The 55,109-nt window shown below is 66.9% G+C and carries 53 protein-coding genes and 2 pseudogenes (1 of these 55 cut by a window edge); 24 read left to right on the top strand and 31 right to left on the bottom strand.

The annotated features are described in order from the left end of the window. The 3 genes from ASC91_RS01460 to ASC91_RS01450 form a co-directional block, all read left to right on the top strand. Positions 1-137 carry the 3' portion of a PEP-CTERM sorting domain-containing protein gene (locus ASC91_RS01460; protein ID WP_056191378.1) on the top strand. Its footprint begins 763 nt before the window's first position, so only the last 137 of its 900 coding nucleotides appear in the window; its start codon lies off the left edge, out of view; it ends in the stop codon at positions 135-137. Positions 138-349: 212 nt separating this feature from the next. Then, positions 350-691: a helix-turn-helix domain-containing protein gene (locus tag ASC91_RS01455; RefSeq protein ID WP_056191376.1), complete on the top strand. Its 342-nt coding sequence runs from the start codon at positions 350-352 to the stop codon at positions 689-691. Continuing rightward, positions 691-2,001 carry a type II toxin-antitoxin system HipA family toxin gene (locus ASC91_RS01450; RefSeq protein WP_056191375.1) on the top strand — a complete coding sequence of 437 codons (1,311 nt, stop codon included), beginning with the start codon at positions 691-693 and terminating at the stop codon, positions 1,999-2,001. The genes ASC91_RS01455 and ASC91_RS01450 overlap by 1 nt, the downstream gene beginning before the upstream one ends. 55 nt (positions 2,002-2,056) lie before the next feature. Here ASC91_RS01450 and ASC91_RS01445 read toward each other — a convergent pair whose 3' ends face one another. From ASC91_RS01445 to ASC91_RS01435, 3 genes are read right to left on the bottom strand one after another with little or no spacing between them, the layout of a single operon-like run. Next, a complete protein-coding gene (locus tag ASC91_RS01445) occupies positions 2,057-2,827 on the bottom strand; it encodes a head GIN domain-containing protein (protein WP_056191372.1) in 771 nt (256 codons plus the stop codon). After that, the gene (locus ASC91_RS01440) at positions 2,824-3,567 is read right to left on the bottom strand and encodes a LytTR family DNA-binding domain-containing protein (protein ID WP_056191370.1); all 744 of its coding nucleotides are present in this window, start codon (positions 3,565-3,567) and stop codon (positions 2,824-2,826) included. The genes ASC91_RS01445 and ASC91_RS01440 overlap by 4 nt, the downstream gene beginning before the upstream one ends. Continuing rightward, the gene (locus tag ASC91_RS01435; RefSeq protein ID WP_056191369.1) at positions 3,564-4,667 is read right to left on the bottom strand and encodes a sensor histidine kinase; all 1,104 of its coding nucleotides are present in this window, start codon (positions 4,665-4,667) and stop codon (positions 3,564-3,566) included. Before ASC91_RS01435 ends, ASC91_RS01440 begins: the two co-directional genes overlap by 4 nt. Positions 4,668-4,823: 156 nt before the next feature. Between ASC91_RS01435 and ssb the strand changes: the two genes are divergently transcribed. From ssb to ASC91_RS01420, 4 genes are all read left to right on the top strand, one after another. Next, complete coding sequence (ssb, locus tag ASC91_RS01430) at positions 4,824-5,390, top strand: single-stranded DNA-binding protein (protein WP_056191367.1); 567 nt, start codon at positions 4,824-4,826, stop codon at positions 5,388-5,390. Between the two features lie 109 nt (positions 5,391-5,499). Beyond that, the gene (locus tag ASC91_RS29140; protein WP_157281009.1) at positions 5,500-6,303 is read left to right on the top strand and encodes a hypothetical protein; all 804 of its coding nucleotides are present in this window, start codon (positions 5,500-5,502) and stop codon (positions 6,301-6,303) included. Positions 6,304-6,436: 133 nt separating this feature from the next. Next, positions 6,437-7,219, top strand: coding sequence for a triacylglycerol lipase (locus tag ASC91_RS01425; protein ID WP_157281007.1), 783 nt, complete (start codon positions 6,437-6,439; stop codon positions 7,217-7,219). Positions 7,220-7,517: 298 nt separating this feature from the next. After that, positions 7,518-9,404: a putative Ig domain-containing protein gene (locus ASC91_RS01420; RefSeq protein ID WP_082532328.1), complete on the top strand. Its 1,887-nt coding sequence runs from the start codon at positions 7,518-7,520 to the stop codon at positions 9,402-9,404. A gap of 288 nt (positions 9,405-9,692) precedes the next feature. Here ASC91_RS01420 and ASC91_RS01415 read toward each other — a convergent pair whose 3' ends face one another. Next, positions 9,693-10,205 (bottom strand): YcxB family protein, encoded by a 513-nt coding sequence (locus ASC91_RS01415; RefSeq protein WP_056191358.1) that lies wholly within the window; start codon positions 10,203-10,205, stop codon positions 9,693-9,695. A 7-nt stretch (positions 10,206-10,212) separates the two neighbouring features. Then, entirely contained in the window at positions 10,213-11,454 is a 1,242-nt protein-coding gene (locus ASC91_RS01410; RefSeq protein WP_056191356.1) for a cation:proton antiporter, read from the bottom strand. A 192-nt stretch (positions 11,455-11,646) separates the two neighbouring features. Here ASC91_RS01410 and ASC91_RS01405 point away from each other — a divergent pair, with 192 nt between their 5' ends. Further along, on the top strand, positions 11,647-12,417 hold the full coding sequence (locus ASC91_RS01405) for a PEP-CTERM sorting domain-containing protein (protein ID WP_056191354.1): 771 nt from the start codon (positions 11,647-11,649) through the stop codon (positions 12,415-12,417). A 24-nt stretch (positions 12,418-12,441) separates the two neighbouring features. On the opposite strand, the gene ASC91_RS01400 is transcribed toward ASC91_RS01405, so the two are convergent. Further along, positions 12,442-12,771, bottom strand: coding sequence for an AraC family transcriptional regulator (locus tag ASC91_RS01400; RefSeq protein ID WP_056191352.1), 330 nt, complete (start codon positions 12,769-12,771; stop codon positions 12,442-12,444). 156 nt (positions 12,772-12,927) lie between these two features. On the opposite strand from ASC91_RS01400, the gene sodC reads away from it, so the two are divergent. Next, entirely contained in the window at positions 12,928-13,464 is a 537-nt protein-coding gene (sodC, locus tag ASC91_RS01395; RefSeq protein WP_056191350.1) for a superoxide dismutase family protein, read from the top strand. 21 nt (positions 13,465-13,485) lie between these two features. On the opposite strand, the gene ASC91_RS01390 is transcribed toward sodC, so the two are convergent. Beyond that, positions 13,486-14,454 carry an AraC family transcriptional regulator gene (locus ASC91_RS01390; protein ID WP_056191348.1) on the bottom strand — a complete coding sequence of 323 codons (969 nt, stop codon included), beginning with the start codon at positions 14,452-14,454 and terminating at the stop codon, positions 13,486-13,488. A gap of 76 nt (positions 14,455-14,530) precedes the next feature. Between ASC91_RS01390 and ASC91_RS01385 the strand changes: the two genes are divergently transcribed. Together ASC91_RS01385 and ASC91_RS01380 are read left to right on the top strand one after the other, a co-directional pair. Further along, complete coding sequence (locus ASC91_RS01385; RefSeq protein ID WP_056191346.1) at positions 14,531-15,766, top strand: MFS transporter; 1,236 nt, start codon at positions 14,531-14,533, stop codon at positions 15,764-15,766. Continuing rightward, positions 15,763-16,773, top strand: a complete 1,011-nt coding sequence (locus ASC91_RS01380; protein WP_056191344.1) for an NADP-dependent oxidoreductase — start codon at positions 15,763-15,765, stop codon at positions 16,771-16,773. Before ASC91_RS01385 ends, ASC91_RS01380 begins: the two co-directional genes overlap by 4 nt. Positions 16,774-16,789: 16 nt before the next feature. On the opposite strand, the gene ASC91_RS01375 is transcribed toward ASC91_RS01380, so the two are convergent. The 3 genes from ASC91_RS01375 to ASC91_RS29135 all read right to left on the bottom strand — a co-directional run bounded on the left by ASC91_RS01375 (position 16,790) and on the right by ASC91_RS29135 (position 20,984). Next, positions 16,790-19,393: a cbb3-type cytochrome c oxidase subunit I gene (locus ASC91_RS01375; protein WP_056191342.1), complete on the bottom strand. Its 2,604-nt coding sequence runs from the start codon at positions 19,391-19,393 to the stop codon at positions 16,790-16,792. Further along, positions 19,390-20,355 carry a cytochrome c oxidase subunit II gene (coxB, locus tag ASC91_RS01370; protein WP_056191341.1) on the bottom strand — a complete coding sequence of 322 codons (966 nt, stop codon included), beginning with the start codon at positions 20,353-20,355 and terminating at the stop codon, positions 19,390-19,392. Before coxB ends, ASC91_RS01375 begins: the two co-directional genes overlap by 4 nt. 254 nt (positions 20,356-20,609) lie before the next feature. Continuing rightward, positions 20,610-20,984, bottom strand: a complete 375-nt coding sequence (locus tag ASC91_RS29135) for a cytochrome c family protein (RefSeq protein ID WP_056191339.1) — start codon at positions 20,982-20,984, stop codon at positions 20,610-20,612. Here ASC91_RS29135 and ASC91_RS01360 point away from each other — a divergent pair. Then, complete coding sequence (locus ASC91_RS01360; RefSeq protein ID WP_056191336.1) at positions 20,983-21,624, top strand: c-type cytochrome; 642 nt, start codon at positions 20,983-20,985, stop codon at positions 21,622-21,624. The genes ASC91_RS29135 and ASC91_RS01360 overlap by 2 nt on opposite strands. Here the strand turns inward: ASC91_RS01360 and ASC91_RS01355 are convergent. The 4 genes from ASC91_RS01355 to ASC91_RS01340 all read right to left on the bottom strand — a co-directional run bounded on the left by ASC91_RS01355 (position 21,548) and on the right by ASC91_RS01340 (position 25,506). Further along, entirely contained in the window at positions 21,548-22,210 is a 663-nt protein-coding gene (locus ASC91_RS01355) for a cytochrome b (RefSeq protein WP_056191334.1), read from the bottom strand. The genes ASC91_RS01360 and ASC91_RS01355 overlap by 77 nt on opposite strands. After that, complete coding sequence (locus tag ASC91_RS01350) at positions 22,207-22,965, bottom strand: cytochrome c oxidase assembly protein (protein ID WP_056191331.1); 759 nt, start codon at positions 22,963-22,965, stop codon at positions 22,207-22,209. Before ASC91_RS01350 ends, ASC91_RS01355 begins: the two co-directional genes overlap by 4 nt. Positions 22,966-23,136: 171 nt before the next feature. After that, positions 23,137-24,522: a M28 family peptidase gene (locus ASC91_RS01345; RefSeq protein WP_056191330.1), complete on the bottom strand. Its 1,386-nt coding sequence runs from the start codon at positions 24,520-24,522 to the stop codon at positions 23,137-23,139. A gap of 3 nt (positions 24,523-24,525) precedes the next feature. Then, a complete protein-coding gene (locus ASC91_RS01340) occupies positions 24,526-25,506 on the bottom strand; it encodes an MBL fold metallo-hydrolase (RefSeq protein ID WP_056191328.1) in 981 nt (326 codons plus the stop codon). Positions 25,507-25,594: 88 nt separating this feature from the next. Between ASC91_RS01340 and ASC91_RS01335 the strand changes: the two genes are divergently transcribed. Next, the gene (locus tag ASC91_RS01335) at positions 25,595-26,527 is read left to right on the top strand and encodes a LysR family transcriptional regulator (RefSeq protein ID WP_056191326.1); all 933 of its coding nucleotides are present in this window, start codon (positions 25,595-25,597) and stop codon (positions 26,525-26,527) included. 99 nt (positions 26,528-26,626) lie between these two features. Here ASC91_RS01335 and ASC91_RS01330 read toward each other — a convergent pair whose 3' ends face one another. Continuing rightward, on the bottom strand, positions 26,627-27,532 hold the full coding sequence (locus tag ASC91_RS01330; protein WP_056191325.1) for a Ku protein: 906 nt from the start codon (positions 27,530-27,532) through the stop codon (positions 26,627-26,629). Positions 27,533-28,178: 646 nt separating this feature from the next. Here ASC91_RS01330 and ASC91_RS01325 point away from each other — a divergent pair. The 4 genes from ASC91_RS01325 to ASC91_RS01310 all read left to right on the top strand — a co-directional run bounded on the left by ASC91_RS01325 (position 28,179) and on the right by ASC91_RS01310 (position 30,312). Next, a complete protein-coding gene (locus ASC91_RS01325; RefSeq protein ID WP_056191323.1) occupies positions 28,179-29,042 on the top strand; it encodes a PD40 domain-containing protein in 864 nt (287 codons plus the stop codon). Next, positions 29,039-29,491 carry a RidA family protein gene (locus ASC91_RS01320; RefSeq protein WP_235531771.1) on the top strand — a complete coding sequence of 151 codons (453 nt, stop codon included), beginning with the start codon at positions 29,039-29,041 and terminating at the stop codon, positions 29,489-29,491. Before ASC91_RS01325 ends, ASC91_RS01320 begins: the two co-directional genes overlap by 4 nt. A 202-nt stretch (positions 29,492-29,693) precedes the next feature. Further along, positions 29,694-30,044 (top strand): PRC-barrel domain-containing protein, encoded by a 351-nt coding sequence (locus ASC91_RS01315; protein WP_056191319.1) that lies wholly within the window; start codon positions 29,694-29,696, stop codon positions 30,042-30,044. 70 nt (positions 30,045-30,114) lie between these two features. Next, a complete protein-coding gene (locus ASC91_RS01310; protein ID WP_056191317.1) occupies positions 30,115-30,312 on the top strand; it encodes a hypothetical protein in 198 nt (65 codons plus the stop codon). On the opposite strand, the gene eutC is transcribed toward ASC91_RS01310, so the two are convergent. Together eutC and ASC91_RS01300 are read right to left on the bottom strand one after the other, a co-directional pair. Then, entirely contained in the window at positions 30,309-31,166 is an 858-nt protein-coding gene (gene eutC, locus ASC91_RS01305) for an ethanolamine ammonia-lyase subunit EutC (protein ID WP_082532325.1), read from the bottom strand. The two genes, ASC91_RS01310 and eutC, sit on opposite strands and share 4 nt — an antisense overlap. A gap of 82 nt (positions 31,167-31,248) precedes the next feature. Then, positions 31,249-32,619 (bottom strand): ethanolamine ammonia-lyase subunit EutB, encoded by a 1,371-nt coding sequence (locus tag ASC91_RS01300; protein WP_056191315.1) that lies wholly within the window; start codon positions 32,617-32,619, stop codon positions 31,249-31,251. A gap of 134 nt (positions 32,620-32,753) precedes the next feature. On the opposite strand from ASC91_RS01300, the gene ASC91_RS01295 reads away from it, so the two are divergent. Then, the gene (locus ASC91_RS01295; protein WP_056191314.1) at positions 32,754-33,788 is read left to right on the top strand and encodes a hypothetical protein; all 1,035 of its coding nucleotides are present in this window, start codon (positions 32,754-32,756) and stop codon (positions 33,786-33,788) included. Here the strand turns inward: ASC91_RS01295 and ASC91_RS01290 are convergent. Next, on the bottom strand, positions 33,785-34,666 hold the full coding sequence (locus ASC91_RS01290) for a LysR family transcriptional regulator (RefSeq protein WP_056192533.1): 882 nt from the start codon (positions 34,664-34,666) through the stop codon (positions 33,785-33,787). The genes ASC91_RS01295 and ASC91_RS01290 overlap by 4 nt on opposite strands. A gap of 132 nt (positions 34,667-34,798) precedes the next feature. Here ASC91_RS01290 and ASC91_RS01285 point away from each other — a divergent pair, with 132 nt between their 5' ends. The 3 genes from ASC91_RS01285 to ASC91_RS01275 are packed head-to-tail and all read left to right on the top strand — an operon-like array spanning position 34,799 to position 37,417. Then, complete coding sequence (locus tag ASC91_RS01285; RefSeq protein WP_056191312.1) at positions 34,799-35,755, top strand: DMT family transporter; 957 nt, start codon at positions 34,799-34,801, stop codon at positions 35,753-35,755. Between the two features lie 46 nt (positions 35,756-35,801). Then, complete coding sequence (locus tag ASC91_RS01280; RefSeq protein ID WP_056191311.1) at positions 35,802-36,665, top strand: alpha/beta hydrolase; 864 nt, start codon at positions 35,802-35,804, stop codon at positions 36,663-36,665. Next, positions 36,662-37,417, top strand: coding sequence for a ThuA domain-containing protein (locus ASC91_RS01275; protein ID WP_056191309.1), 756 nt, complete (start codon positions 36,662-36,664; stop codon positions 37,415-37,417). The genes ASC91_RS01280 and ASC91_RS01275 overlap by 4 nt, the downstream gene beginning before the upstream one ends. Positions 37,418-37,432: 15 nt before the next feature. Here the strand turns inward: ASC91_RS01275 and ASC91_RS01270 are convergent, their stop codons facing one another. After that, positions 37,433-38,686 carry a D-alanyl-D-alanine carboxypeptidase family protein gene (locus ASC91_RS01270; RefSeq protein ID WP_082532323.1) on the bottom strand — a complete coding sequence of 418 codons (1,254 nt, stop codon included), beginning with the start codon at positions 38,684-38,686 and terminating at the stop codon, positions 37,433-37,435. 345 nt (positions 38,687-39,031) lie between these two features. Between ASC91_RS01270 and ASC91_RS01265 the strand changes: the two genes are divergently transcribed. After that, complete coding sequence (locus tag ASC91_RS01265; RefSeq protein WP_056191307.1) at positions 39,032-39,985, top strand: alpha/beta hydrolase; 954 nt, start codon at positions 39,032-39,034, stop codon at positions 39,983-39,985. Positions 39,986-40,278: 293 nt separating this feature from the next. Here ASC91_RS01265 and ASC91_RS28655 read toward each other — a convergent pair whose 3' ends face one another. The 9 genes and pseudogenes from ASC91_RS28655 to ASC91_RS01225 all read right to left on the bottom strand — a co-directional run. Beyond that, positions 40,279-41,724: an FRG domain-containing protein gene (locus tag ASC91_RS28655; RefSeq protein ID WP_082532322.1), complete on the bottom strand. Its 1,446-nt coding sequence runs from the start codon at positions 41,722-41,724 to the stop codon at positions 40,279-40,281. Positions 41,725-41,858: 134 nt separating this feature from the next. Then, positions 41,859-42,569 carry a M48 family metallopeptidase gene (locus tag ASC91_RS01260; RefSeq protein ID WP_056191305.1) on the bottom strand — a complete coding sequence of 237 codons (711 nt, stop codon included), beginning with the start codon at positions 42,567-42,569 and terminating at the stop codon, positions 41,859-41,861. 4 nt (positions 42,570-42,573) lie between these two features. Then, positions 42,574-45,879, bottom strand: coding sequence for a type I restriction endonuclease subunit R (locus tag ASC91_RS01255; RefSeq protein WP_056191304.1), 3,306 nt, complete (start codon positions 45,877-45,879; stop codon positions 42,574-42,576). 34 nt (positions 45,880-45,913) lie between these two features. Further along, the gene (locus ASC91_RS01250) at positions 45,914-46,819 is read right to left on the bottom strand and encodes an OST-HTH/LOTUS domain-containing protein (RefSeq protein ID WP_056191303.1); all 906 of its coding nucleotides are present in this window, start codon (positions 46,817-46,819) and stop codon (positions 45,914-45,916) included. A gap of 5 nt (positions 46,820-46,824) precedes the next feature. Next, the gene (locus ASC91_RS01245; RefSeq protein WP_056191302.1) at positions 46,825-47,883 is read right to left on the bottom strand and encodes a restriction endonuclease subunit S; all 1,059 of its coding nucleotides are present in this window, start codon (positions 47,881-47,883) and stop codon (positions 46,825-46,827) included. A 236-nt stretch (positions 47,884-48,119) separates the two neighbouring features. Continuing rightward, positions 48,120-49,751 carry a class I SAM-dependent DNA methyltransferase gene (locus ASC91_RS01240; protein ID WP_056191301.1) on the bottom strand — a complete coding sequence of 544 codons (1,632 nt, stop codon included), beginning with the start codon at positions 49,749-49,751 and terminating at the stop codon, positions 48,120-48,122. 44 nt (positions 49,752-49,795) lie between these two features. After that, the gene (locus ASC91_RS01235) at positions 49,796-51,553 is read right to left on the bottom strand and encodes a type I restriction-modification system subunit M/S (protein ID WP_082532320.1); all 1,758 of its coding nucleotides are present in this window, start codon (positions 51,551-51,553) and stop codon (positions 49,796-49,798) included. A 17-nt stretch (positions 51,554-51,570) separates the two neighbouring features. Then, positions 51,571-51,888, bottom strand: coding sequence for a DUF4258 domain-containing protein (locus ASC91_RS01230; protein WP_056191298.1), 318 nt, complete (start codon positions 51,886-51,888; stop codon positions 51,571-51,573). Between the two features lie 166 nt (positions 51,889-52,054). Beyond that, positions 52,055-52,303: pseudogene (locus ASC91_RS01225) on the bottom strand (hypothetical protein); the annotation flags it as partial. A 61-nt stretch (positions 52,304-52,364) separates the two neighbouring features. Between ASC91_RS01225 and ASC91_RS29130 the strand changes: the two are divergent. Together ASC91_RS29130 and ASC91_RS01220 are read left to right on the top strand one after the other, a co-directional pair. Beyond that, positions 52,365-52,502 carry an adenylyl-sulfate kinase gene (locus ASC91_RS29130; RefSeq protein ID WP_157280997.1) on the top strand — a complete coding sequence of 46 codons (138 nt, stop codon included), beginning with the start codon at positions 52,365-52,367 and terminating at the stop codon, positions 52,500-52,502. Beyond that, complete coding sequence (locus ASC91_RS01220) at positions 52,499-54,091, top strand: sulfotransferase (RefSeq protein WP_056191294.1); 1,593 nt, start codon at positions 52,499-52,501, stop codon at positions 54,089-54,091. Before ASC91_RS29130 ends, ASC91_RS01220 begins: the two co-directional genes overlap by 4 nt. Positions 54,092-54,300: 209 nt before the next feature. On the opposite strand, the gene ASC91_RS30125 is transcribed toward ASC91_RS01220, so the two are convergent. The 3 genes and pseudogenes from ASC91_RS30125 to ASC91_RS30120 all read right to left on the bottom strand — a co-directional run. Further along, on the bottom strand, positions 54,301-54,537 hold the full coding sequence (locus ASC91_RS30125; protein WP_268795229.1) for a DUF86 domain-containing protein: 237 nt from the start codon (positions 54,535-54,537) through the stop codon (positions 54,301-54,303). A gap of 81 nt (positions 54,538-54,618) precedes the next feature. Further along, positions 54,619-54,933 carry a nucleotidyltransferase family protein gene (locus tag ASC91_RS01210; RefSeq protein WP_056191290.1) on the bottom strand — a complete coding sequence of 105 codons (315 nt, stop codon included), beginning with the start codon at positions 54,931-54,933 and terminating at the stop codon, positions 54,619-54,621. Positions 54,934-54,970: 37 nt separating this feature from the next. Beyond that, positions 54,971-55,109 (bottom strand): annotated as a pseudogene (locus tag ASC91_RS30120) (hypothetical protein); the annotation flags it as partial.

Genomic DNA, 55,109 nt, shown 5'->3' with positions numbered 1-55,109 from the left:
TCACGTCGCCCTCGGGGCTGAACTGGGCCCAGTCCTTTGCTCCGGTGCCGGAGCCGTCCTCGCTGTGGCTGATGTCCCTGGGCGGGCTGCTGGCCGCCTGGCGATACCGCTCGCTCGTCCGATCCCACCCGCGGTAGGCGCGTTTCCCCGCCGGATAGGAGCTTGGTGCTGTGCTTGATGCCCGGCTCTTGCATATCCTGGCAAGCAGCTTGACACGGTAGGCGCTGCCGCGCGGCGCTTGGTCGTGCGCAACGCTTGAGCGCTTGAACGGCACCAACCCACCATGCTGGACAAAATATGGTGAAAATGTTCATAATGGTGGACATTTTCGAACCGGATTACCTGTCCGATGCCCAGCAAACCGCCGGTCGTTTTCCCCCAGGAGCAGCGTCTTCTTGCTGCTCTTGGTGAGCGGCTGCGCCTGGCGCGGCTGCGCCGCAAGCTCAGCTCCATGACCGTTGCGCTCCGGGCCGGGATCTCGCGCTCCTCCCTTTACAACGTGGAGGCTGGCGATCCCGGCGCGACACTTGGGACCTATCTGAGGGTGCTCGCCGTACTGGGCCTCGAGAAGGACATCGAGTCGCTCGCGGCCGACGACCAGGTGGGCCGCAAGCTTCAGGACCTGGCGTTGGAGCCCAAGCCCGCTCGAAAGCGCGGCGCCATGCCAGCGTCCTCGCCGAGAGGATCTTGATGAGCGGCTCGAACCTGGAGGTCTGGCTCGACTGTGATCTTGAAGACGCGCGGCGTGTAGGCACGCTGTCTCACGATCGCGGCCAGGTCCGTTTCGTCTACGAGCGGGACTGGCTGAAGGACCCGATGGCATTTTCGGTCGATCCCGATTTGTCCCTCGGCGACCAGCCCTACTTTCCGAAGCCAGAGCTGGGCAACTTCGGCATCTTCCTGGACTCGTCCCCGGACCGCTGGGGCCAAACGCTCATGAAGCGACGAGAAGCTCTGCAGGCGAAGGACGAAGGCCGAACGCCCCGGAACCTTTATGCCTGGGATTTCCTGATCGGCGTTCAGGACTTCACGCGTCAAGGCGGGCTGCGATTCCGCCTGGAGGGCGCCGAGGAATTCCTCGGCGCCGAAAAGATGGCCGCACCACCCGTGACCAACCTGCGCGAGCTCGAGGCCGTGGCCACGTTGCTAACGAGCAAGCGCATCGACGATCTTGACGCGCTGCGTCGGTGGCTGGCCGTGCTGGTGGCGCCAGGCGCTTCATTGGGCGGGGCCAGGCCGAAAGCGAACTTCGCCGAGCAGGACGGCTCGCTCTGGATCGGGAAATTCCCATCGCGTGACGATGACCGGGACATAGGCGCCTGGGAGGCCGCTGTCCACACCATGGCCAAGAGGGCCGGCGTCAGTGTTCCAGCCGCCCGCGCGGTCAGGTTGAACAGCGAGTTCCACACCTTCTGCGTCCAGCGATTCGATCGCGAGAATGGCAAGCGGCAGTTCTATGCGTCCGCCATGACGCTGCTCCGGCGGGAACAGAGTGAGGGCGCGAGCTACCTTGAGCTCGCCCAATTCCTGAGTGCCGGTGGAGACCCTGCATACGTCGCCAGCGACCTCAAGCAGCTGTTCCGTCGAGTGGCTTTCAATGTCGCCGTCGGCAATCGAGACGATCACCTGCGCAATCACGGGTTCCTGCTCGGCAAAGATGGCTGGCGGCTGTCTCCTGCCTTCGATGTCAACCCGAACGTCGACAAAGCGGAGCATGTGCTCAACATCGACGATGTCGACAACCGCCCGAGCATGAGCACGGTGCGGTCGACAGCTGCGTTTTATCGACTCACAGACGCCGAGGCAGGCGCCATCGTCGAAGAGGTGGCGACCGTGGTCGACCAGTGGCGCGACGTCGCCCGTGGAGCGGGCATTTCCGGCGCGGACATCGAAGTCACGGCCGGCGCCTTCTCGGCTCACAGTGAGTACAGGGCAGATGCACTGAATGCCACGTCGCAACCGATGGCCGCGGCCAAGTCTCGGCGGTCAACGATCCGGTAGCAAAACTCACTGGCTGGCATGGTGTTCGCGGCACCGCGCCTGCTGGGCGAAATACCTAGTTCCGCTTCTCGCCCCTGGCGCTGATCGAGCCCATGCCCGACACCGAGCGCTGCACCGACGGGTTGCCGAAGTAGTCCACCGAGCCGATGCCCGAGATATTGGCCGCCAGCTCGTCGGTCACCCACAGCAGCACATTGCCGATGCCGCTGACGCTGACACGGGCGCGCTGGGCCTGAAGGCGGTCGGCGACCACCTTGCCCTTGCCGGAGATCTGCAGCGCCAGGTCCTCAACGCGCCCGCCGAGCTGCCCGTCACCGGCACCCGAGATGACAAAGGTGAGCTGCTTGGCCTGCAGCTGGTCCAGCCGCACCAGGCCTGCGCCGCTGATGCTGAGCTTGAGCTGATCGGTGCGCAGCGGGCCGGGCACGTGCATGTCACTGGCGCCGGACAGCGACAGCTGCCGCAGCTGGCGCATCTCAACCTGCACGAACAGCTTGCTGCTGTGCCAGAACTTCCAGCCGCCGGTCGGGCGGATGACGAGCTGGCCGTCGGCCAGCTCGACCTCGACGCTCTTCTGCACCTCGGCGTCGCCGGCGATGAAGGCCTGGTCGCGCTCGCCCTGCACAAGGATGACGCGCGCCGCGCCGGCCAGCTCCAAGCGATCGAAGGCGCCCGGGGCGTAGACCTTGCCCGGCCCGGTAGGCAGTGCGGGCGGTGCCGGCAGCGCGGATGGGGGCACGGGTGCGGCCGGGGCCGTGGGCGCGGTCTGGGCCTGGGCCAGGCCGGCGGCCAGCAGCAGGCAAACCAGCAGGCGGTTTTTGTTCATAGCGACTGCTCCCTCAACATCTTGGACACCTCACGGTTGGCCGTGATGCGCGTGCCGTCACGCAGCTGCACGACGAGCTGCGAGTTCTCGTCCGGGGTCATGCTCTCGACGAAATCCAGGTTGACGATGCAGCCGCGCTGCACGCGCAGGAACTTCATCGGGTCCAGCCGCGTCTCAAAATCGGCAATCGGCAGCCGCACCAGGAAGCTGCGGCCCTTGCTGGTGATGGCGGTGTACTTGTTGTCGGAGCGCAGGCACTCGATGGCGTCCACCTGCAGCGGGAAGATCTTGCCCTGGTCGCGCACCAAGAGGCGCGTCAGCGGTGCGTCGGCAGGCGCGCCCAAGGCCTGCGCCACATCGGCAGGGCTGGGCGATGCGTCGCGCAGCACATGGCTGATGGCCTCGTCGAAGCGCTCGCGCGAGAAGGGCTTGAGCAGGTAGTCCACCGCATGCAGCTCGAAGGCCGTCAGCGCGTGCTGGTCATAGGCGGTGGTGAAGATGATGCGCGGCTGGTGGACCTCGCCTTGCAGGGCCTGCACCACCTGCAACCCCGTCAGGCCCGGCATCTGGATGTCCGTCAGCACCAGCGCGGGCTTGAGCGCGCGGATCTGCGCCAGCGCATCGTCGCCATCCTCGCAGACAGCCACCAGCTGCAGGCCCGGCGTGGCCTTGACCCAGTCGGCCAGGGCTTCGGCGGCGAGGTGTTCGTCTTCGGCGATCAGGACGGTGGTCGTGTTCATGTCTGTGGAATGAAGAGGTCGACGCGAAATCCTGCGCCGGGAGCGGTGTGGATGCGCAAGCGGGCCTGGCCGTCGTAGTCCAGCGCGAAGCGCTTTTTCAGCGCCGCCAGGCCCACGCCGCGGCGCTGGCCGGGCTTGGGCTCCAGGGCCTCGGGCTCGCAGCCCGGGCCGTCGTCGGCCACGGCCAGGTCCAGGCCATGGTTGAGGGCATTGCGGCGGGCGGTGATGGTCACCTTGCCGCCGCCCTTGCGGGTGGCCACGGCATGTAGGATGGAGTTCTCGACCAGGGGCTGCAGGGTGAGCGGCGGCAGCTCGTCGGCCATCACGCGCTCCTCCAGGTCCCAGTCCACGCGCAGCCGCGCGCCCAGGCGCAGGGCTTCCAGGGCCAGGTAGTCGCGCAGGAAGTCGATCTCGTCGGACAGCATCACGCGGTCCTCGGCGCCGCGCTTGGTGTCCAGCACATAGCGCAGCATGGACGAGAACTTCAGCAGCGAGGCCTCGGCGGCGGCCGGGTCCTTGCGGGTCAGGGCGATCAGCGAGTTCAGCGTGTTGAACAGGAAATGCGGGTTCAGCTTGCCGCTGATGGCCGACAGCTCGGCCTTGGCCAGGGCGCTCTCGGCCTGGGCGGCGTGCACGGCCGCCGAGCGCGCCGCGCGCGACTGCAGCACGGCAGTGAAAGCGGTGGCTATTGCTGCGTAGACCACGAAGCCCCACACCGAGCGCCACAGCAGGCCTGCCAGCAGCACGGCGCCGGCGTGGTCGGTGCCGAACAGGGCGGCATTGACGGCGAACTCACCGGCCTGCCACAGCGCCGAGAACGACAGCGCCGCCATCGCGTGCGCCAGGGCGGTCGCGGCCGCGCCGGCATCGGTGCCGTGCAGGCGGCGGGCCACCGGCCAGACGGCGATGCCCAGCAGCATCGGTGCCCACAGCATGGTGGTGGCCTGGTAGACGGCCAGCCAGAACGGGTCCAGGCCGCGGTCGAACTCGCTGCCCGCCAGCACGAACAGGCACCAGGCCAGCGCGCAAGTCCCGGCGTACGCCAGCCACAGCCGCACATTCGGGCGGCGGTTGCTGGAGCGAGGGTCGGGGGAGTTCATGGCTTCATCTTAGGGAGCCCCATCGGGCGGGCGGCGGGTGGAGAGACGAAGTGCGGGCCCCGGGGTGCGGGATGCGGTCTACGTGGAGTTGCTGACGGGGTTCGGCGAGCCCCTCGGCATAATTCGCCCCTTCCCCATCGAATTCGGACGAGCGTCATGGCCAGCGTCAACAAAGTCATCATCATCGGCAACGTCGGCAAAGACCCCGAGGTTCGCTACAACCCCAGCGGCGGCGCCTGGGTCACCCTCAGCCTGGCGACCACCCGCAACTGGAAGAACCGCGAGAGCGGCGAGCGCCAGGAAGAGACCGAATGGCACCGCGTCGTCTTCAACGACCGCCTGGCCGAGATCGTCGGCGAGTACGTCAAGAAGGGCCGCCCCCTCTATGTCGAAGGCCGCCTGAAGACCCGCAAGTGGCAGGACAAGGAAGGCCGCGACACCTACACGACCGAGATCATTGCCCAGGAGATGCAACTGCTCGGCGGCCGTGATGGCGCCGGCGGTGGCGATGAAGGCGGCGGTGGCGGTGCCAGCTACGGCCGTGGTGCGGGTGGCGGTGAAGGTGGTGGTGGCGGTTACAGCCGTGGCGGTGGCGACGAGGGCGGTGCCCGCCCGGCAGCGCGCCCGGCTGCGGCCCAGCGCCCGCCCGCTCCGCGTGCACCGGCTGCGGCGCCCAAGGCGGCGACGGGGTTTGACGATATGGATGACGATATTCCGTTCTGAACCAAACCCGCTTGGATTAAAAAGGCCCACAGCACACTGCTACGGGCCTTTTTTATCGCCTGTATTTGTTAGCAGAGCAGATGGAGTCCTACAACAATTACCGTGGACGATGGGCAATCAGATCACCAAATTCACACCGCAGGGTCATTCAGTGAAAATACCGAGTGCTGCAACGTTGATCGGCTGGGCTACTGTTGTTGCCACGGCAATTTCACCATTCGGTCCGGCAATCTACGAAGCATTTGCCGACGATGACGACAGTTTTTTGTTTGAATATAAATATACGAAGAACCCCATCGTGGAGTGGAATAGGCAAGTAAACGCCGCACTGAAACGACTTGACGAAAGCATAAAGAGCCCAAGCGACCTCCCAAAATCACTAGTTCGATCTATCACCCGAGAACTGGCTATCAATACGCCAACATTGGCTGCATGGGCCGACTTGAAGCCTTTCGATAGCCTCCAAGTGAGAATCACAAACATAGGATCAAAGGACTTAAAGGATATACGCGTTCAATTTCATGGTTGTGTTGGATACGATTCCCATGCAACATACCCGGACTCCTTGGCAAGTCAAGAATCCCCGGAAATGCTGCGAAAACTCGCCGATCCAGTAACGATCAGCTATCGCAAATTATCTCGCAGCTCTTCGGAAGGGTCATACAACGCTTACGTCACATTCTTCGGTATGGATAGCGCCAGTTGCAAACCCCTGGTGACTGCTGATTTGGAAAGCGGGAAATCTGCCAAAGGCAGGCAAGTCAAGATTGACGAATATCTTCAGAGTAAGCGAGATCAGCGGCAGCGCTTTGAACGCATAGCAGATGTAAGCTTTAAGCTCGGTCTGCTAAGCATGGTCCTGTTTCTCTATTATCGAATTCGGCAGCTAAATAGAAGGTATCGTTCTGACTAACGACGCCTACCCTCCAGCTCCTAGTCCATACGGTCCGCCGTCGCGGCAATGCGCATGCCGCCCGGTGCAGTCCAGCGCTGTCGGCCGATGGTCGAAGCTGAGCACCCAGGCCAGCCCGGTTGGAGTGAACGCAGTGAACCCCAACACGGATGGCGGCAGCACGGTACTGTTCGGAAGCGCGACATCGTCGATGTTGGGGTTCGCGTGGCTCACCCCAACGGAGCTGTCAACATCAGGCCCGCGGCCCAATCACTGCGGGCTGTTTCTTGTGGAGAAACGCCCATTGATGGCGAAGCAACTGGTTTTTATCGATGGCGTGGGCGGCAAGCGCTATATGCGCGGCAAGCTGATTCGCTATTTCGAACAGCGGGGATATTCAGTTCACTGCTTCGACTATTCAGCATCGTCGCAGTCGTTGCCCGACATGAAGGCCCAGCTCTCGGCGGTGCTCAAGGAAGTGGCAGCCTGCGGTGAATACCATGCCATGGGGTATTCGTTCGGCGGCGTCCTCTTGCGATTGGTCCTGCAGGAGCCTGGCGCTGCGGCGCCACCGCCCCGACGGATCGTCTTGCTCGCATCGCCGCTCGCGTCAATGCGGCTGGCCAGCAGATTGAAAAATTGGCGAATCTATAAAGCGATGACCGGCGAATGCGGGCAACTGGTGGCGAGCGCGGACGAAATGGCAAAGATTCCGTTTCCACCAGTTCCAACGGCCTGCATCTACGGCATATGGCCCTGGCTGGGCGCATTGGGAATATTCGCCGGATTCCGGTTGCCGCATGACGGCATGGTGACCAAAGAGGAAGCCGCGCCGGAAAAATTCCAGTTCGCGGCCCCGATCAGCGCCAGCCATGCCTTCATTCCCGCCCATCCATCCGCGCTGGCGGTGGCCCATGGGTGGTTCAATGGTTCTTAGACCGCGCGCGGCCGCCTGCTGGTCTGCTCCTTGGAGGGCCGCGCCCCGCTGAGCCATCACTGCGTCGCAAATATCGAGGCCAGGCTGCTGGTCATCGCGATGATGCATCGCGCTTGGGGTGGCTTTGGCGTGATGGCCCTTCAGACCGCCCTCGCACCCTCGACACGCCACCGAGGCGTCAACGCGCTTGCGCAACGCCAGTGATCAGTCAGCGGTTGGGCCGTGAAGAATGCCATCGGCGCCTTCGGCATCGACCCCGAATGCTGCGCCAGAGCGCTTCTAGAATCGCCGCGCCCGCATGCGGGACGACATCAAAAGCACGGGGAGGACGGATATGAGGGCCACGGGTCTTTGCGCAGCCTTGGTTTGCGCTGCAATTTCCATCGGCTGTGGCGGTGGGGGCGGCAGCAGCACCCCGACGCCGCCAGCACCGACGCTGTCCTACGCCGCACCCCAGGCCTACGTGCAGGACCAGGCGACATCGACGCTGGCGCCGACCACATCAGGAACCGTGACGTCGTTCAGCGTCGCACCCGCGCTGCCGGCCGGCCTTGCGTTGAACACCACCACGGGCGCCATCTCGGGCACGCCTACCGCCGGCACCGCTCCCGCCGACTTCACCGTCACGGCGACGGGGCCCGGCGGCTCGGCCAATGCAAAGATCCGCCTGGCTGTCCAGCCTGCCGCCAAGGTCACTCGCATGACGGTGGCGGGCACCTCGGTCGCTCCGCTGGTGACGCTCGACGGCGCGGCGCTCGGCCTCACTGGCACCGTCTACGCCAAGGCGAGCGACAAGGACGGCGTGATCGGCTCGACCGTCGCAGTCACCGCCAGCGGTGGCAGCTATGTCCTGGAGTTTTCGACCGCCGGCTCCGCCACGGCAGGCGTCCATGCCGGGCAGGCGGTGGTGAGCCTCTGCCAGGATGCGGCCTGCGCTGCGCCGCAGGCGACATCGACGCTGTTCGTGAACTACAGCGTCAACGTCCTTGCCGCAGGTGGCGCCTGGCCGGGCAATCACCTGACGGCGCTCTCGCCCGTCGCGGGCGCACCGGAATGGGCCACGTTCCAGGGCAACGCCGCCCACACCGGTTACGTGCCGGTCACGCTCGACGCCAACAAGTTCGACACCCGCTGGCAAATCACGGTGCCGTCCTTCATCTATTTCAACGGCCGCTTCAACCTCGGCACGGTCACCACGGCAGGCGGCAACTTCTACATCGCCGGAGACAACGCCGTTTCGGCTCGGCGTGAGCATGACGGTGCCAGCGTCTGGAGCTACAGCTTCGGCGAGCTGCCCTACCCTTCCACAAATCCCCCGGCCGTCAGCAACGGGGTCGTCTATGTCGCGGCCGGTCAGCAATCGTCGACCTATATGTTCGGCCTGGACGCCAGCAACGGCACCGTGCTGTTCAAGTCCCGCATGTCATCTCAGTGGGAGCACTATCTCGCGCCCACCGTGGGGCCCTCAGGCGTGTACACCAACGCGGGAACCTACGGCGGGCTGTATGCATTCAGCACGCAGGGCACCGAGTTGTACTTTGCCGGAGCCGCACAGCAATCTGCGTGGACCCCAGCCGTCGACGCCAACGCGGTGTATGCCTATACCGGCAACTCCCTGCAGGTGTTCGACCCTGTTTCCGGCGCGCTCAAGATGAGCATCGCCGATCCGTCCTTCACGAACTACATCTACGAAATCGGCGGCTCCCCCGTCCTCGGCGGCGCCAACTCCGTGTTCGCCGCGGCCTATGCCAACAGCTTTCTGAATGGCGGAGGGATCGGCAATTCACTCCTGCACTTCAACCTCCAGTCGCGGACCGTCGACTGGTCCATCAGGGGCGTCTACCCCTCGACGCCGGCCTATGACGCGGGCGTCGTCTACGCGGCCAATAACAACCCCTTGCGACTCGAGGCCCGCTCGGAAGCCGACGGCTCGCTGCTCTGGTCCTGGACGCCCCAGGCGTCTGGCGATACGGAATTCGTCAGTGAGGTCCTGCTCACGAAGAACACCGTGATCATCAGTACCAACACCTCGACCTACGTCATCGATCGCTCGGCACACCGAACGATCTGGAGCTATCCAGCATCGGGCAATCTCGCGCTGTCACCGAACGGCATTCTGTACATCGTGTCGCAAGCCGGCTGGTCCGGCTCGACGGCAACGATCACGGCCATCAACGTTCAATAAGTCAGCCAAATCCGGGCGAGAGCGCAGTGCACCTGCGTGCGGCGGCCCGGGGCGCAGGGCACGGCCAGGGCCGCCGACAGCAGGCCGGCCATCATCGAATAGAGCGCATGGGAGTTCCTTGCAAGGGTTGCAGCCTGCGCAGTTTGCAAAGCGCATCCATGAGCGGCATCGGCAGGCGACAAACTGCACCTGGCAACGAACAAGTCGGCGATGGGCCGGATAGCCCGCTGCCTGGCGCATGTCCGCCTCGGCACCCGCAGCCCGGTTGGCGCGCGGCGCTGCCGGGCCTCAAGACAGCTTGCGCGGCGTATTCGCAGGTCCCACCTGGCGCACCAGCATTGCCCTGAAATCACCTTGAGCTTCCATCGAGTCGAAGTACCGCTTGGGGATCAAACTGAACAACAGATCAGACTGGTAGAGAACAAAAACCACCTTGGTTTCTCGCCATCGGTAGACGTTCTCCCAGGGCATCAAGCCTTCGCCATTCACCGTCCGGAACTGCAGGCCGGCTTCGCCAATCTCGACCGATGCCGGCTGGTGAAGTGATCGCTGCTGCGCATACAGGCGCCGCACCTTCCACGGCAGATAAAACCAATACCAGGCGGGGAAGTAGCAGATCGCCAGCACGCCCAGCACATCAGACCAGGAGCCTTCCCCTCGCCACCACGAACCCAGCATGAAGACCAATGCGGCCAGGGCAAGGACGACGATCAAGATGCCGAGCACTGCAAATGCAGGGCGAGGCTTGAAGCCGGCGCGAATCGCTGACAGATAGTCGTCGGAGCTCAGCTGGATCTGCATGGCGAGCTCAGGCGGCTCTGGCGTTATCGACCCGCCGATATCGCAACGCCAATGTGATCAATGGGCTGGTCATCGCCGTGGTGGCCAGGGCCATGATGAGCAGGATGGTGAACATGTCGGGGCCGATGAGGCCGACATCCAGGCCCACCTTCATGACGATGAGCTCCATCAGGCCGCGGGCGTTCATCAGCGCGCCGGTGGCCATGCTCTCGGCGCCGTTGAGGCCGGCCACGCGGGCGCCCAGCCAGCCGCCCACCAGCTTGCCGACCGTCGCCACGCCCACCACCAGCAGCATGGCGCCCAGGGCGCCGCCGGCAAAGGCCGAGCGCGTCGTCGACAGGCCGGCCAGCGCGAAGAACAGCGGCATCAGCAGCACGATGGACAGCGGCTCGATGCGCTGCATCAGCGACTGCAGCAGGCGGTCGTCGCGCGGCAGCGTGGCGCCGAACAGGAAGGCGCCGAACACCGCGTGCAGGTGCAGCCATTCGGTCGCCGCGGCGCTGGCCAGCAGGCCCAGCATCAGCGCCGCCAGCACACCCAGCGACGGCTCCCCGTCGGGTGCCCGGGCGGCCAGCAGGCGGGCATAGACCGGTCGCACGACGAAATAGAGGACGGCGAGGATGGCCAGCGTGCCACCGGCAATCCGGGCCAGGCCGGCATAGCCTTCACCCACTCCCGCAAGGGCGACGACAAAGGCCAGCAGCACCCAGGCGAACACGTCGACGACCGCAGCGCCCGCCAGGGCCAGCTGGCCGAAGCGGGTCTGCGTCATGCCGCGGTCCTTGAGGATGCGGGCCATGACGGGGAAGGCGGTGATGGACACGGCGGCCGTCATGAACAGCGCAAAGGGCCAGAAGCCCACGCCCGCCGGCGCCAAGCCCGGGTGCAGGGCGGGCGTGATGGCCAAGGCCAGGACGGCCGGCGCCAGCACGCTGAGCAGGCCGACGCTACCGGCTGACCGCAGCTGTGAGCGCAGGCCGCCCGGCGCGCGGATCTCCAGGCCGACGACGAACATGAACAGCACCAGGCCCAGCGTGGCCAGCGCGTTCAGGCCACCCAGCAAGGGCTTGGCGAACAGCTGGGCATGCAGGTCGGGCAGGTAGAAGCCCATGACAGCCGGCCCGAGCACGAGGCCGGCCGCCATCTCGCCCACCACCTGCGGCTGGCCCAGATGACGCAGCAACCAGCCGCAGCCGCGGGCCACGCCGAGGATGACGATGAGTTGCAGGAGCAGGGTGGTGGTCGTCATCGGATCGTTGAACGGCGCCTGAACGGCACGCTGGGGCGGCGAATTTTAGGTGGCCACCCCGCAGCGCTCATTCGGCCCGCCAACAGGGGCGCGACGACCCTTGCCCGGCTCGACTGTGGGTCATCCGTGGGTGGAGCACCGTCGGACGGGCGCGCAACATCGGCGGCTCCAACCCACGATCAGGAGAGCCCCATGAGTTCTGCGACAAGCCAGCGCAATCGCCTTCCCACGCTGCTGGCGCCGGCCTTGGCGCTGGTGCTGTCGGCCCCCGCGTCTGCCACGGTCTGCCCGACCGCGACGTTCGACCAGATCCTGGCGCTGGGCAACTGCACCATCGCAGGCTCCAACTTCGATTTCACCCAGCGGCAGCTGCCCTCGCACCCGGTCTGGAACAACGGGCCGTTTGCCGGCAACACGAAGCTGGCGCCCGACGCTGCGGCGATCGTCTTCACGCCCGACAGCAGCCCCGGCAGCATCGGCTTCACGCTGGCGATGGACTTCGGCGTCGTGGGCCAGGCCTCGCGCTTCGACCCGTTCGCGCAGACGGTCAAGACCGGCAACTACGTCGATGCGACGCTGGCCTACTTCAGCATCACCAACGCGGCTGGGATGGGCCTCAGCGGCTACTCGGTGACGATGGGCAACGTGGTGGTCACGCAGAACAGCTTCGACGCCATCGTCTACGCCAATCTGAACAGCGCCACCGCGGCGGTCAACAACGCCGGGTTCACGCGGCTCACCGAGGCCATCGACTATGGCGCCGTGCTGCCGGGCACCTTGATCTACGCCGCCAACCTCAGGGCCTACGAGTACTCGCCCGACGCCGCACATGGGGCTGGCTTCGGCACCGTCAGCTTCGAATTCGCCCAACAGGCATTGGCGGTGCCGGAGCCCGAGACGGCCCTGTTGTGGTTGGCCGGGCTGGCGGGCATCGCCTGCATCGCGCGTCGTCGCACGGGCTGAAATCGCACGCGCCTGGCGTTGACCTCAGGCCGCTTTCTTGCCTGCCCGCCCCGCACTGGGCGCATGCCCGATCACCCGCTTGAACGCCCGGCTGAATGACGCCTCGGACTCGTAAGCCAGCCGGTCGGCCGCCGTGGCCACGCGCATGCCGTCCTGGGCGATCCAGCGGCGAGCCTGAAACATCTTGATCTTGGCGACGTAGCGGGCCGGGCTCTCGCCCATGGTGCGCGTGAAGGCGTCGGCAAAGCTGGAGCGCGAGGCGCCCATGACGTCGGCCAGCTCGAGCAGGCTCCGGTCGCGCTCGGGCTCGGCGGGGATGGCAGCGACGACCGTGCCGATCTTGGGGCAACGCAATTTGCGCCCCGATGACGGGCACCTCGCGCCCCCGCCTGTAGGCGCATCGGCCAGGCCTCGCCTGCCCGCACATCCCTTGTCCGCTTTGTGCCCGGCAGCCCGTCTGTCAGGGCAGGGCTGAACGAGGTGTCCGGCCCGCTGTCAGGGAGACCCACCATGCGCTTCTTCTCCATCGCCACGCTGCTGGCCCTTCCCGTCGCCGCGGTCCAGGCCGCTGCCATCACCGTGCCCATGCACCTGATCGACAGCCGGGGCGCGGTGCAGGCGATCGGCGAAGTGGTGGTGACCGAATCGGCTTACGGCCTGGTCTTCACGCCGGTGCTGAACGGCCTGCCGCCGGGCAGCCATGGCTTTCATGTGCACGAGAACCCGAGTTGCGCAGCGGGCCTGCGCGACGGCCAGCCGGTGGCGGGCCTGGCGGCAGGTGCCCACCTGGACCCGCTGGGCAGCGGGCGCCACGGCACGCCCTGGGGCGACGGCCACCTGGGCGACCTGCCCGCGCTGGTGGTGGAAGCCGACGAGCGCGCCAGCCATGCCGTGCTGGCGCCACGGCTCAAGCTCGACGACCTGCGTGCACGCTCGCTGATGATCCACATCGGCGGCGACAACCACGCCGACCACCCGATGCCGCTGGGCGGCGGCGGGGGTCGCATGGCCTGCGGCGTGACGCCGTCGGGCGCGCGGGAGCAATGAGGGCGGCGCCGGGCCGGTGCTTCAGGGCGACGGCCCCCGCGCCGCACTCGGCGCATGCCCGATCACCCGCTTGAACGCCCGGCTGAACGACGCCTCCGATTCATAGCCCAGCCGGTCCGCCGCCGTCGCCACGCGCATGCCGTCCTGGGCGATCCAGCGGCGGGCCTGGAACATCTTGATCTTGGCGACGTAGCGGGCCGGGCTCTCGCCCATGGTGCGCGTGAAGGCGTCGGCAAAACTGGAGCGTGAGGCGCCCATGACGTCGGCCAGCTCGGGCAGGCTCCAGTCGCGTTCGGGCTCGGCGTGGATGGCGGCGACGACCTTGCCGATCTTGGGGCAGCGCACCGCGGCGATCCAGCCGGTCGCGTCGCTGCAGCCGCATTCCACCCAGGCGCGGATGATGCTGGCGGCCAGCGCGTCGGCCAGGCGGGCCAGGATGCCGCAGGCGCCGATGCGGTCCAGCGCCACCTCGCGCTCCATCGCGTCCAGCAGCACGGGCACGGTCGCGTCCTTCTGCGCCAGGTCGCCGGCCAGCATGACGGGCGGCATCATCGCGATGAGGGGGTGCAGCGGGTCGAGGTTGAAGCGCAGCGCGCCGCAGAACATCACGTCGGTGGCGTCGTCCACCACCGCGGCGGCGGAGCCGGGCGCGGCGCCGACCAGGTAGATGTTCTCCGACACGGCGACGCGCGACAGCGAGTCGATGTCCACCGCCGGCACGTCGGGCGCGCTGGCCAGCACATGAAAGCTGCCATGCGGCAGCAGCACCGCGTCGCCGGCGTTCAGCCGCACCCAGTCGGTGGCCGCGGTGCGCAGCCAGCAGCCGCCGTGGCCGACGAAGTGAAAGCGCGCCGAGCGCTGCGCCGGGAAGGCCACGGCCCAGGGCGCGCGCAGGATGCAGCGGCCGTACTCGACGCCGTCCAGGCGCAGGCCCAGCAGGATCTCGGTCAGGGTGTCGCGGCCCTCGGGTCTGGACGAAAAGTCAAGCATCTCGGCTTTCCTGGCATTCAATCGCCGGCAGCCTATTCCTAGCATTCAGACCTCGCTGACAAAGGGTCTTGCCGCCGTGACTTCCTCTTCCTGCACTGCCTGCCCCACCGACCCCGGTGGCCACGCCATCGCCGCGCCCGCCCCGGCCCACACCACCGCCCGCTGGCCGGCCGTCGCCTCGCTGACGATGGGCGTCTTCGGCCTCGTCATGGCCGAGTTCCTGCCGGCCAGCCTGCTGACGGCCATGGCCAGCGATCTCGGCATCAGCGACGGCGCAGCCGGCCAGGCCGTCACGGCCACGGCGCTGGTCGGCGCGGTGGCTGCACCCGCGTTGCCGCTGCTGACGCGCAGGCTGGACCGCCGCGTCGTCATGCTGGCCCTGAGCGCGCTGCTGGTGCTGTCCAATCTGCTGGCCGCCACTGCCGGCAGCCTGGCGGCGCTGCTGGTCGCGCGGGTGATGCTGGGTGTTGCGCTGGGTGGTTTCTGGTCGATGTCGGCGGCGCTGGCCATGCGCCTGGTGCCCGAGAACCTGTTCGCCCGCGCCATGTCGGTCATCCTGACCGGCGTGTCGGTCGCCACCGTCTGTGCCGCGCCCATCGGCGCGTGGATGGGCGACGTTTGGGGCTGGCGTAGCGCCTTCGTCGCGGCGTGCGTGGTCAGCCTTGTCACGCTGGCCGTGCAGGCGGCCACGCTGCCGGCCCTGCCGCCGCGCGACAAGCCGGATCTGCGCGTGCTGGCCGAGCTGCTGCGCCGCCCGCCGGTGCGCGTGGCGCTGCTGGCGGTGCTGCTCGTCATCTCGGGCCACTTTGCCGGCTTCACCTACATCCGCCCGCTGATGGAGCAGGTCACGCACCTGTCGGTCGGCGCCATCTCGGGCGTGCTGCTGGGCTATGGCATCGGCGGCTTCTTCGGCAACTTTGCCGGTGGCTGGCTGGCCGGGCGCAGCGAGCGCCACGCGATCGTCGCCGGCGGCGTGCTCATCGCGGTGCTGGCGGCGAGCCTGCTGGTGGCCGGCAGCTCGCCCGTCGTCACGGCCGTGGCCATCACGCTGTGGGGTTTTGCGTTCGGCGCCTTCCCGGTGGGCTTCCAGACCTGGATCGTGCGCGCCGCGCCCGACCAGGCCGAGGGCGCAGGCGGGTTGATGGTGGCGGGCTTCCAGATCGCCATCGCGAGCGGCGCCATCGGTGGCGGCCTGCTGGTGGACCGCATCGGTGCGCTGGGCGGTCCAGCCTTTGCTGTCGTTGCGTTGACGCTGGGCACGCTGCTGACGCTGCGCCATGGTCCGCGCGCCGTCGCCCGAGGTGCGCAATGAACCGCCGCCTCACTCTCGCCGCCTACCCGCAAGGCTTGCTCGGGTCGGAGCACTTCCGCCTCGACACCCAGCCCGTGCCCGAACCCGCCGACGGCCAGGTGCTGCTGCGCACGCTCTACCTGTCCGTCGACCCCTACATGCGCAACCTGATGGCGCCGGTCGGCCCGGGCTACGCGCCGCCGGTGCCGCTGGGCGGCGTCATGGTGGGTGGCACGGTCAGCCGCGTCGTGGCGTCACGGCACCCGGGCTTCAAGGAAGGCGAGCTGGTGCTGGCCAATGCGGGCTGGCAGGAATACGCCGTGAGCGATGGCAGCGACCTGCTGGCTCTGGGCGACGTGACGCAACCGTCGCACGCACTGGGTGGCCTGGGCATGCCGGGCTTCACGGCCTATGTCGGGCTGCTGGACATCGGCCAGCCCAAGCCGGGCGAGACCGTCGTCGTCGCCGCGGCCACGGGTGCGGTCGGCGCTGTCGTCGGCCAGTTGGCCAAGTTGAAGGGCGCCCGCGTGGTGGGCATTGCCGGCGGCGCCGACAAATGCCGCCACGCCGTGGAAACGCTGGGCTTTGACGCCTGCCTGGATCGCCACGCCCCCGACCTAGCCGCGCGGCTGGCCGAGGCCTGCCCGCAAGGCATCGACGTCTATTTCGAGAACGTCGGCGGTGAAGTATTTGACGCCGTGCTGCCGCTGCTAAACCTGCACGCCCGCGTGCCGGTCTGCGGCTTCATCTCGCACTACAACGATGCCGCGCCGCCCACCGGCCCCGACCGCCTGCCTGGCCTCGTCGCCACGCTGCTGGCCAAGCGCATCCGCATGCAGGGTTTCATCATCCTGGACCACTATGGCGAACGCTTCGACACCTTCCGCCGCGAGATGAGCGCCTGGCTGGATTCAGGGCGCATCACGCTGCGCGAGGACATCGTCGACGGGCTGGAGCAGGCGCCTGCCGCGCTGGCGCGGCTGCTGCAGGGCGGCAACTTCGGCAAGACGGTGGTGAAGGTGGCCTGAGAGCTGAGAGCGCGATTCACGCACCGCCCCACGGCAGCAGGCGCGGCAGCAGCAGGCCGGCGGCACCCTCCAGTGCGGCGTAGATGAACAGCAGGCGCAATGCCTCCAGCGTCTTGTTGGCTGGGCGTGGTGCCAGGCCGCGCATCCAGCGCAGTGCGTAGAAGAACGCCGCCAGCACCACGGCCGCCACGACGCTGCCGTGCCAGGCCAGCATCGCGTAGACCGAAGCGCCCTGGCCGCTGGCATCGCCGCGCAGCCCGGCGTGCCACCAGTCGAGCACGTCCACGGCCAGCGCGGCGGCCAGGCACGCCGCGCTGAAGCCCATCAGCACGGCGCTGGCGCCGCTGCCACGCTTGAGCAGGGCCATCAGCGGCCGGGCGGCGTAGGCCAGGCCCGCCGACGCACCCAGCAGCAACAGGCCGGGAACCAGCGCGCCGCGCGGTGCCTTGTGCAGCCACCAGTCGGGGTGTGCGGCGTACAGGTAGAGGTAGCCGAACATCGCCATCAGGAAGATCATCCCGAGCACGATGTCGAGCAGCACCGCGGCCCACCAGCCGTGCGCCTGCGGGCCGGCCACATAGGTCGGCAGCAGAATGCCGGCGCCAGCGTCGACCTGGCTCTGCTGCGGCGGCAGGTGCCGGTCGTTGCTCCACACCCAGCGCATCAGGCAGAACACGGTCAGCACGCCGCACACGGCGCTCAGCGTCATGGCCTTCACGGTCAGCAGCAGGAAGAAGCCGGCCGTGGACAGCGCCGACAGCAGCGGCCACCACGAAGGCCCCGGCATGATCTGCACGTACTGCGGCTCGGCGCGCGCGGGGCTGGTGACGAGGGTCTCGCGCTGGCCGGTGGCGGTGTTGGGCAGGAAGTAGCGCCCGGCTTCCACATCCCTGGCCAGTTGGGGGTCGGTCCATAACGGCTCCAGGTCGTTGACCACCGGGATGGAGCGCACGCCGTAGTTGCCCGCCGACAGCCATTCCAGCGTGCCCCCATGGAAGGCATTGCGGGCATTGCCGCCGCTGCCGCCACGGGCGTAGCAACGGACCGCATCGATGAGGAACAGCAGCGCGCCCGCGGCCATGACGAAGGCGCCCACGGTGGAGATGAGGTTGGGCAGATCCCAGGCCCGGTCGGGCAGATAGGTGTTGACGCGCCGCGGCATGCCCATCAATCCAGTCAGGTGCATGGGCAGGAAGCAGACGTGAACGCCGACGAAGCTGAGCCAGAACACCCAACGCCCGAGCCGCTCCGACAGCTGCCGGCCGTTGATCATCGGCGTCCAGTAATACAAGCCGGCGAACAACGGGAACAGCATGCCGCCGATCAGCACGTAGTGGAAATGCGCGACGACGAAGTAGGTGTCGTGCGCCTGGCCGTCGAAGGCGACCATGCCCACCATGACGCCGCTGAGGCCCCCCATCACAAAGATGAGGATGCCGCCGACGAGGAACAGCGACGGCACGTTGCGCTGCACACGCCCGGAGGCGAGCGTGCAGATCCATGCGAACACCTGGGCGCCCGCGGGCACGGCCACCGCCATCGACGCCGCAGAAAAATAACCCGCCGCCAGCTCCGGCATGCCGACCGTGAACATGTGGTGGGCCCACACGCCGAAGCTGATGAAGCCGGTGGCGATCATGGCCAGCACGACGAGTTCGTGGCCCACCAGCTTCTTCTGCGCGACGGTGACGATCATGGTCGACACCATCGCCGAGGCGGGGATGAAGATGATGTAGACGTCCGGGTGGCCGAAGAACCAGAACAGGTGCTGGTACAGCAGCGGGTCGCCGCCGCGCGTGGCATCGAACAGCGGCCAGTTGAAGGCGCGCTCCAGCTCCAGCAGGAAGGTGACCATGATCATGGCCGGGAAGGCCAGGATGATCATGACGCCGAAGATCAGGATGGCCCAGGCGTAGACCGGCATTTTCGAGAGCGTCATGCCCGGGGCACGCGTGCGCAGCACGCCGACGATCAGTTCGATGGCGCCGGCGATCGCGCTGATCTCGATGAAGCCGATGCCCAGCAGCCAGAAGTCGGCGTTGATGCCCTTGGCGTAGACCCCCGAGCTCAGCGGCGGGTACATGAACCAGCCGCCCGACGGCGCCAGGCTGAACAGGACCGAGCCGAAGAAGACCACGCCGCCAATGGCATAGGCCCAGTACGAATAGGCCGACAGACGCGGAAAGGGCAGGTCGCGCGCGGCCAGCATCTGCGGCAGCAGCAGCACCGCAATGGCTTCGACGGCGGGCACGGCGAACAGGAACATCATCACCGAGCCGTGCATCGTGAACAGCTGGTTGTAGGTCTCCTGCGGCACGACGCTGGCCAGCGGCGCGGCCAGCTGCACGCGCATCACCAGCGACAGGATGCCCGCGGCGATGAAGAAGCCGAAGGCCGTGGCGATGAACAGGAAGCCGATGAAGTTGTTGTTGACGGCGCTGAACGCGCGCCAGCCGGTGGGCGTTTCCCAGGTCTTCTCCAGCGCCTCGAACTCGCCCGCGGGCCGACCGCCCTGCGTCGGGAAGCGCGCGTAAAGCCGCGTGTCGAAACCCGTCTCGGACGGCTCGGTCGCCGCATCGCCGAGTGCGCCTTCCACGCCGGGGCTGGCGGGCTGCGTCACTTCAACGACTCCATGTAGCTGGCCAGTGCGTTCAGCTCGGCCGCCTTCAACGAGCGGTAGGCGGGCATGCGGTTGTTCGGCTTGATCGACTGGCTGTCGCCGATCCAGCCAATCAGCGTGGCGCGCGTGTTCGGCAGGATGCCGGCGCCCAGGGACTGGCGCGCGCCGACGAAGGTCAGGTCAGGCCCGGACACGCCTTGTGCCGAGGTGCCGGCGACGCGGTGGCAGGCCGCGCAGCCAACCTCGTTGAAAAGTTGCTTGCCGCGCAGCGCCTCGACGCTGACATTGGTCTCAGGGGCCGGCTTCAGGCGTGCATCGAGCCACCGCTGCCAGTCCGCCGCCTCATGCGCGACGACGACGAAGCCCATCAGCGCATGCGCGCCGCCGCAGAACTCGGCGCATTGCCCGCCGTAGACGCCCGCCTTGTCGGCCTGCAGCTTGAGCCGGTTGGTGCGGCCCGGGATCATGTCCATCTTGCCGCCCAGCTTGGGCACCCAGAAGCTGTGGATGACGTCCTCCGAGACCATGTCGACAACGACCGGGCGGCCGACCGGGATGTGCAGTTCGTTGGCGTCAGCCAGGATCGCGCGGCCCGCCGCATCGAGGTAGGACACGCGCCACCAGTAGATGTTGCCGGACACGCGCATGCGCAGCTCGTCGCCCTTGATGGTGGACATGCCGGCGACCAGCGTGAGGCCCCAGGCCAGCAGCAGCAGCAGCACGCCGGCCGGGATGATCAGGCCGAACCACTTGACGACGCGCTCGCCGCCGAGCCGGGCGCGGAGCTCGTCACTGCCGTACAGCGCCACCCACATCGCCGCGCAGACGCCCAGAAAGATCAATGTGACGAGCGCGATCAGCACCCAGGCCAGCGTGGTGACCGAGTTGGAGAACGGCCCGTGCGGATCGAGCACCGGCGGCGGCCAGCCGCTCAGGGCCTCAGCGAGGTTAGGGCCTGTCATCCTATGAATCTCCCCCGCGCCGGGGCTGCAAGGGGTGCAGCGCTAGGCGCGAGCCGACGGTCGGGGCCCTTCCCCGACCTAGGTTCGCAACGACGCGGGGCGCCCCTTGCAGCCCCGGCCCTTCGGGTGGCGCCCCACAGAGCCTGCACTCGTCGTTGCAAATCCTCGCCGGGGCCCCACCCCGGCTGCGGTTTGCGCCTAGATTGCAGGCTCTGTGGGGTGCCACGCGGGGGGGATTCATAGGATGACAGGCCCTATAGCGTGAGGAGGTAGGCGGTGACATCGCGAGCTTCCTGGTCGGACATGGGAATGGCCGGCATGGCCGTGCCGGGCACCATCGCGGGTGCATTGCGAACGAACTGCATCAACACGCCGGGCTGGTTCGGCAATTGCCCTGCGATCAGGCTCTGGCGCCCGAAGTTCTCCAGCGACGGCCCCAGCCCGCCGCGCGGCCATTTCACGCCGGGGAAGGTGTGGCAGGCCACGCAGCCCTTGTCGGCGACGAGCTGCCGGCCGCGTGCGGCGTTCGCGTCGCCCAGCGTTGGCGTGCGGTCGGGCGGGCCATCGCAGGCGGCGAGGCAGGCACAGACGAGCACGATGCTTGCCAGGGACGATGATTCACCCGCCATGCGCCACCTGCACCTTCTCATCCTCATGCTGCTGGCCGCCGCCTGCACCGACCGCATGGCGCCCAGCGACGACCGCTGGGGCCGCGGTGGCGAACTCATCGCGATGAGCGGTGGCGAAGGCGGCGCCCGCTACGCCTGCGTGAGCTGCCACGGCGCGCGCGGCGAAGGCAATGGCTTTGACGCCCCGCGCCTGGCCGGCCTGCCGGTGGGCTACCTGCAAAAGCAGATGGAAGACTACGCGGCGGGCCTGCGCGCGCACGAGGTCATGCGCGACGTGGCCCGCTTTCTGGACAGCGATGAACGCGTGCGGGTGGCCAACTACTACGCCGGCCTGCCGCCACGGGCCTTGCCGCCTGCCACCGGGCAAGCCGTTGCTGCGGCCACTCCGGCGCTGTACACCGCCGCCTGCCAGCAGTGCCACGGCGCCGAAGGTGTCGGTAGCGCGAAGGGGCCCCCGCTGAACGCCCAGCCGGCCTTCTACCTCGCCCAGCAGTTGCAGGACTGGCAGGTGTCCAAGCGGCGCAACGACGGCAACCACGAAATGCTCAACGTGGCGCAACGGCTCAAGCCCGAGGAGGTTCATCAGCTGAGCCTTTATCTGGCGCTGATCCCGCTACACCCGGCGCCTGCGGCCCGTTGAGGTCGAACATCGAAGGCAGCACACGGTCACGCTTGACCACGTAGTGCAGCACGGCCGCGCCGGCGTGGCCGGGAATGGCCAGCGCCGTGATCCAGACGACCCAGACATGCGCCGTGGCGGCCCACTGCATCAGACGGTGCTGCAGGCCCTCGGACAACTGGTCGAACGGCAGGTTGGGGAAGGGGATCACGCCGGCGATCGACAGCGGCAGGTTGCTGGGCAGCGTGGACCACATCACCCAGCCACTGATCGGCAGCGCGAAGAAGCTGAAATAGAACCAGACCTCCAGCACATGGCTGGCTCGGCCCGAGAACGACGACTCGTCGACGGTATCGGGCGTGCCGATCTGGCTGCGCCACAGGAAGCGCAGCGTGCCCAGCAGCATGATCGCCAGCCCCACCTCCGTGTGGGTCTGGTAGCCGAGGTATTTGTCGCCGCCCGCCGGCTGCCAGCCCAGGTACCAGCCATAGCCCAGCTGGAAGATCATCAGCGCCGCCATCGCCCAGTGAAACGCCACGCCGATCGGCGAGTACAGGCCGCGCCGGTGGTGGCCCTCGGCCCATTCGATGGCGGCAACGAGACTCATGCCGGCTCAGTGCGCAGGCCGCGCGCACGTTCAGCGCGCATCCAACGCCAGCCTATCCACATCGCGGCCGCCAGGTAGGCCATGCTGCCTGGCGCCCACATCACGATGCCGGCGAGCTGCTGGTCCTGCAGCGGCGAGACGCCCCAGCTCAGCGTCGACGCGAAGTGCGGCGCATACAGCGGCCGCGCGGCGAACGTGATCAGCGCACCCAGCAGCCCCATCAGCACCGTCGTGGCGAGGATGGCGCCGGTTGCGGCGACCGCGCCAGAGCGCCGCACCGCGACCCAGAACGCGGTCGCGCTGGCCAGCAGTGTGAGCTGCATGAGCGCGTACAGGGCCACCGACGACAGGGCGGCCGCGTAAGGTGCCGGCGCATGCCAGGTCCAGAAGGTGACGGAAGCGATGGCGGTGCACGCCCACAGCGGTGTCGGCAGGCAGCGCAGCCAGCGTTCCAGCCCGATGGCCACCAAGGGTGCGATCGCCAGCACCAGGGCGATGTGATGGATCACGCGGACGGTGAAGAACGCCGAACTCAGCGCGCACAGCGGCGACACGTAGAGCAGGCCCGTCAACGTCCACGCGCAGCGCAGACAGCGCAGCTGTCGGGGCGTTGCGGCACGCGCCGCCGACAGCCGCCACAGCGCCAGCGCCAGCAGCACGAGGCCCGTGCCGAGCACCGGGTCAAGGTTCCATCGGCTCAGCCAGGCGTCCGGGCCGGGCGCCTCGCCGCAATAGGGAATCCAACGGCCGTCCATGGTCGTCTTCCGCTTCGAGTTCAACGCTGCATGGGCACATGGCTTGCCCGCGGTCGTGGCCGCCCCACGAGGGCGACCCGTCCGGGAGCGCAAGGCTTTGCGGCAAGTTTTGCCGTAGCCCGTTCAGCCTTGAGCGCCGTTTCCTCGCCGAGATGGCGAACTTGCGCAGGTCTACGGCACGTTCGCTGCCAGCCAGGCAAACGCCGTGTAGGCGGCGACGTTCTGGTTCAAGGACGCGGGGTCGATCTTGTCCAAGGTGTCATTGGCGCTGTGATGATGATCGAAGAGGTCCGTGGCATCCTGTGCGAGCTGGATCCACGGCACGCCACGCTGGGCCAGGAGGCCCAGGTCCGGTCCTGGTGCGCCAGCGGCACCGTCGAGCGTGATGCCCAGCGGAGCCAGCACGCGTGACAGCCGTGCCGTGAGCCCAGCGTTCTGCGGCGGATGACGCAACGCGTAGATGGGCCCTGCGCCCCAATCGCTCTCGATTGCCAGATAGTGCCGCGACAGATCGCCTGCATCGCGCGCCGCATAGGCGCGTGCACCATCGAAGCCGTTCTCCTCGTTGGCGAACAGGACCACGCGGATCGTGCGGCGGGGTGCCTGGGGCAGCTGCTTGATCAACGCCCCGGCTGCCATCGTCAGGGCCACGCCGAACCCATCGTCGACAGCGCCCGTGCCCAGATCCCAGGAGTCGAGATGCGCAGACATCATCACGATCTCCCCCCTTGGCGTCTTGGCGTCTTGCCCGGTGATCTCGCCAATCACGTTGTACGAGATGCTGTCGGCTTGCGTTTGCGTCGCGATGTTCAGGCGCAGCCGTACCGAGGGCGTCCGCTGCCCCAGCCTTTCAAGGAGATCGGCATCCGGGCCCGAGATGGCAGCGGCCGGAATCGCCTTCCCGGGAACGTAGTTCACGCTGCCGGTGTGCGGCAGCCGGTTGTCGTCGGTTCCCAAGGACCTGATCAGCAGCGCCACGGCGCCCTTCGTGGCGGCCAGCGAGGCGGCACTGCTGCGCATCTGCAGGACCCGCGCGTATCCCGACCCATCGCGGTCGCGTTCCATGCGCCGGGTGAGCAGGACGATCCTGCCGCGCACCGATTCGGCCGGCGCCGACTGCAATGCTTCGAAGTCCTGGAGTCGCACGATCTCGGCATCGAGCGGGCCGTCGGTTCCCACGCTGTTGCCCAGCGCGGTCACGGCAAGGCGCTGCGTGATCGGCGCAATGACCTCGGCGCTCTCAGACAGCCGGCGCCAAGCCGTGAACTTGACGGGCTCCGTGTAGACCTTGTCGTAGCCCAGCGCGCGGAACTTCGCCACGGCCCACGCCACTGCGCGGGCGTCGGCTTCCGACCCGGCGGGGCGTGCGCCGACCTCCGTGGTCAGTGATTCGACGATCTTGTACGCCCCGCTGTCCCCTAGCGCGCGTTCCCTGAGGAGCACGGCGGTCGCTTCGTCAGCTGCGGCGGCCGGCAGCGTTTCAGCGCCCGCGGAAGGGCTTGCCAGACACGCGGCCAGCAGCAATGCCACGCAGTGATTCAGCAACCGCTGGGCCATGGTTCACCTCGCCTCGTAGTGGTCGTTCACGTAGGTCATGGGGATCCACCGGTAGCCCGCGCCATCGGGGCGCAGGTGGCCGACGCCGGGGAAGGAGATGTGGTCGGCCGCGACCCAGTACCGGCCCTTGACCGCGTCGGCGAACGCCTTCTTGCGCGTAGCTGCGGCCGCCTTGGGATCGACGTCGAAGACGATGGTCACGCCGGGGTTGGGCATCTGGACTTCCGCCACGTGAACCAGGTCGCCCCAGAACACCAGCTTCTCGCCCTTGCTCTCGAGCGCGTAGAACGTGTGGCCCGGTGTGTGACCCGGAGCGGGTACGGAACGGATGCCGGCGAACAGCTCGGTCGCGCCAGAGAACGTCTTCACCTTGCCGGCATCGACATAGGGCTGCACCTTGGCCGAAGCCTCGTCGAAGTACTTCTTCGCCGCCTCCGGCGCGCGGGCGCGGTTTTCGGGGTTCAGCCAGTAGGCGACCTCCGCCTGCTCGATGTGGACCGTGGCGTTGGGAAACACGATGCGCTTGCCATCCATCAAGCCACCGGTGTGGTCGGTGTGGATATGCGTGATCAGGATGTCGGTGATCTGCGCCGGCGTGACGCCCACCGCCTTGAGGCTGGCCTCGAGCTTGTTCAACGTCGGGCCGTAGAGCTCGCCGGTGCCGGCGTCCATCAGGATCAGGCGGTCGCCCGCCCGGATCAGGTAAGCGTTGACCGAGGCATCGACCTCGGTCGTCTGGTACGTGTCCGCCAGCCGCGACGCCACCTCACCGGGCTGGACGTTGGTCAGCAGCTTCAGCGTGGGGATCGGAAGCGTGCCGTCGGAGAGCGCCGCGATCTCAAAGTCGCCGAGCTTGAAGTGGTAGTAGCCGGCTTGATAGCGGCTCACCTTGGTCGCAGGCGCCTCGGCCGCGGATGAGACCGGGGTGACCAGGCTGGTGGCGACAGCGGTGGCCAGAAAGGCGGCAAGGAATGTGCGTTTCATCGTGAGGCTCCTGTTAAGCGATGAAAAGCACTATATTTATCGCCATCCTGTTTATAAAGACTGAGATCAAGATTTAACAATCAACGATATGGAAACAATGATCGACAACCTGGCCGAGCTGACGATCTTCGACAAGGTCGCCAGTGCCGGCAGCCTCACGGGGGCCGCGAACGCGCTGGGCCTGTCGCTGGCAGTGGTCAGCAAACGCCTGGCCGCCCTCGAGGCGCGCATGGGCGTTCGCCTGCTCAACCGGACCACGCGGCGGCAGTCCATGACGCAGGAAGGCGAACGCTTCCACCTGCATTGCGTGCGCATCCTTGCGGAGGTGCAGCAGGCCGAGGTGGTGATGCAGCACAGCCGCACCGACATCAACGGGCACCTGCGGGTGACGGCACCGCGCATGCTGGGCACGCGCTATCTCGCCCCCCTGGCGGCGCAGTTCCAGGCCATGCATCCGGCGTTGCGGATCGAGATCGTCTTGAGCGACGACGTCGTGGATCTCGTGGAACAAGGCATTGACCTGGCGCTGCGCTTCGGGGTGCTCAACGACTCGACGATGACGGCACGCCACATCGCCGACAGCGAGCTCGTCCTGTGCGCCGCGCCGGACTATTTGCTGCGCTTCGGCTCTCCCGACACGCCTGCTGCGCTCTCAGCGCACAACTGCATCCTCTACGGCACGCGAAGCACGCGGCACTGGCTCTTCCAGCATGAAGGCAAACCGGTCTCGGCCGAGGTGAACGCGACCTTCCTGTGCAATGACGGCAACGCGGCCAAAGCACTCGCGCTCGCCGGCGGCGGGATCTTTCTCAAGTCAATATGGGATGTGGGCTCGGAGCTGAGGGATGGAACGCTGGTGCGCGTGCTGGGCCGATACGGCATCCCCAGCGCACCGCTGCATGTCGTGTACCCGCATGCATTGCATCTGGCCCCGCGCGTACGCCACTTTGCCGACTACGCTCTCAAGGGCCTTCGCAGCGAATGGGAGCTGCTGACCGATAAGGCCTCCGCCAGCTCTTGACTTGCCTTCGGCGGACCAGAGCAGAACTCAGCGGCTCTTCGGCGGTGCAGTCGAACCACAGGCGAAAGGTGTTCCCGCAGGACGCCGGTGCGCCTGAATTCACGCGGCCTTCCTGCCGCGGTTTGCCACGCCACGCTTGGCCGCGGGCTTGGCTGCCGCCTTCTTCGCCGGCGCCTTCTCGGCCTTGCGCGCCTTGCCGCCCAAGCTCTGCTTCAGCAGTTCGGTCAGGTCGACGACATTGCTGCTGCTCGTGTCCGGCGCCTCTTCGAAGGGCTGCACGGTCGCCGTCTTGCCGGCCTTGGCCTTGCGCTTGACCAGCTCATGGATGGCGCTCGTGAAGTCGTCCTTGAACTTCTCGGGCTTCCAGGCCGCAGTCATCTGGCTGATGAGCTGCTGGGCCATCTTCAACTCGGCCGGCTTGACGCCCGCGGCACCGGTGGCTCCCACCTTAGGCAGGTCCAGCGCATCGGGCGAGCGGATCTCCTCGGCCCAGCGCAGCACGCCCAGCATCAACGCCGGGCCGGCCGGGATCAGCGCCGCGAGGTGCTCCTTGTTGTGCAGCACGAAGCGCGCAATGCCGATGACACCGGCCTTCTCCAGCGCCTCGCGCATCAGCGCATAGACGCGGTCGGCCCGGCCATCCGGCGCGAGGTAGTAAGGCTTCTCGATGTAGACGAAGGACACGTCCGCCGCCTTGACGAAGTTCTCGATCTGGATGGTCTGCGTGCGCTTGGGGTAGGCGGCCTTGATCTCGTCGTCGGACAGCACCACGTACTCGTCGCCCTCAAGCTTGACGCCCTTGACGATGTGCTCCTTGGCGATCTCCTTGCCGGTGCGCTTGTTGATGCGCTTGTAGCCCACCGGGTCCATGCTGCGCTTGTCCAGCCAGTCGAAATCGATCTCCTGCTCCTGCGTGGCGCTGTGCAAGGACACGGGCACGTGCACAAGGCCAAAGGAGATGGCGCCCTTCCAGATGGCGCGGGGATTGGCGCTGGGGCCTGCCATGTCTTTGCCTCGGTGCTTGCCTCAGCGGCCAAACCGCGCATATGCGGTGGGCAAGGCATAGGCCGAAGAGGCCGCCGCCTTGGGCCTGGGCACCTCATCGGGCCTTGGCGGTGGCGGCACCTCCTTGCGACAGGCGGTCAGGCCAGCCACGGCGACCAGGACGGCCGCGGTCAATTGCTGGAATCTCTGTCGGGGCGGCATTTCGGGATCGGTCCAATGTGACCCCGACACTATGGGCGACCCGCTGCGGCCGCGCCGTCGGCGGCCGGACCGTTCGGTTGTAGGTCTGCGCCGACCAGGGCCTGTTAACGCTACGGCAATGGGTCGCGAAGGCTCGCTGCCAGGGGCCAATCAAGGCGCAGCACGCCGCCCGCACTGATGTGCGGGCAAGCGGTGCAACGCCGAGTGGCCCCTGGCGACGGGTCTTCCCGAAGGGTTGAGGCCAGAAAGGCCGCGCGCGGCGTTGCAAGTGCTCGCCGGGTGGCCAACCCGGCTCCGCTTTGCGCCTTGCTCGCGGCCTTTCTGGCCTCAACGCGACCCATTGCCGTAGTGTTAGCAGGCCCTCGTCCCCGGAATCCGCGATGCGAAAGGTCAGGCCGGGCTTGCGGGCGCAAGACTGCGGCCGACCTGACATCGAAAGACCGCCATGAAGGCCCTGCTGGCCCTCGCCATCGCCGCCACCGCGGCAAGCGCCCCCTCGCGATGGACGCCCGAGCGCGTCTCGACCGACCAGTACGAGTCCTCGCCGAGCTTCGCCCCCGACGGCCGCACGATGATCTTCATGCGCGCCAACCCGCAGTTCTCGGCCTACCGCCTCATGCAGTCGAGCTGCGGCCCGCGGGGCTGGAGCGAGGCCGTGCCCCTGGCCATCGCGGCGCCGCTGCCGGCCAGCGAGGCTGACCCTTTCATCACGGCCGACGGCCGACAGCTCTGGTTCGTGTCCAACCGGCCCTTCCCCGGCAAGCGAGGCGACGACCTGGACATCTGGGTCGCCGACAGCGACGGCCGCGGCGGCTGGGGTGCCCCACGGCGCCTGCCCGAACCCATCAACTCAGCGCAATCCGAGCTGCTGCCACGCCGCCTGCCCGACGGCCGCCTCTTCTTCGGCTCCGACCGCCCCGGCGGCCTGGGCGGCAACGACGTCTACGTGGCCACGCCCCGAGCCGACGGCGGATGGCGCGTCGCCAACCTGGGCGCACCGCTGAACACGGCGCACAACGACTACGAGGTGGAGATGTCACGCGACGGCAGCCAGGCCGTCGTCGTGTCCGACCGCGAGGGCCGCTCCCACCTCTACCGCTTCGCCCGCAGCGGCGACGGCTGGCGAGCCCTGGGCCGGGTGCCGGCGCGCGATGACGTCTTCCAGGTCGGCCCGCTGCTGTCGCCCAAGGCCGACCGGCTGCTGTTTGCCCAGGCCGACGGCGAGCGTTCGGGCGAGCTCTTCGTCATCGACCTCCAAACCGGCGCCGACCCCACCTGGCCGCCGGCCTGCCCCGGGAGCAAGCCATGAATCTCACCCGCCGCACCCTGGCCCTGGGCCTGGCGACAACGACATCCACCGCAGGAGCCGCCATGGCCAAGACCCGCGCCATCAATGCCGCCGAAGCGCCCGCCCCCTCGGGTGGCTATGCCCAGGCCCTGGAGCTTCGGGCGCCGTCGCGCCTGCTCTTCATCAGCGGCCAGATCCCGGTCGACAAGGCGGGCGCCGTGCCCAAGGATTTCGCCGGGCAATGCCGCCTCGTCTGGGGCCACATCGACGCCCAGCTGCGCGCGGCCGGCATGACGCTGGACCACCTCGTCAAGGTCACGACCTATCTCGGAGACCGCAAACACGCCCTGGAGAACTCCGCCATCCGCCGCGAGGTGCTGGGCGCGCGCAGCCCGGCGTTGACCGTGCTGATCGCCGGCATCTACGACAGCGACTGGCTGCTGGAGATCGAGGCCATCGCGGCCGACTGACGCCAGGCATGTGTCCCGCCAGGGGCAGATCTGCGTGGACGAGAACGGGCAGCCGGTCGGCCGGTTCCTACAAGGGCTGGGCGCCTAGCCCGACTGCCAGGCCCCGCCATAACAAGCATATTCAACACATGGTGCACAGCACCTGGCGGAGCGGGCGAAAGCCTGCCCCGTGACCCGTGTTCAACTTTCCAGGAGTTCCATCATGGCCAGCGTCACTCCCACCATTTCTTCCTCCAAGGTCGAAGGTACCAAGGTCTACAGCCCCAGCGGCGACAAGCTCGGCTCCATCGACGACCTCGTCATCGACAAGAAGTCCGGCCAGGTGCGCTACGCGGCGCTGGAGTTCGGCGGCTTCCTGGGCATGGGCACCGACCGCTACCCGCTGCCATGGGATCAGCTGAAGTACGACACCAGCAAGGATGGCTATGTCGTCAACGTCGACAAGGCCCAGTTGGAGCGCGCACCGCGCTACCCGAGCGACGAAACGCCCACCTACAACGACGAGTACGGCCGCAAGGTCTATGACTACTACGGCTCGACCTGGTGGATGTAAGCAGGCCCTCGCCGCTTGCTGATCGAAGGGGCGGCGCTGCCGCCCCTTTTCATTGACCCCCGGAGGCCCCATGCCTGACCCGACCCGCACCCCGCCGATCCCGCCCGAGCCCGCACCGGCCGCACCACAGGCCGGCGATGTCGAGCGGCCCACCGCCAAGCAGCGGCCCGCGCGCGACGTGAAGAACGGCGCCTTCGATGACTCCGTGGCCGGTGAGGAAGACCCCGGCGCGGGCATCGACACGATGACGCCCCGGCCGGGCCGCTAACCGCCCAACAGGCGCATCAGCGGCGCCGCCGTCGCCGCGTGCGGCAGGCCGCGTTCGTCCGCTTCATCCTTGAGCCCAATGCCGCTCACCTGCCGTGATCGCGCGAGGCTTAGCAGCGCGTGCAGTTTGGCCGCGGCCGCTGGCGGTGGCAATCCTTCGGGGCGCACGTTGGAGATGCAGTTGCGCTCGGCATCCGCCAGCCCGAGGTGCGGTGCCCAGCTGAAATAAACGCCCAGGCTGTCCGGCGCCGACAGCCCCGGCCGCTCGCCGATCAGCACCACGACGCAGCGCGCATGCAGCAGCGCGCCGATCTCATCTCCAAGAGCCACGCGGGCCTGCGTGGCGACAACCGGCGGTCCCCAGGTCCAGCCGCCTTCGTGCAGCAGCCGCTCGCGCAGCGCCGTGAACAGCGGCAGGGCCTGGCGCTGCAGGGCCAGGGCAGACAGGCCGTCCGCCAACACGAAGGCGAGGTCGCTTGCCGGTACGTCCAACTCTTGCAGCGCTTGGGCGTCGGCCTCATTGAGCCGCCGGCCGAGGTCGGGTCGCTGCAGATAGCTCGCCCGGTCCGCCGCGCGGCTTTGCGCCCGCAACGGCGCCTCGCCCAAGGCGCGCAGCCCGGCCAGCAGCTCCTCGGCATCCAGCGGCGCATGCACCGCATCGCGCGCCTCGGCATGGGCCTGCTGGAAGGCGAGGTGAGCCGCGGTCGGCACGCTGATGCCGGCGCGGCCCAGGCCGATGCGCGCGGCCGTGTAGCGGCGCAGGCGGGCCCAGGGTTGCTCGATGACGCTCACTGGTGCACCCTTCGGCCTGCGGCCTTGCCTGGCCGACAGCGCGGCCAGGCGTTCGCCAGGCATGGGATGCCCACTGGGCATCCCATGCCCGGGCTCACTCCCGCCAAGCGGGAGCGAGCTTGCTTGGGGCGGCCCGGCGCGGCGCTCACGTCTGCTCCAGCAAGGCCGAAAAACGCGCTGGCAGCCCAGCCGCCAGCTGTGGCACGTCACCGGCCTCGAAGATGCCCATGCGCTGCAGCCAGGCCTCGAACTCCGGCGCCGGCCTCCGGCCCAGCAGGCGCCGCATCGCCAGCGCGTCGTGAAAACTCGTGCTCTGGTAGCCCAGCATGATGTCGTCCGAACCCGGCACGCCCATGATGTAGTTGCAGCCAGCAGCGCACAGCAGCGTGAGCAGGCTGTCGACATCATCGACATCGGCCTCGGCATGATTGGTGAAGCAGACGTCGACGCCCATGGGCAGGCCCAGCAGCTTGCCGCAGCAGTGGTCTTCCAGGCCGGCGCGCAGGATCTGCTTGCCGTCGAACAGATACTCCGGGCCGATGAAGCCGACCACGCTGTTGACCAGCAGCGGCTCGAAGCGCCGCGCGACGGCGTAGGCGCGGCACTCCAGCGTCTGCTGGTCGCAACCATGGTGGGCGCCGCTGGACAGCGCGCTGCCCTGGCCGGTCTCGAAGTACATCACGTGACGGCCGCCGCGCTTGAGCGCCAGCGCCGCCTGCCGTGCTTCTTCGAGCAACGCCAGCGTGATGCCAAAGCCGCGGTTGGCGCCCTCGGTGCCGGCGATGGACTGGAACACCAGGTCCACCGGCGCGCCGCGCGCGATGGCCTCGATCGTCGTCGTTACATGCGTCAGCACGCAGCTCTGCGTCGGGATCTCGTGGTGGCTGATGACGGCGTCCAGCATCTGCAGCAGGCGCATCACCTGCGGCAGGTTGTCCGTCGCGGGGTTGATGCCGATGACCGCGTCGCCCGCGCCCATCAGCAGGCCGTCGAGCAGGCTGGCCGCGATGCCGGCCTCGTCGTCGGTCGGGTGGTTGGGCTGCAGCCGCGTGGCCAGCCGGCCGCGCAGGCCAATGGTGCTGCGGAACTGCGTGACGACCTCGCAGCGCTGCGCAATCAGCATCAGATCCTGCACGCGGCAGAGCTTGCTGACGGCAGCGGCCATCTCGGGTGTCAGGCCCGGGGCGATCTGCGCCGGGTCGACGGCATCGGCCAGCAGCGCGTCGCGCAAACCGCCCACCGTCAAATGCGAGATCGGCGCGAAGGCGGCCGCGTCATGCGTGTCGACGATCAGCCGCGTGACCTCGTCGCTCTCGTAGGGCACGACGGCTTCGTTCAGGAAAGCCGTCAGCGGCAGGTCGGCCAGCGCCTGCTGCGCAGCCACCCGCTCGCGCGCCGTCGCCGCGGCCACGCCGGCCAGCTCGTCCCCCGAGCGCCGCGGGCTGGCTTTGGCGAGCAGGGTGCGCAGGTCCGCGAAGCTGTAGCGCTCGCCGCCGAGGGTGTGCGTGTAGGCCATGGCCCTAGTTTGCGCTGCGACCGCTTCGCTTGCATGACCAAGGTGTGACGCGGCCGGCTCCGCAAAGCTGAGGATGCCCGGCCCGGCCATGGCGGTTAGCGTCGCGATCCTGCATATCAGCGCGGGAGATTGCCATGGACGATGAGAAAGTTTCCCGGCGGGTCAAATGGGGCGTCATCGGGCTGCTGGCGATCTGCGCGGTCCTGGCGCTCACCTTGCTGGCGCCGAACCCGAGAGGCGATTCCGCCCTCTGGTTTGTCGGCCTGCTGGTGTTGATGGCCACCGCGCTGACGCTGACGGCCATCGTCTTCGGCGGCCTCAACCTCAACGACGCCAACGAGGCTTTCGGCCTGCCCTCGGGCTCGGTGCGCACGCTGCTGGCCGTGGGCGTGATGGTGCTGTTCGCGGTGTTCGGCCTCAAGTTCTTCAGCGAAGCGCAAGAAGAGGCCCGCATGCCCCGCCCCGGCGACAAGCCCTTCGAGCAGATCGAGGTGCCGGTCGCGCGGCTGGCGGACGAGATCACGCGCTACAAGCAGGTGCCTTCGCTGCTGGTCGTCGTCGCCTCACCCGGCCGCGCCGCCTCGGGCACCGATGCCGGCGCCAATGCCAAGCTCAATCTCTACACGCTGGAGTCGCGCCCCTCGGCCAGCGCGATGGACGCGCAAAAGCAGCTGCTCACCGCCATCATCACCCTGCTGACGACGGTGGTGGGCTTCTACTTCGGCAGCAAGAGCGCCGGGGACGGCCTGCGTGCGCGCAACGAAGGCACGCCCGCCGACCCGGCGGCCCCGCAGCGCCAGCAGGCGGCCCTGGCCACCGAGCGCGATGCGCTGGACGCCCACATCAAGAGCGATCGCGAGACCCTTGAGGCCTTGCGCAACGCGCCAGATGACGGCGACGCGGCAAGGCGCCAGAAGCTGGACGAGGCGCAGGGCCTGTCGAGCCGCCTGGACGCGCTGCGCGACCAGCTCGCCCGCGCGCTGACCGAGGCCCAGACCCGCCTGGGCGCCATCGCCGCGGCGCCGGCCGGCGGCGAGGCCGCTGCCCGTGACGCAGCCCAGAAAGCCCTGGGGCGGGCGAGCACCGAGCTGGATGCGCTGAAGCAGGCCGCCCAGCAGTTCGAGGCCGCCGTCGCCCAGCTGCGCGAGCCCGCGGCCAAGACGCCTTAAACCCAGGTCAGCGCCACCGCGTCCCGCACCGCGCCCACGGCCGGCACGGCAAGCGCCGCCGGGCTGCTGATCCAGCAGAACCAGGTCGGCGCCGACCAGCCCGGCCAGATGCGGGCCTGGCCGGCGTCTTCCATCAGCGTGGCCTGGTCGCGCCGCACCATGCCGGCGCCCATGCCGGCCGCCACCATGCTGCGCACCGCCACCTCGGTGTCGGCCTGCAGGCCCACCTCCAGCACGGCGCCGGCTTGGGCGAACAGCCTTTCCTGGTGGCTGCGCAGGCCGCAGTCGGGCGGTGTCGTCACCCAGGGCAGGGCGGCCAGGCCGGTCAGGTCAGGCGGCAGGCCGCCGTGTATCAGCAGGCGTTGCGGCACCACGGGCACGATCTCGGCGGCCTGCAGGCGCCGCACTTCCAGGCCCTCGATCTCGGCGTGCTCGTGCAGCACGCAGGCGCAGTCCAGCTCGCCACGGCGCACGGCGGCGATGGCGCGCAGTGACACCAACTGCTGCAACTGCAGCTGCACCCCCGGGTGGTGCTCGGCCAGGTGCACGAACACCTCGCCCAGGCGCAGCGCCACCGCGTCGCTGACCGTGCCCATGCGCACCTGGCCGCGCGCCTCGCCGCGGATCTGCGCGGCCGCCGCCTGCATGCCCTGGGCCGCGGCCAGCGTGCGGCGCGCCTCTTCCAGCAGGCGCTCGCCGGCGGCCGTTAGCGCCATGCCGCGGGCGCTGCGCTCGAACAGCTTCACGCCGAACTCGTCCTCCAGCGCCTTGAGCTGGGCGCTGACCGCCGGCGGGCTGGTGAACACGCGCTCCGCGGCGCGCGTGAGGTTGCCCTCGGTGGCCACGGCGACAAAGGTCTTGAGCTGGTAGATCTCCATGGCCGCCATTCTGCGCAGGGCCGGCGGGGCGGGGGTGTGGATTTTCTGAACGGGGCGGTCGGCCGAAACGAATGGATGAAATTGCGCGAGGCGCCGAGAGTGAAGGCATCGACATTCGTCTGGAGACCCTCCATGACCGCCAACAGCCGGCCCGGCGCCATCACCGCCCTGCTCTTTGCCACCTCCACCTGGGGCAGCCTGTTCCTGATCGGCAAGAACGTTGTCGCCCAGCTCGACCCCGTCTGGTTCACTTTCTCCCGCTACACGCTGGCCACCGCGGTGCTGGCCGTGCTGGTGCACTTCGCCGGCAGCCACCCCTGGGCCAAGCTGCGCCGCCACGCGCTGCGCCACAGCCTCGTCGGCCTGGCCGGCTATGGCGTGTTCAGCATCATGGTGTTCCATGGCCTGCGCCTGTCGCTGCCCTCGCACGGCTCCGTCATCATGGCCACCATGCCCTTCACGACGATGGCGCTGCGCTGGGCACTGGACGGCCAACGCCCGCCGCTGCGCGCCATCCTCGGCGCCGCGCTGGCCCTCACGGGTGTGGCCACCGTGGCCAACCTGCTGGGCCAGGCGAGTGAGATCAATGCCCGCATGCTGCTGGGCGACGCCATCACGCTGGCCGGCACGCTGGGCTGGGTGCTCTACACCCGTGCCATGGCCAAGGTGCCCGACCACAGCCCGCTGGAGTACACCGCGCTGACAGCCATCGCCGCGCTGCCCGGGCTGGCGTTGGTGGCGCTGCTCGCCACGCTGCTGGGGTGGGCCGAGGCGCCGTCGGCCGAGCTGCTTCTGAGCCTGAGCCCGAAGCTGGTCTACATCGCCCTGGTGCCCACCGTGGCTGCCGTGCTGGCCTTCAACGCCGGCGTGAAGAAGCTCGGCGCGCCGCTGGGGACGCTGTTCCTGAACATGGTGCCGGTGTCCGTCATCGCCGTGCACGCCGTGATGGGCGAGGCGCCGCACGCCAACGAGATCATCGGCGCGGCGCTGGTGGGCCTGGGCCTGGCGCTGACGGTGTGGGCGCCCAAGCCCGCCGCAGTGCCGGCGCCGCGCGTGGCCCTGGGCAACGCGGCGCCTTGCACACGCTGAAGCCCGCGCTCACCACGCTGTCATGCAGGCGGCCTAGCCTCGGCCCATGCCACCGCTGACCGCTCTCCTGCCCTGGGCCTGTGCCCTGCTTCTCCTGCTTGCCCTGCCGGCTGCCCTCATCGTCCTGCAGGGCAAATTGCTGTTCGGCCGCACCTGGGTCATCCGCCGCACTGACCCCGGCCCCGCCGCCGCGCGCCGGCGCAGCGAGGCCGTCTGGCTGGCGCGCCCGGGCGGCGTGCAGCTGCAGGGCTGGCTCACTGTGCCGGTGGGCGACACGCCACCCCGCCGCTTGCTGCTGTGGTTTGGCGGTCGCAATGAAAACGTTGCCTGGACGCCCGACCTTGCCGGCTGGCTGCCCGACGACTGCGCGCTGCTGGCCTTCAACTACCGCAGCTTGGGCGAGAGCGGCGGCTGGCCGTCCGAGGCCGCCTGCGTGGCCGACGCCGAAGCCGCCGCAGCCTGGGGGCTGGCGCGGCTCGGCTTGCCGCCGGGCGCGCTGCACTTGGCCGGGCGCAGCCTGGGCACCGGCGTGGCCATGCAGCTCGCGGCGCGCCTGGCCGCGGCCGGCCGCCCGGTGGCCAGCGTCGCGCTGATCACACCGCTGAAGAGCCTGCGCGCGGTGCTGCGGCGCAACCTGCTGCTCGCGCCGCTGACGCCCTGGCTGCGCTCACCGCTGGACAGCGTCGCCGCCGCCCGCGCGCTGAACTGCGAGGTGCTGGTGCTGCTGGCCGAGCAGGACCGCCAGGTGCCGCACGCGCATTCACACACCCTCGTGCGCGCCCTGCAGCGCGCCGGCTCGGCCGTGACCGTGCACCAGCTCGCCGGCACCAACCACCGCAGCCTGGCGCGCACGCCCGCGGCGATGCGGCAGCTGGGCGGGTGGTTGCTGGAAGAATCGGCCGCACGATGAAGAAAACCCTGAACGCCCTCGCGGTGGCCGCCGCCGTGGCCACCGCGCCGGCCCTGGCTGCCGACACCCAGTTCGCCGTCCTCGTGCTGGCCATGCCCACCAAGTACCACTACGAGTACATCCCGGTGGCGCGCGAGAGCTTCGAGAAGCTGGCCAGGCTGCACGCCTTCGAGCTGACCTGGACGGCCCAGCCCGGCGCCTTCGAGGGCGACTTGAGCAAGTATGCGGCGGTCGTGCTGCTGAACAGCTCGGGCGAGGAGTTCAACGAGGCTCAGCGCGCGGGCTTCGAGCGCTACATGAAGGCCGGCGGCAACGCCGTCGTCGTGCACCGCGCCATCATCAGCAAGCCCGGCCTGTGGCCCTGGTACGAAAAGCTCGTCGGCCGCTCCTTCGTCATCCACCCCATGCTGCAGACGGCCGTCGTCACCAAGACCGACGCCAACCACCCCGCCACCTTCGGCCTGCCGGACAAGTGGATCTGGAGCGACGAGTGGTACGAATTCAGCAACCCGCACAGCGTGAATGTGAACCCTGTGCTGGCCGTGGACGAGCGCAGCTACGACCCCACCAAGATCTGGCCCGGCCAAGTCGCCAAGGGCATGGGCGCCGACCACCCGGTGAGCTGGTGGCAGGCCTACGAAAAGGGCCGCGTTTTCGTCACGGCGCTGGGCCACAACCAGGCCATGTACCGCGACGAGCGCTACCTGGACCATCTCTGGGGTGGCATCTGGTGGGCCGCCACCGGACGCTGACGACCCGGGTTCGGCCTATTTCGAGAACCAGCCGGAGATGCGCTGCTTGATGCGCAGGAAGAAGCCGGCGCGCTCCACGTCGGCCAGCGCGACGACTGGCGCCTCGCCCAGCGTCTTGCCATTGGCCACCGCGACCGCCTTGCCGATCACCGCCCCCTTGGCGATGGGCGCCTCCAGGCCCGGGTTCAGCGTCAGCTCGGTCTTGACCGCGGCGGCCTGGCCCTTGGGCACCACCAGCGTCCACGGCTTGGCCAAGCCCGCCGCCACCTCGGGGGCCACGCCGTACACCACCTTGGCGTTGGCCAGCGCAGCGCCCGCCTGGGCCGGCGTCGCTTCCTCGAAATTGGCGTAGCCCCAGTTGAACAACACCCGGGTCTGGTCAGCGCGGGCCTGCTTGCTGTTCGCGTTCATGATGACCGAGATCAGGCGCATGCCATTGCGCTTGGACGAGGCGGTCAGGCAATAGCCGGCGTCCTCCGTGTGCCCGGTCTTGAGCCCGTCGACGGTCGAATCGGTGTAGAGCAGTGCGTTTCGGTTGCCCTGCTTGATCTTGTTGTACGTGAACTCGCGCTCGGCGTAGATCGGGTAGTACTCGGCGCTGTTGCGGATGATGGCCGCGGCCAGCACGGCCAGGTCCTTCGCTGAGGCTTTGTTGTTGGGGTCGGGCAGGCCCGCGGCGTTCGCAAAGTGCGTCTTCGTCATGCCGAGCTTGGCGGCTTCGGCATTCATCAGGGTGACGAAGCCGGCCTCCGAGCCGCCGACGTGTTCGGCCAGCGCCTTGGAGGCGTCGTTGCCGCTGGCGATGACCACGCCGCGCAGCATGTCCATCAAGGAGGCCTTCTCGTTGAGCGGCACGAACATGCAGCTGTCGCCGTCCTTGCCGCCGCGGCACCAGGCGCTCTCGCTCATGGTGACCATCTCGTCGGGCTTGAGCTTGCTATTCTTGAGGCCCTGCTCGACGAGGTAGCTGGTCATCATCTTGGTGAGCGACGCCGGCGGCAGCGGCTCGTCCGGGTTGGACGACGCGAGCAGCTGGCCCGTGTTGAAGTCCATCAACACCCACGCCTTGTTCTCGAGCACCGGCACCGACTGCCCGCTCGCGTCGGTCGTCATCTCGGGCGCGGTGGATGCGGCAGCCTTCTTCGACTTCTTGGCCGCAGCGTGGGGCTTGGCATGCGATGCGGCGCTGGCGAGGCCGACGGAGCCGATCAGGATCGCGCTGGCAAGAACGCAGGGGAGCAGGTGGGAAATGCGCGGTGTGCGGGTCATGGAGAGATGCTTGCTGGAGAAGCCAATAGGTAGTTCGGTAGCTCGCGATCAATTTTCTGATCACTGAGAGGGGCGGTTCGTTGTGCTGGCGCGAAGCGCACCCCAGGTTGCCGTTGGGCCGGCCAGGGGCGGCGAAATCGCGCTCGGCATGTCATCGACACGGGTCGTGCCAAGTGATTTGGGGCCAATTGTGTCCTCTGGCATGCCCACAACCGCCCTGGCGATGGCGATCTCACGAATCGCTACAACTGCGCCTGCCGCCAATCACTCACCGCCATGAGCGCGCCCCGCGGGCAAACTGCACCGCAACGAACCTGAGCACGGGCGACCGAGCCCGCCCCACGCATGCAGCGCCGCCCGTTGATCCTGTCGCCCTTGTTGACCCTGCTGCCGCCGCTCAGCAAGGCCGCGCCCGCGCCGAACGTGCTGCCGCTCTGGCCCGAGGGCGTGCCCGCCGCCATGCGGGCCGATGCGCCGGCCACGCGCGGCGACCTCGGCCCCGAGCGCGTCGACGCCAACGGCAGCATCGCCAACGTGTCGGTGCCCACGCTCACCGTCGTGCCGCCCGCCGTGGACAGACCCAACGGCACGGCCGTCATCCTGTGCCCGGGCGGCGGCTACCGCTACCTGTCGTGGCAGCGCGAGGGTGAGCAGTACGGCGCCTGGCTGAGCACGCTGGGCATCACCACCTTCATCCTGAAAAGCCGCCTGCAGGAGTGGGGCCACCCCGCGCCGCTGCAGGACGTGCTGCGCGCGCTGCGCCTGGTGCGCTCGCGCGCGGCCGAGTTCGGTGTCGACCCCAAGCGCATCGGCGTGATGGGCAGCTCCGCCGGCGGCCACCTGGCGGCCAGCGCCAGCACGCTGTTCGACCATGCGGACGGCCGCACCGGCGCCGCGCTGGATAACAGCGTCAGCGCCCGGCCCGACTTCGCCGTGCTCGTCTACCCCGTCATCACCATGACCGACCCCGCCGCCCACGCCGGCTCACGCCGCGCCCTGCTCGGCGACGCGCCCAGCCCGGCGCTTTTGGCGCTGGCCTCTCTGGAGCAGCAGGTGACGGCCGCCACCCCGCCCACGGTGCTGCTGCACACCCAGGGCGACAAGACCGTGCCGGTGCAGAACAGCCTCCTGTACTACCAAGCCCTCACCCGCGCCGGCGTGCCGGCCGAGCTGTACCTGTTCGAGCAGGGCGGGCATGGCATTGGCATGCGGGACGGGCTGGGGACGGCATCGGCTTGGCCGAGGCGAGTGGAGGATTGGCTGCGGCAGCGGGGGTTGTTGGGGGCGGCGGGGCGGTGAGGCGACCCGCACGGCATGAAGGTCAAACCCGTGCTGGCCGTGGATGAGTGCAGCGACGATCCCAAGAAGATCTGGTCCAGCAGGTTTCAAACGGCATGGGTGCCGACAACCCGGTGAGCCGGTGACACGGGGTCGAGAAGGGCGCGTGTTCGTCACGGCGCTGGGGCGCAACGGGTAGATGTACCGCGATGGGCGGTATCAAGATCACTTGTTGGGGGTGACGCCAAGGGCATACCTTAGGTCCGAATTGATTTCGCGGGCTGTGTCACCGATTGCAGCGGCGACTCAGGCGGTTAGCCGATTACCTTAAGCCCTAGATTTGGAACAAATGGCGTGACATTGCCCAACTCCGGCCCCTCGCTCTCGGCGAATCTCAGAAGTGCGTCAAGGAAGCTATCCTCTTCTCGGGGAGGGTAGATGTATTCTGCTGTCAATTTCGAGTGATACTCCACTTTTCGGCGCAGCCGGAACTTAAGGCTGATATAGCGCGCATAATGATTTCGATTAATGAACGAAGCGCCGCATAGCAACCCACATTTTTGGCGCGCAGGTCGCAACAGTCCGAAGCGTTCAGATAGCGTTTCCGAGTCGAGAAATCTATCAATGCCTGGTAGTAATATAAAGACATACAAGACAGCTGCTCCTTCAGGAGCCTCTACCACGCGTTTATTTTCGTCAATCCTGTTTTGCGCGAAGAATAGTGCCGTGTCGACATCCTTTGTTATATCGAGAATGTTCGACGGCAACCCGTAGTGCTGCAAGAAAAATGACCGCTGCAAGCCGTCGAACGCATGGTGATAGTCTCGTGAAGAAAGATGCTTTCCGCTTGCATCAGTTTGATGGCTACTAAAAGATATTGCGTAGGAATTCCATTCTTCGGGAAGTTTTTCCTTGGATAACTCGCTAGGTGCACGAACGGTGAATGGTTGAATACGCAAATGCCGACCAGCGAACCCCACGTACTTTTGTATCCTGACCAACTTCTCAGCATAGGCTTTCAAGTCTCCTCCATGCCATGCTCCTCTGTAAAGGCTTGGCACGAGGGAAGAGTCTCGAGTATTCCGCCAAGGACACAGTTGCTCTGAACCCAATGCGCCATCGAGCAGGATGTCGCTAGTCTGACCTCGAAACCACAGCTCGGCTTTCGCGTTCTTTCCCAGTCGTTCGCGCAGCTTGCCGAGAATTTGGTCTATCCCAGCGCGATCATGAATCTCAAACTCCGGAACCATCCAGGACTGTTCCGACGGAAGATTTAGCACGCCGCGTGCACGCAGCGCGCCCACAGAGAAAATTGCGGATGGATACTGTACATAGTGCTTGTCTAAGCGCTGCACCCGTAGCAAGTGTGCGTAGTCCAGAGTGAAGTTCCGCATACGACCGCCGGGCGTCAATACCAACCCATAGTCCAGGTCGATCAGGGGGTGAGTGGCAGGCGTTTCTGAGATCTTCACAAGATCCGTCAGAGCTCGACGCTCAAGGAGCGCTCTGTCCAGCGGCATGAAGCTGCTATTGGTAAGACGTTTCCAGGTCGCTTCGTCAATAGCGGGATCCCTAGTGAAACACCACTCCTCTTTCGGTTCCAGAATAGGTGGTGTAACCACAGAAAATGGACACTCGGCAGCCGCTGCCGTGAAGGGCCCAAACATCTCTAGGTGTCGGAACACCTGTTCCCAATCATCGCGACTCTTGGCTGAGTGAATATTTTCTTTTAGGTTCTGATCTTGCAAGAACTCGAACATAGAAGCTCCAAGCAAAGTTATAAATATTCTCTTTTGGGAATCCTGTTGTATTTTTCGTTTGAGCGCCAAACACTAGTCGACAGTATTGACCCCGTCGCAGCGCTGCTTCGCTGGAAGGCGCCGGGCGAGCGGCGCTAGACCATGTCGCCAAACGCCGCTCGCTCCAGCACCTCATGCTGCCGCCGCCAGTCCGGCATCTGCCGAGCCACGAGCGCCCAAAAAGCTCGCGTGTGGCTCTTCTCCACGGTATGGCAGAGCTCGTGCACCACGACATAGTCCTGCACGCTGGCTGGCAGCTCCATCACCCGCGGGTGGAACTCCAGGACGTTCTGCGCATTGCAGCTGGCCCAGCGGCTTTGGAAATGCCTGATGCGGGCGCCCCGCGTCTGCAGACCTGACTGGCGCTCCCAGTGGCGGACTCGCGCCAGCAGCTTCTCGTGCGCGCGGTCTCGGTAGAAAGCAGTCAGCAGTGGCGCCAAGGCTTCCGGACCGATGCTGCGCCCTGCCGGGTTCTCGATCACGAAGCGCGAAGCCGTGAAGCGCAGTGTGGGGTAAGCCAGCTTTGGCGAGTGCTTCACCTCGGTGAAGTAGGTCCGCCCGCAGTAGCGCAACCTGCTGCCGGTGACGATCTGCTCTTCCGACGCTGGCAGGTCCACCAAGGCCTGCTTCTCGCGAATCCAGCGCGCGCGTTGTCTCACCAGGGATTCTTGCTCCGCCAGGCAGACCGCTGGGCCGCGCAGCAGCACGGGTCGGCCTCGCTCCACAGTCACGTAGTGCCGCTTGAGCGTGGCGTCCGTCTTGAAGCGCCATTCGATGGTCGTCTGACCGTACTGCAGCCGGGGCATGGGGTCAGTTCTTGAGCAGGATGTCCAGGATGCGGCCGGCATGCTCACGAGCCACCGAACGCTCCCAGCCAGCCAGCGGCACGAGCAGCTTGCGCAGCAGGTCCCGAATCTCGGGGTGAAGATCGAGCATCTGCTTCCAGTTGCCCGCCGCCAGCGTGTGGCTCAGCGCTTCGTCCTCGAAGAGTTTGGTCGTGGCCGCGCGAGCGGTGTCCTCACCAAGGAGCGTCGCCAGGTAGCGGAACACCGCCGAGTGCGCGGGCTTCTGGAACCCGGTCTTGTCCTTGTCCGCCACCCGTTGGCCGAACAGCTCCAGCTGCTCCAGGAACTGCGCCTGACTGATGCGGCCAGCCTTCTCTTCCTCGAGCAGCTTTTCCAGCTCTTCGGCCAGCTTGTCGAAGAAGGCCGGGTCCTTGTCGCGGCCCGTGACGATGGTGTGCTTGAGCTGGTTCTTCATCACCAGCGCCTGGCTGCCGGGGCTGGCCAACTGCTTCAGCCGTGCCATGTCGCTGGCGTCCAGGATCGACACCTCACGCCCCAGCAAGCTCTTGGCTGGGCTGGCGGCGATGTACTCGTCCAGCAAGCGCTGCAGCAGCGCGGACTCCAACTTGGTGATGCGCTCGCGGTAGTTCGCATCCGGCAGCTTGTCGCGCAGCATCAGCCGGATTTCGCCGAACAGGGTGAAGTAGGGCTTGAACGGTACGCCCCGCACATCCGGCAGGATGATGTCGATGCTGCGGTTGAAATGCTTGGCCAGCTCCAGGAAGTCTTCCACCGCATCTAGGCGGGTGGCGGGGTCCAGGAATCGCTCAGCGTCGTCCTTGTAGGCCTCGCGCTCGCTCACCGGGTCGTGCTTCTTGGGCAGCAGCTTGAGGATGCGCTCCAACGTGCTTTGCAGCTTCGGCAGCTCGGTCTCCACGCCTTGCCACACCTGTGCCGGCTGCACCTCGCCGCCGTAGACCTTGAGCGCCTGGTCCAGGTGATCCACCACGCCGTGGTAGTCGACGATGTAGCCGGCGTTCTTGCCCGGCAGCGTGCGATTCACCCGCGCAATCGCCTGCAGCAGCGTGTGTTCCTTGAGCGGCTTGTCCAGGTACATGGTGCTGACGATGGGCGCGTCCCAGCCGGTCAGCAGCATGTCGGACACGATGATGAGGCCCACGTTGTTGGCATGAGGCTGGCCATCCTTGCCCTTGCTCTCGTCGCCGTAGGGCAGCGGAAACAGCTTGCCCACGAAGTGGCCAACCTGCTCGGTGGGCATCGCGACGGGCTCCTTGCCCGCCTTCAGCTCATCCCGCACGCGCTCTTCGATGCTCTGCACTTTGGTGACCGGCAGCTTGTATTCGGCCGCCTCTTCCTCCACTGTGGCACCAGTCCGCGTGCCCGTGATACCTGCGAGGGAGATGACCACCTTGCTCTGGAAGGTGGGCAGGCCCTGGGCGGTGCGCTGCTTCATCAGCTCGTCCAGCAGGTCCTTGTAGCGCACGGCCATGTCGCGGCCGTTGCAAACCAGCATGGCCTTCAGGCCCTTGGCCTGAACGTGGCTGACGAAGTGCTCCACCAGGTGCGCAGCCACCTGCTCCATGCGGTCGCCGGCCTTGCGCCAGCGCGCGAGCAACTCCTTCTTCAGGGCCTGCTGGTGGGCCTCGGACGCCTTGGCGAACTGCTCGTTGAAGGCTGCATCGAGCTTGACATCGGCCGCCAGCTTGACCCAGGCGTCCTGGTACTTGATTGGCAGCGTCGCCCCGTCGGCCACCGCCTCATGCAGCCTGTATTCGTCGATGTAGGTCTGCCCGCCAAACTCCGAAAGCGTGTGCTTGTCGTCGTTCAATAGCGGCGTGCCGGTGAAGGCGATGAACTTGGCGTTGGGCAGGCTGGCGCGCATGAAGGCGGCCAGGAAGTCGTACTGGCTGCGGTGGGCCTCGTCCACCAGCACATAGAAGTTGGGCTTGGCGCTCAGCACGCGGAAGTTGACCTTCTCGCGTTTCAGTTCCAGCCACTTGGGGTCGAGCAGCACACCGTCCGCGTCATGCTGGCCGAAGTGCTCGTTGCGCTCCTCCACCATGAAGAACTCCTTGCCCTCACGCACGCGCCGGTGCCGCGTGGCTCGCAAGACCTCGTCTGACTCGTCTGACTCGTCTGAAGCATGGTCCGCGCCGTCGTCCGCCGGCGAGCCAGGCTCATCGCCTTCTTGGAACTTCTGCACGGTGCTCGTGAACACGCTGCCGTAGTCGTTGCCCAGCATCCTCACCAGGCCGGCGACCGACACCGCCTGGATGGCGCGGATGCCCACCGCATGGAAGGTGTCGAAGATTTGCTTGTCCAGGTCGCGACGGTCGGTCAACACCAACACCGTCGGGTTGGCCAGACCGGTGCTATCGGCGCGCAGCAGCCGTGCCAGCAAGGCCATGGTCAGCGACTTGCCGCTGCCCTGCGTGTGCCAGATGACCCCGCCCAGGGGCGTGGCGCTGGTGAGCCGCTCGACGGTCTTGCGAACCGCCCGCCACTGCTGGTAACGCGGCAGCTTCTTGACCGTCTTGCCGTCCCGTGTCTCGAACAATACGAAGTGGGCCACCAGCTCCAGAAAGCGGCCGGGCTCAAACAGTGCCCAAAGCAACTGCTCCTGCTCGCTGGGCTCGGTGCCCAGCAAGGCCTGCACGGTAGCCAGCTCCGCCGCTTGCAGCCGGAAGCGTGCGTAGAAGGCCGGTTTGGTGAGGAGGGCGCCGTACAGACCTTGACGACGATTCAAGCCCACGCAGACCTGGTTGAACACGAACTGCGCGGCAAAGCTGCGCTGGTAGCCGTCCAACTGAGCCAGTGCTTCGTCCAGCCGGTGGTGGCTGGCCTTGCACTCGATGATGACCAGCGGCAGGCCGTTCACGAAGAGCAGCAGGTCGGGGCGGAACAGCTCGCCATCGGCATTGCGGCCCACGTACTGGTCCACCACATGGAAGTCGTTGCGTCTGGCGTCGGTCGCATCCAGAAAGCGAACGCTGCGCGGCTGGCCCGCCACGTCCTTCACCTGAATATTCGAGCGGTGGAGCACCTGCTCCCAGACGGCCTGGTTTGCCGGCAGCAAGTCGTCGTTAGCGCGCTTGCGCAGCTCGATCAGCGCTGCCGCCACCCCACCAGGCGCCTCAGCCAACCAGGGGTTCAGGTACAGCAGGCGCAGGCGCAAAACGTCCTCCAGCACCGGCGCCAGGTGGCGGTGCTCCACCTTCACGGCGTTGCCCGGCAGGTGGGTGTAGCCCAGCTTGACGAGCCAATCCAACGCCAGGGTCTCCACCCCGGTCTTCTCGGGCGACTGGCTCATGACGGCCTCTTTGCTTGCTCGCGTGGCATGTTGTTCATTCCTCCCTGCGGCTACGGTAGCAAACCACCGTGCCATGTGTTGAGTTGACGCCTTCTGTGGGCGCCTGTTTCTTGACCTCGAAAAGCCGGCACTCGTGCAGCACCTGACGCCAACTGCTGCAGCCGTAGCGCTTGGGCGTCTGATCCGGATGGTGCTTGCCAATCCAGGCAATGGCGGCGTTCAGTTCGATCCAGGACCCAACGCCGCTTGACGTGGCCAGCCCCTGCTCGGCTTCACGGAGGCTGCTCACGATGCCGCTGATGGGCCAGTGCACCTGGCCGTCCGGCGCGATGCCGTCGATGAGCATTTCCTTGAAGGCCGGGCTGTCCATGAAGGACGCAGCGAACGCTCGGACGTGGTCCATCTGCTCGGCCCAAGTGCGCAAGGTTTGGTAGTGCTTGTCGATGATGGCGCGACTCTGGTCGAGGTAGGCCACAGCCGCCTCACTGCGGTCGAGCTGGCCGAGGTCGAAGCGCTCCAGCAGGTGGTGGACCAGCTCGTTGCGCAGGTCCACCAGCACCTTCAGTTCGGCCTTGATCGCCTCATAGCGGTCCGCACTCATCACCATGCGTTGTTGGAAGCTGAACCAGAGGGTGCTACTGCTGCGGTTTGTGGCGTCGGACTCTGCAGGTGCCGAGCCGCTCTCCGCACTAAGGTAGTTGCCCGTCAGTAGGCTCACCAGCCCACCCAAGGTTGTCTTCTGAACCCCGGCGACTCGCTCATCTCGCACGGCCTGCAACTGGTCGGGCTCACCGGCTAGGTCCATGTTGGCCACCATGGCCTTCAGCAGCCGCTCGTACTGCTGCAGGCGCAGCAGGCAGCCACCCAGCTTGTGCTGCGCGGCGCGCTGCAGCTCGGCCAGGCGGGTGCCGTCGACGGCTGGCGAGGCGGTGGCGTCCATGGGAATCAGGCCGCCATCTCGATGTCGACCTTGACACGCCATTCGCCGGTCAGGAGCTTTTGCATCAGGCCGCGTTTGAGAGTCTGGTGCTGCGACTGGCTTCGCTCAAGACATTGCACCTTGCCGTCAAATGCCTCCAGGAGGTCAACGATCTTCTCTTGTTCGGCGCCGCTTGGGACCGGCACGTCAAAGGAGCGCACCTGCTGATAGTTCAGCCCTTCCCTGTTCCCACCAGCTTGGAACTTGGCTACCTGCTTCTGGCCAGAGGAAGAGTTGATGTACTGGCAGAGGAAGTGCGGATTGAGGCTGGGCAGCGTTCGGATGATGCAGACGTGCTGGTTGACGTTGCCCTCTGAAAAGTCGCGGGGTAGCACTGCACACCGCCCGATAGACGCCCCAGTAATGTTCAAGAGCACGTCCTCAGGCTCCAACGCCGAATTCCGCATCTTGTCGTGTTGGACCTCGTCTATGTAGGCGACGTCGTCCAATGACAGTCGCCCCACCAGGACGTTCTGGCTCCGGATGAGAGGTACACCGCTGCTCTGATAGGAGGTGCTTCCACCTTTAGGAGTAACGCCGCTTCCTACCTTCGAAACATGTCGGTCGAGCGGCTCAACGCCCCATGAGGCGGGGACTGCGCCAATCGTGGTTGCCTTCTGTTCAGCGTGGGGAGTCCAGCGGCCACTGCCGTCTTGGGTACCTGCTCCCCGGCTGAACAGCGTCTGCATCAGGCCCTGCTTGAGGGTCTGGGTGGCTTCAATCTGGCGCGCAATCACGTCCAGCTTATCGTCCACAGCCGTCAAGATCGCCGCGATCTTTTGCTGCTCGACGCGGGGTGGAAGCGGCAGTCTGAGCTGAGAGAGATGGTCGTAATAGATGCGGACTCTCACACTCCCGTCCCCGGCTGCACCCACAAAGCTCTGCCAGGCGTGCGACCTCCGAAAGTGATCTAGGTACTCGGGCAGCAAGCACTCTGTTTGAGCTTCGAACACCACGTAGTCAGGGCTAACCATCAAGGTGTGGACTGTCTCGTTTCGTGCAATCGAGCCGATGTTGATCCGCATTGGGTTATATGCGAATGCATTCGGCTTAACTACCTTGCACCGGTCTGTACTCGCTCCCTTGACTCGGTCTCTCATCGGGATGAGTCCAGCTGATTTGCTGACCCCGAAAAGGAATGCGTCGTTCAACTTGGCGTTGTTTCGCTCGGCACTCTCGACCGTGATCTCAGCGAGCGATGCAATTCGCCAACCTGCCGGAAGAGGTCGAAACACGGGATGAGTGACTGCCGCTACTTGCTTCACGGGCGTGCTCCCCGCAGGCCCAGCTCGGCCAGGAATCCGTTCAGCCGGTCATCAACATTCGCCTCCTCAGCTGCCAGCTCAGACAGTAGCGCGAGAGTTGCCTGCACATCTACGGTCACTTCAGCCTCACCTGTCTCGATGTAGCGGCTGATGTTCAAGTTCCCGCCGTTGTCGCGAATCTCTTGCAACGGCACGATGCGGCTGTAACGCGCAACTTCCTTCTGCTGGGAAAACGCCGCCCGGTGCGCCGCAACGATACGGTTGATGTCCTCTGATCGAAGGCTGTTCTGGGCCTTGCCCTCCTCATAGTCTCGGGAGGCATCAATGATGATGACCTTGTCCTTGAGCGCGGTTGGCTTCCGCTTGTTGAGAACGAGAACGCAGGCTGCGATGGTGGTGTTGTAAAACAGCGCTTCCGGTAGCCCTACGATGGCCTCGATGAGGTCGCCCGGCTGGCTGCCGCTGGCGGCATCAGTGCCGAACAGCAAGCCCTCGCGAATCTTGCCTTCCTCGCCGCTGCGGAACAGCACGCCGTGCGGCAAGATGATGCCCATGCGGCCGTCGGCCTTCAGGCTGGCCAGCATGTGCTGGGCGAAGGCTAGGTCGGCATAGCCGCGCGGCGGCACGCCGTAGGTGAAGCGGCCGAAGGGGTCGCTGACTGTCTTGTAGCTGGGCGGCTTGGGCTTTTTGTTGCTGCCTTCGCCGCCTTCGCTGTCTTTGGCGGCTTCGGCTTCGAGCTCCAGCGGCGTCCACCAGGCCTTGGCAGAGAAGGGCGGGTTGGCGATGACGCGGTCGAAGGTCTTGAGGTAGCCGCTGTCCAGGTGCTTGGGCTCCACCAGGGTATCGCCTCGCTCAATCTCGGCCCGCATGTTGTGTAGATAAAGGTTGAGCTTGGCGATAGCCCAGGTGCCCAGGTTCTTCTCCTGGCCATAGAGCAGGGCGTTGGGCCGGTCGCCGATCAGCGTGCCATCGGGCAGTTTGGCTATGTGGTGGGCGCTTTCCACAAGCATGCCGCCGCTGCCGCAAGTGGGGTCGTACACGCTGTGGCCGGGCTGCGGGTCGATGAGCTCCACCACCAGCTGCACCACGGCCTTGGGCGTGTAGAACTCGCCACCCTTCTTGCCGGCGTCGTCGGCAAACTGCTTGATGAGGTACTCGTAGGCATCGCCCAGCATGTCGGCCTTGTAGAGGTCTGCATTGCCCAGGCGGTACTGGTTGAAGTGCCGCAGCAGGCGCTGCAGCGTGGCGTCCGACAGCACGCGCTTGTCGCCGTACTGCGTGGCGGTCAGCACATGCTGCAACTCGGTGTTGTTGGCCTCGATGGTGGCGAAGGCCTTGTCCAGCGCCTCTCCGATGTTCTCGGTACGGGCAATCAGGTTGGGCCAGCGGGCGTCAGGCGGGAAGGCGCCCCACTTGTCCTGGACCTCCGCCAGGGCGTCCAGCTTGCTGAGGCCGTCAACGTCCTGCAGTTGCTGGACGCGATCCTCGAACACGTCGTTAAACCGCTTGAGGAACAGCAGCCCGAAGATGTAGTTCTTGAAGTCCGAGGAGTCGATGGAGCCGCGCAGGATGTTGGCGGACTCCCAGAGCCAGCTTTCGAGCGTGTCGAGGGTGAGTTGTTGGGCCATGTGGGTTCTGTTGTCTGTTGTTGTTTGATGGATGGCGCCGGTGCTTACTGCACTTCCGCGGGCCAGCGATGCTTGGTCAGGTCGCCGATTTCGCCTTGCAGCTGGGCGACCTGCGCTTCGAGCTCGCAGAGCCGGTCGTAGTCCGCGCAAGCCTCCCGCTGGGCCTCGAGCGGAGGCACTGGAACCTGCATGTTGAGCAAGGTGCTCGGGCTGATGTGCTGAACACCTGCGCCGACTTGAAGCCCTTCCAGTTGGGCTTGCCCGTGAGGTGACCGCAGGTACATGAGCAGGTATTGCGGGATGACCCGGTCACTCGATGGCCGCAGTGCCAGGCAGCTCTGTGAGACCACCGTCGGTCGGTCTTGCGCAGCGCCGCCCATCAAGGCCGCCTTGCCCACCGTCCCTTTGATGGAGAACACGATGTCGCCAGGCTGTACCAGTACGGCGGGTTTCGGAGATGCTTTTAGGTAAGTGGTCTTCTCGAGTTCGTGGCTGATGGTCTGCCAGTGGTTCAGGTCCTGCTGGCCGACTTCTGCCACCTCAAATGGGCTTGGGTCTTTGGACGTTGTTGGCGGGCGTAACGCCGTGCAGATGTCGCCCAGGGCAACGGCGCTCGCACCAAGGTCTGCGACGCGACGGAGGTAGCGCGACGGTGCCAGGCTGTACTCGTTCGCTGCGATTTCGTTGCGACTGACGGGTCGAGCCTTGTCAGTCGTCACTTTGCCCAGCGCGATTTCGTGTCCGGCCGCGACGATGTCGCCCGCCTCTTGCAGCGACCTCCGGCCGCTGCCGAGGTCGGCCATGTAGACGTCGTCGTTGCCACCACCCGGCTTGACGACGAGCAGCGCGCCTGCGATGCCTGCCGCACCAAACACGCCTGGCGGTAACGAGATGACGGCCTCGACCTCGTTGCACCCACCGCCGCGATGAAGGAGATATTCGCGAAGGCGCTGCTCCTGACCCTTGGCAAACAACACGCCCTGAGTTGCCACGAAGACTGCCCGCTTGTTGGTGCGGTTCACGAACTCGTGAATCGCCCAGGATTCGCTGCGGGCGAACTGCTCGAGACCCTTGCCGCCGCTGGCATCCCACATCGCCAAGCGACTGTCCTTCACCTGAACGCCAAACGGCGGCATGACCAGTGAGTAGTTGGCACGACTGATTGGGCGGCCTGCACTGTCTCGGTCGACATCGCGGCGGACCTTTGGATGGTCCGGGTGGCCAGCTTCGATGGTTAGAAGCAGTTGCGCGGGAAGCGTCCAAGCCAGGAGCGGGGAAGCAGCCAGCACGCGCCACCCCCGTCGCAACGCTTCAACCGTCAGCTGTCCCCGAAGATCGAAGGGAATCCAGAGTTCACAGTCGTTCGGGGCGCCAAGCAAATCGAACAGCAGGGCAGCCAGCTCGGGGACAACGGTGCCCTCGGCCTCAAGTCGCCGGGTTCCACCGTCAACGAACCAGGGGAGAACATCCCAAGGCAGATCGCCGAGCTCGCGATGGAGCTCGACCAGGATGCTGGTCGCTGCCGCACGACGCCCCAGGTCTTGAATCGACATGGACGTGCGCTGAGCAACAGCATGGTCCATGCCTTCCGCGGGGTAGCCCGCTTCGAGCAGCGCCTTCCAAGTGTCGAGTTCAGCCAGCTGATGGATGTTCGCAGCGACGTTGGCGTTGCCAACAGTGACCATGCGGCCGGCGGCCAGCCAGGCCAATGCAAAGAGCCAGGCATCGCCGTAGCCATCTTTGCGGGCAAGCTCCATCAGTTGGAAGTAGGCGCGGGCAGCGGGGGATTCGGATCGAATCATGTTCAGCGTCCCCGTCTTCAGGCGCAGCGATGGCCCACAGTGATGACCGTGTTGTCCTCGGTGCTCACCACGGCGTAGACGCCGGCGAGCGCTTCGACCTGCTGGGTGCGACCGACGGCTCGCTGCAGCGACGCGACGGAGTCAGAAGTCATCAGGTAGCGGATGCCTCCCTTGCCATCGAACTCGCGCTGGCCGTACGCCAACACCAGCGGCAGAGATGCCTTGTCGATGCAGCGCTGCTGTGCACGCTTGTCAGCGTGACGCGACAGTCGCGCCAAACGGCGGCTGCGTGATTGATAGTCCTGGTTGCTGTAGCCCACGGCGTTCATCTCCATGTCGATGGAATTAACTGTAGCACGCTACTGATTTTTATTGCAACCTATTTTTGCGCTCGTTCTAGCCGTAGCAGAACCGTAGCTCGGTTCAACTAAGTGCGAGAGCCCCATAGCTTTCTCGGCTTATGGGGCTCAAATTCTCACGTTATGGGTCGCTCTACAAGAATTAAACGTCGATATTCCCCGCCCTCAACGCATTCGTCTCAATGAAGTCGCGCCGCGGCTCCACCTCGTCGCCCATCAGCATCGTGAAGACCTTGTCCGCCTCGATGGCGTCGTCGATCTGCACGCGCAGCACGCCCAGGCCCTTGTAGCGCTGGCGGCCGACGGCGCTTTCGGCTTGCAGCATGAGCCAGGCCATGGCGGCGCGGAAGTCGTCGACCTTGCTTTCCTTGTCCTTGTCATCGCTGGCTCGCGGGAGGCGCATCGCGGCGACAGCCGCCGAGCCCGCCGCGCGCGGCGCCACAATCCGCCGCATGATTTCACGACCCGTTCCCGATGAAGGCGGCGGCAAACCGTTGCCACGCGCCGCAGTGCTCTGGCTGACCGGCCTGCCCGGCGCCGGCAAGTCCACGATCGCACAGGCGGCGCGTCTCGTCGCGAGGCTGGCATGAAGCGCGCCGTGTCGAGCGATCCGCTGCACGGGCTGAAGCCTGCCGACGTGCAGCAGCTGGCCCGCGCCACGCAGGCGCTGCAGGCGGGCGACCGCATGTACGCGGGGGTGCTGCTGCTCGATCTGGCGCGCAGCGCGCCGGATCACCCGGAGGTCTTGCGCCTGCGCGCGGTCTGCCGCGCCGGCGACGACGACTGGGAAGGCGCAACGCAGGACCTCGCGCGCGCGCTCGCGCAGCGGCCCGGGGACTTCGACCTCCGCTCGCAGCTCGCGGCCGCGCAGGAGCACGCGCACGACCACGCTGCGGTGGTCGCGACGCTGCGCGAAGGCGAGGCACACGCGACGACATCGGCCGACTGGCTGGGGCTGTCGTTCGAGCACGACAACGCCGGCGAGCCGGCGGCGGCATACGACGCCGTGCAGCGCGCCGTCGCGCTTGACCCGGCGGCGCCGCTCGCCCGGCTGCAACGCGCACGCTGCGCCACGGCGCTCGGCCATGGCGATGTCGCGGCCGCGGATTGCCGGCACCTGATCGCGCGCGGCGAGCTGGTCGCGCACGCGTGGTTCACGCTGGCCGACCTGAAGGTCGTGCCGATGACCGCCGACGAGCTGGCGCAGCTCGAGGCGAAGGCCGCCGCGCCGCCGGCGACGATGCCGGCGGAGGAACGGCTGTTCCTGCGCTTCGCCCTCGGCCACGGGCTGGAGAACGCGGGCCGGCACGCCGACGCGTTCCGGGTCCTGTGCGCGGCGAACGATGCGGCGCGCGCGTCGCGGCCGTGGGACACCGCGGCGTTCGCGCGCCACGTCGACGCGATCCGCGCCGCGTTCGCCGGCGCGCCGCCGCCGCCGCAGGACGGGCCGGGGCGCGAGATCATCTTCCTCGTCGGACTGCCGCGGTCGGGGACGACGCTTGTCGAGCAGATCCTCGCGAGCCACTCGCAGGTCGAAGGCGCGAGCGAGCTGCCGTACCTGCCGCAGCTGCTCGACGCCGAGTCTCGCCGGCGCGGCAAGCCGTTCCCGGCCTGGGCCGCCGATGCCAGCGACGCTGACTGGCGGCGGCTCGGCGACGCCTACTTGCGGGCGAGCGCGCGCTGGCGCACCGGCAAGCCAATCGCCACCGACAAGCTGCCCGAGAACTGGCTCTATGCCGGCGCCGTGATGCGCATGCTGCCCGGGGCTCGCATCATCGACTGCCGCCGCGACCCGGTGGAGACCGCGTGGTCCTGCTACAAGCAGCTCTTCGGGCCGGGCATGGTGCACTTCACGTACAGCTTCGACGGGCTCGCGGCGTACTGGCGCGCCTACGAAGCGCTCGCCCGCTTCTGGGCCGAGCGGTACCCGGGCCGCTTCGTCGTGCAACGGTACGAGGACCTCGTCGCCGACCCGAACGCCGGCATCCACGCGCTGCTGGCCGCCTGCGGCCTCGACTTCGAGCCGGCCTGCCTGCGCTTTCACGAGACGGCGCGCGCGATCCGCACGCCGAGCGCGCTGCAGGTGCGCCAGCCGATGCGCGCCGCGTCGACGCCGGGGCAGCGCTACGGCCCGCTGCTCGACCCGCTGCGCGATCGTTTCGCCGCGACAGAGGGGTGATCGGCCCGGCCAGCGCCGACGACGCCCCAGCGCCTGACGCTTAGGGGATGCGCCTCACGTTCGTGTCGGCGCACCGGGCTTGCGTCGACATGAGAGCCCTTAGATGTCGATTTAATGGCATTAAATCGACATGTAATGGCGTGGCAACGATCGTCGCCCAATGAGCAACGATTTATCCCTGATGGACCCGAGGCAAGTCCTGCCGCAAATCAAAGCGACTCGAGTTCGCTGAGCATCTGCTCCAGCGGCCCGGCAACGACACCCCAAACAATGGCGTCGTCGATTTCGGCATAGCCATGGGCCAGTTGGTTGCGAAGGGCCACGGCTTGGTTCAGATCGGCGATGCGTGATGCCAGGTTGGGATCCAACTGACGCACCCGCCCGAGGGCTTCGCCAAGGATCAGGAACTGGCGCTCGACAGCGGAGCGCAGCAGCTCGTCACCCAGGTAGTCGTCCAGGATTTGCCGGCAGTGAATCGCAGCGCACGCGCGGCGGCTTCCTTGGCATTCCAGATGTACTTGCGCAGGTCAGGCGCCATATACCGGCTGCCGCTCTGCGCTCACCCGTTGCTTGAAGTACGGGTTGCGGATCGCACGCTCCACCACCAAGTCGACCGGCCGGGCGAACAGCCGTTCCAGGCCGCGCTTCAGTTCGAAGAACGCCTCGGCATAACGCACGGGCGGGAGGTCTTCGAACACGACGAGGAAGTCGAGATCGCTGGACCTGGCGTCAAAGTCCTCCCGGACGGCGGAGCCAAACAGGTCCAGCCGCCGCGCGTGAGCTTGCTTGCAAAGCGCTGCAATGGCTTCGCTCCGCTCGGTGACAAGGGCCGGGACTTGCATGAGCGGATTCAAGCCGTTGCGCGGGGCCGCGTCAACGTCAAACGTCGATGTTGCCAGCGCGCAAGGCGTTGGTTTCGATGAAGTCGCGCCGCGGCTCCACCTCGTCGCCCATCAGCATCGTGAAGACCTTGTCCGCCTCGATGGCGTCGTCGATCTGCACGCGCAGCAGGCGGCGC

The organism is Pelomonas sp. Root1237, from assembly GCF_001425055.1.
GTDB lineage: Bacteria > Pseudomonadota > Gammaproteobacteria > Burkholderiales > Burkholderiaceae_C > Pelomonas.
Note: the sequence above shows the minus strand (reverse complement) of the source record. Positions and strands in the feature narration are given on the sequence as shown.

Bases quoted from the DNA above. Each gene is read 5' to 3' on its own strand.
- ASC91_RS01455 (WP_056191376.1), top strand. From the start codon at position 350: ATGCCCAGCAAACCGCCGGTCGTTTTCCCCCAGGAGCAGCGTCTTCTT.
- ASC91_RS01450 (WP_056191375.1), top strand. From the start codon at position 691: ATGAGCGGCTCGAACCTGGAGGTCTGGCTCGACTGTGATCTTGAAGAC.
- ASC91_RS01445 (WP_056191372.1), bottom strand. From the start codon at position 2,827: ATGAACAAAAACCGCCTGCTGGTTTGCCTGCTGCTGGCCGCCGGCCTG.
- ASC91_RS01440 (WP_056191370.1), bottom strand. From the start codon at position 3,567: ATGAACACGACCACCGTCCTGATCGCCGAAGACGAACACCTCGCCGCC.
- ASC91_RS01435 (WP_056191369.1), bottom strand. From the start codon at position 4,667: ATGAACTCCCCCGACCCTCGCTCCAGCAACCGCCGCCCGAATGTGCGG.
- ssb (WP_056191367.1), top strand. From the start codon at position 4,824: ATGGCCAGCGTCAACAAAGTCATCATCATCGGCAACGTCGGCAAAGAC.
- ASC91_RS29140 (WP_157281009.1), top strand. From the start codon at position 5,500: ATGGGCAATCAGATCACCAAATTCACACCGCAGGGTCATTCAGTGAAA.
- ASC91_RS01420 (WP_082532328.1), top strand. From the start codon at position 7,518: ATGCGGGACGACATCAAAAGCACGGGGAGGACGGATATGAGGGCCACG.
- ASC91_RS01415 (WP_056191358.1), bottom strand. From the start codon at position 10,205: ATGCAGATCCAGCTGAGCTCCGACGACTATCTGTCAGCGATTCGCGCC.
- ASC91_RS01410 (WP_056191356.1), bottom strand. From the start codon at position 11,454: ATGACGACCACCACCCTGCTCCTGCAACTCATCGTCATCCTCGGCGTG.
- ASC91_RS01405 (WP_056191354.1), top strand. From the start codon at position 11,647: ATGAGTTCTGCGACAAGCCAGCGCAATCGCCTTCCCACGCTGCTGGCG.
- sodC (WP_056191350.1), top strand. From the start codon at position 12,928: ATGCGCTTCTTCTCCATCGCCACGCTGCTGGCCCTTCCCGTCGCCGCG.
- ASC91_RS01390 (WP_056191348.1), bottom strand. From the start codon at position 14,454: ATGCTTGACTTTTCGTCCAGACCCGAGGGCCGCGACACCCTGACCGAG.
- ASC91_RS01380 (WP_056191344.1), top strand. From the start codon at position 15,763: ATGAACCGCCGCCTCACTCTCGCCGCCTACCCGCAAGGCTTGCTCGGG.
- coxB (WP_056191341.1), bottom strand. From the start codon at position 20,355: ATGACAGGCCCTAACCTCGCTGAGGCCCTGAGCGGCTGGCCGCCGCCG.
- ASC91_RS01360 (WP_056191336.1), top strand. From the start codon at position 20,983: ATGCGCCACCTGCACCTTCTCATCCTCATGCTGCTGGCCGCCGCCTGC.
- ASC91_RS29135 (WP_056191339.1), bottom strand. From the start codon at position 20,984: ATGGCGGGTGAATCATCGTCCCTGGCAAGCATCGTGCTCGTCTGTGCC.
- ASC91_RS01355 (WP_056191334.1), bottom strand. From the start codon at position 22,210: ATGAGTCTCGTTGCCGCCATCGAATGGGCCGAGGGCCACCACCGGCGC.
- ASC91_RS01350 (WP_056191331.1), bottom strand. From the start codon at position 22,965: ATGGACGGCCGTTGGATTCCCTATTGCGGCGAGGCGCCCGGCCCGGAC.
- ASC91_RS01345 (WP_056191330.1), bottom strand. From the start codon at position 24,522: ATGGCCCAGCGGTTGCTGAATCACTGCGTGGCATTGCTGCTGGCCGCG.
- ASC91_RS01340 (WP_056191328.1), bottom strand. From the start codon at position 25,506: ATGAAACGCACATTCCTTGCCGCCTTTCTGGCCACCGCTGTCGCCACC.
- ASC91_RS01335 (WP_056191326.1), top strand. From the start codon at position 25,595: ATGGAAACAATGATCGACAACCTGGCCGAGCTGACGATCTTCGACAAG.
- ASC91_RS01330 (WP_056191325.1), bottom strand. From the start codon at position 27,532: ATGGCAGGCCCCAGCGCCAATCCCCGCGCCATCTGGAAGGGCGCCATC.
- ASC91_RS01325 (WP_056191323.1), top strand. From the start codon at position 28,179: ATGAAGGCCCTGCTGGCCCTCGCCATCGCCGCCACCGCGGCAAGCGCC.
- ASC91_RS01320 (WP_235531771.1), top strand. From the start codon at position 29,039: ATGAATCTCACCCGCCGCACCCTGGCCCTGGGCCTGGCGACAACGACA.
- ASC91_RS01315 (WP_056191319.1), top strand. From the start codon at position 29,694: ATGGCCAGCGTCACTCCCACCATTTCTTCCTCCAAGGTCGAAGGTACC.
- ASC91_RS01310 (WP_056191317.1), top strand. From the start codon at position 30,115: ATGCCTGACCCGACCCGCACCCCGCCGATCCCGCCCGAGCCCGCACCG.
- eutC (WP_082532325.1), bottom strand. From the start codon at position 31,166: ATGCCTGGCGAACGCCTGGCCGCGCTGTCGGCCAGGCAAGGCCGCAGG.
- ASC91_RS01300 (WP_056191315.1), bottom strand. From the start codon at position 32,619: ATGGCCTACACGCACACCCTCGGCGGCGAGCGCTACAGCTTCGCGGAC.
- ASC91_RS01295 (WP_056191314.1), top strand. From the start codon at position 32,754: ATGGACGATGAGAAAGTTTCCCGGCGGGTCAAATGGGGCGTCATCGGG.
- ASC91_RS01290 (WP_056192533.1), bottom strand. From the start codon at position 34,666: ATGGAGATCTACCAGCTCAAGACCTTTGTCGCCGTGGCCACCGAGGGC.
- ASC91_RS01285 (WP_056191312.1), top strand. From the start codon at position 34,799: ATGACCGCCAACAGCCGGCCCGGCGCCATCACCGCCCTGCTCTTTGCC.
- ASC91_RS01280 (WP_056191311.1), top strand. From the start codon at position 35,802: ATGCCACCGCTGACCGCTCTCCTGCCCTGGGCCTGTGCCCTGCTTCTC.
- ASC91_RS01275 (WP_056191309.1), top strand. From the start codon at position 36,662: ATGAAGAAAACCCTGAACGCCCTCGCGGTGGCCGCCGCCGTGGCCACC.
- ASC91_RS01270 (WP_082532323.1), bottom strand. From the start codon at position 38,686: ATGACCCGCACACCGCGCATTTCCCACCTGCTCCCCTGCGTTCTTGCC.
- ASC91_RS01265 (WP_056191307.1), top strand. From the start codon at position 39,032: ATGCAGCGCCGCCCGTTGATCCTGTCGCCCTTGTTGACCCTGCTGCCG.
- ASC91_RS28655 (WP_082532322.1), bottom strand. From the start codon at position 41,724: ATGTTCGAGTTCTTGCAAGATCAGAACCTAAAAGAAAATATTCACTCA.
- ASC91_RS01260 (WP_056191305.1), bottom strand. From the start codon at position 42,569: ATGCCCCGGCTGCAGTACGGTCAGACGACCATCGAATGGCGCTTCAAG.
- ASC91_RS01255 (WP_056191304.1), bottom strand. From the start codon at position 45,879: ATGAGCCAGTCGCCCGAGAAGACCGGGGTGGAGACCCTGGCGTTGGAT.
- ASC91_RS01250 (WP_056191303.1), bottom strand. From the start codon at position 46,819: ATGGACGCCACCGCCTCGCCAGCCGTCGACGGCACCCGCCTGGCCGAG.
- ASC91_RS01245 (WP_056191302.1), bottom strand. From the start codon at position 47,883: ATGCGGATCAACATCGGCTCGATTGCACGAAACGAGACAGTCCACACC.
- ASC91_RS01240 (WP_056191301.1), bottom strand. From the start codon at position 49,751: ATGGCCCAACAACTCACCCTCGACACGCTCGAAAGCTGGCTCTGGGAG.
- ASC91_RS01235 (WP_082532320.1), bottom strand. From the start codon at position 51,553: ATGATTCGATCCGAATCCCCCGCTGCCCGCGCCTACTTCCAACTGATG.
- ASC91_RS01230 (WP_056191298.1), bottom strand. From the start codon at position 51,888: ATGGAGATGAACGCCGTGGGCTACAGCAACCAGGACTATCAATCACGC.
- ASC91_RS29130 (WP_157280997.1), top strand. From the start codon at position 52,365: ATGATTTCACGACCCGTTCCCGATGAAGGCGGCGGCAAACCGTTGCCA.
- ASC91_RS01220 (WP_056191294.1), top strand. From the start codon at position 52,499: ATGAAGCGCGCCGTGTCGAGCGATCCGCTGCACGGGCTGAAGCCTGCC.
- ASC91_RS01210 (WP_056191290.1), bottom strand. From the start codon at position 54,933: ATGCAAGTCCCGGCCCTTGTCACCGAGCGGAGCGAAGCCATTGCAGCG.